Source organism: Mycobacterium sp. NGS61 (assembly GCF_059812325.1).
Window position 1 is genome coordinate 56,294 of record NZ_JCALCL010000004.1, and the last position, 56,391, is coordinate 112,684.

Genomic DNA, 56,391 nt, shown 5'->3' on the forward strand with positions numbered 1-56,391 from the left:
CAGCGCAGCAAAGAGCATTCGTAGACGCTATCAACCCCGCACAAGGCCTTGACCCCGTTGTGCACCACTGTCGGCGCACGCGGCGCAGGCCGGCCGGAAAAGCGATCGGCCGCCCGCGGTGGCAGAATGTTTACCCGGCGGAACGGTACCCGGCGGGTGTTTCGCGCGATGGCCTAGGATTGGCTTTCGTTGGCTGCCGCGGCGCTGCATTCGGCAAGCAAGTTCGTGGCGGTTTTCCGGCGGGTTGAATCCACAGCCCCGGCATGGCGTGGTTTTCTGAGCACTATTGTTGTCCCCCCGAGGACGGATTTGAGATAAAGCATGGTCGATCAACCCGGCGATCCAATCAACCGAACGGCTTTCGAAGTCGAGCAGTACCAGGCGGACGGTGCCGTGGTACTGGCCGTCTCGGGCGAAGTAGACATGCTGAGTGCTCCTCAATTGGCGGATGCGATGCACACGGCGCTGGCCGGCAAACCCCCGGCGCTCATCGTCGATCTGACGAAAGTGGAATTCCTCGCGTCTGCCGGGATGAGCGTGCTGGTCAACGGGCAAGCCGAATTGGCGCCGCCGACACGGTTGGCCGTGGTTGCCGACGGCCCGGCCACCAGCCGTCCACTCAAACTGATGGGTATCGACAGCGTGCTCTCGCTGCACCGCACCTTGGATAGCGCGCTGAACTGGATCACCGGTGCGTAGCACGGCATCGCCGGGGGTCGGCCAGACACTCTGATTCGGCACCCCGTGACATCCCAGAGCAACGATTGCCCGCGCTTCGTCCGAACGCAGATTGCCGCCGACGCATCGAATGCCACGCGGATTCGGGTCGAGTTTCGCAATTGGCTGAGTCGTCATTTCGCGCTCGACGCCGAGCAGTTCAGTGACCTGGTGCTGGCTGTCAGCGAGGCGCTGGCGAATGTCGCCGAATTCGCCTACCCCGATGAGTGCGGGACCATGGATGTGCGCGCCGCCTACGACCCCGGTTCGGACACCCTCGCGGTGAACATCATCGACCGCGGTCGGTGGCGCCAGCAGCCCAGCGCAGCGAATCTGGCCCGCGGGCGCGGCATCCCGTTGATGCGTGCCCTCGCCGACGAAGCGAGCATCGACGGAACCCCGCACGGCACCGCGGTGAAGTTGACCTGGAATCGCCTGACCGCATCCTGACCCGCCCGTCCGCGCGTCATTGACTCAAGCCACCGGGACGCCTACCGTCGATACATACGCTACTCACCGTAGCGAAATGATCGCACAGCCCTGATTCGCTGCCCTGGAGGCATCCATGTTCGACCTGAAAATCGTCGGTGGGACCGTCGTGGACGGCACCGGCGCGCCACGCTACCGCGCCGACATCGGCATCAAGGACGGCAAAATCGTCGACGTGGTCCGCCGCGGCGCGGATTCTCCGGAGCTTGCCGGCGAAGCCGCCGAGACCATCGACGCGACCGGACATGTGGTGGCGCCCGGGTTCGTCGACATCCACACCCACTACGACGGGCAGGTCAGCTGGGACAGTTCGCTGGAACCGTCCAGCGGTCATGGAGTCACCACGGTGGTCACCGGCAACTGCGGCGTCGGCTTCGCGCCGGTGCGGCCCGGGACCGAGGACTGGCTGATCAGCCTGATGGAAGGCGTCGAGGACATTCCCGGCACCGCCCTGACCGAGGGCATCACCTGGGGCTGGGAGACCTACCCCGAGTACCTCGACGCCATCGGTAAGCAGAAGTTCTCGATCGACGTGGGCAGCCAGGTCGCGCACGGCGCGATCCGCGCCTACGCAATGGGCGAACGCGGTGCCCGCAACGAACCGGCCACCGCCGACGACATCAAAGCGATGGGCCGCCTGGTCACCGAGGCCGTCGAAGCGGGCGCACTCGGATTCTCCACGTCGCGCACGATGGGTCACCGCGCGATGGACGGCGAACCGGTGCCTGGCACCTTCGCCGCCGAGGACGAGTTGTTCGGCCTCGGACGGGCCATGGCCGCCGGCGGTCAGGCAGTCTTCGAACTGGCCCCGCAGGGTTCAGCGGGTGAGGACATCATCGCGCCCAAGAAGGAACTCGAGTGGATGCGCCGACTGGGCGCTGAGATCGACCGTCCGGTGTCCTTCGCGCTCATCCAGGTGGACGCCGACCCGGGACTGTGGCGCGAGATGCTGGATCTCTCCGCGGCCGCTCACTCCGACGGCAGTCGGCTGTACCCGCAGATCGCCGCCCGCCCGTTCGGCATGATGATCGGATTCCAGGGCCATCACGGGTTCAGCCACCGGCCCACCTACCGCCGGTTGAAGGCCGAATGCGGCCGCGAAGAACTCGCGCAACGCCTGGCCGATCCCGCCGTCAAGGCCGCGATCCTGGCCGAGGACGACCTGCCGGTGGATCCGTCGTTGTTGTTCGACGGCATGTTCGCGCTGGTGCAGCATTCGCTGCACCGCCTCTACGCACTGGGCAACCCGCCGGACTACGAGCCCACCCCGGACCGCACCGTGCAGGCGATCGCGCAGGCGCGCGGCGAGGACCCGCTGTCGACCCTCTATGACCTGATGCTGGAACGGGACGCCAGCGCCATGCTGATGCTGCCGCTGTTCAATTACGCCGAGGGCAACCACGACGCAATTCGCGAGATGCTGCTGCACCCGGCCGGTGTGCTGGGCCTGTCCGACGGTGGCGCACACTGCGGAATGATCTGCGACGCTTCGTATCCCACGTTCCTGCTGACCCACTGGGCGCGGGACCGGCACCGCGGTGACAAACTCTCGCTGGAATATGTGATCCGCAAGCAGGCGCGGGACACCGCGCACCTGTTCGGTCTCACCGACCGCGGCACCATCGAACCGGGCAAGAAAGCCGACATCAACGTCATCGACCTGAACGCGCTGACGCTGCACCCAGCCGCGATGGCCTGGGACCTGCCCGCCGGCGGAAACCGGATCCTGCAGGGCGCCAGCGGATACGCGGCCACCATCGTCAGCGGCACGGTGACCCGGCGCCACGACGTCGATACCGGCGCACGGCCGGGCCGGTTGGTGCGCGGCGCGCGTTAGGCCGCGCCGGTGCAGACGGCCGCGGGTAACCCCGCCCGGACCCGTGCCGAGGACGCGATCGGGGTCCCGCCCGCGTCCCCGACCCTGGTGCCCGCCGAGCGCTACTACTCGCCGGCGTTCGCCGCCCTCGAGATCCAGCGGATGTGGCCGAAGGTGTGGCAGCTTGCCTGCCTGGTCGATCACGTCTCCCACCCGGGCGACTACTTCGAATACCGTTGTGGCCCATACGGAGTCCTGATTGTCTGCGATGACGACGGCGTGCTGCGTGCCTTTCAGAACGCCTGCCGGCATCGGGGGAATTCGCTGTGCGTAGGCAGCGGTTCGGGGTTGCGCGAACTCAAGTGCGGCTACCACGGCTGGACCTGGGACCTCGCCGGGGTGCTGAAGCGGGTCCCCAACCGCAAGGGCTTCGGATCGCTGAAGATGTCGGACTTTCCGTTGGTGCCGGCCGCTGTCGACGTTTGGGCGGGGATGGTGTTCGTCAATCTCGACCTCAGCGCGATGCCACTGATCTCCTATCTGGATGGCATCCCCGAGGACATCGCCTGGTGCGACATCGGCGACTTCCGTTGCTACGCAACGCTGACCGTCGACGTCGAAGCCAACTGGAAGACCATTGCCGACGGCTACAGCGAGACCTATCATATCCAAACGTTGCACCCCGAATTGCTGCGCTGCGTCGATGATATCCATGCGCCGCAACAGATCTGGGTGCACGCAGGTAAGTCCGACCAACCGTACGGGGTGCCCAGTCCGCGTTTCGAGGGCACCCTGAGTGACAAAGAAGTCTGGGACGCTTACGTTTACACCCAGGGTGCGCTGATGGGTGCGGCCGAGGGCACACCCTTTCCCGATGACGGCCAGTCGGTGCCGGACCTGATCGCGGCGCGCACCCGGGAGTTCGCCGCGGGACGCGGGGTGAACCTGGACTGGGCCGACACCGACCGGATCACCCGACTGCACCAGTACAACGTGTTCCCGAACATGACGTTCCTGGTCAACGCCGACCACTTGACGATCATGACGTCGCGGCCCGGCCCGGATCCGGACCACGGTGAGCTGACCATGTTCCTGATGACCCGGATGCCGCCCGGCGCCGACCGCAACAAGCCCGCCGACATGCGCATGTCGGCCGCGGATGCCGAACCGGGAATCGTGCTGACCCAGGACATCCGGATCCTGCCCGGCCTGCAACGCGGCCTGCACCAGCCCGGCTTGACGCATCTGGTGCTCTCCAATGAAGAACGTCGGGTGATCAACATGCACCGCAACCTGGAGCGCTACCTCGACCTACCGGAGTCCGAACGGATGACCGGCGGCGCTAGTGCTGCTTTTCTGGCGCGAGCAGACGCAGAATCGCACTAACACCGTCATTTTCATGCGATTCTGTGTCTGCTCGCCACCGATTTCAGGCGTGGCGGGCGGCTTCCTGGGCCAGTTGGACGCGCGAGGCCAAGCCCAGCTTCGTGTAGACGTGCGTCAGATGTGCCTCGACGGTGCGCGGCGAGATGAAAAGCCGGGCGGCGATGTCTTTATTCCCCAGCCCATCGCTGACCAGGCGGACGACGTCGAGTTCGGCGGGGGTGAGCGAAGCCCAGCCGGACGCCGGGCGTTTGCGTTCGCCCCGACCTCGCTGGGCATAAGCGATCGCTTCGGCAGTGGATAGCGCTGCCCCCTCGGCCCAGGCGGAGTCGAAGTCATTTTGGCCCATCGCATCTCGGAGCGTCGCCACCGAATTCTCATAGGCGGCCTGATGGATCAGGTATCGCACCTCCCCGGTGCGTTGCCGGATTGCCTCTGCGGCACCGAAGAGCCTAGCCGCCTCGGGATAACTCGCGGCTAGCACGGCCAGCCCAGCGAGAAAGTCGACGACGTCCGGCACTCCCAGCTGTGCCCCGGTATCGGCGGCACGCGTCAGCGCTTCGTGAGCGTCACGCTCGGCCGACTCCGCGTTCCCCTCAGCGAGCGCCACGCGGGCACGGGTGTTCAATGCGAACGTGCCGAAATAACCAGCGGTCGCCGGAACTCCGCGATCGGCCCAGCGGCGGGCCGCCACGACATCGCCTTCCGCGAGCTCGGTTTCGGCTCTCCACATCAAGTTGGTCGACGAAAAGCCGGCGTTCGGTATCTGGCCATAAGCTGTCGTGAGAGCGTCGCGCGCGCCTGCGACGTCTCCCACGGCCAGCCGTGACCAACCCAGTGCGAGATAGCCGAGCCCCTCGATCGCAGCACCTAGCTCAGCGGCGAACTCGACCGCCGTCTCGGCCGCGGCAAGCGCTGCAGTCGTGTTGCCGTGCCTCCCCAGTACAAAGCTCTGCGCCATCAGGGCGTTGAATCTCGTGAGCAGGTCGCCGGCTGCATCGGCCTCTGCGAGCAGATCCCCCAATTCATCCGCGGCGCCCTGGAGCTCACCGCGCATCGCCCGTCCCCCAGCGATACCCCATAACCGGCACTGGCCCGACGCCACCCGGTCGCCGACCGAGTCGGCGAGGTCGCGACCTTCGGCCGCCGCGTGCTCGGTGATCGAGCTGCCGGCCATCACAGCGGCGTATGCGCGGAAGCCGAGCAGCTGGCTCAGTCTCCACTTGTCGCCCAGGGCGCGCGCCAGCTCGATCGCCTCGGCGAAGTACGTTGCCGCTTGTTCGGGATCGAAGGCGGCCGTGCCAATGCAGCCGGTGAGAGCACGAACCAGCAGGACGGGGTCGTCCAGTTGGCGAGCAATGGTCAGCGCTTCGGTGGCTTGCTCCCCGCGCTCCGGCATGCCGACCCAGCCGTCGAGGAGTGCCGCGTCGGCCAGCGCCCGCGCCACCACCGCCGGTGCCACCTCGCCGTCCACGGCGTCCAGATCGGTCAGCGCCTCATCGATCCAGCTCATTCCTTCGCGCAGGCGGCCGCGCGTGAGCCACAGTGGCTGCAGCGACGACGCCAGCTGCAATGCCACTTCCGTGTCACACCTCTCGCGGCTCCAGGCGAACGCCGCGCGCAGGTTGTCGAGTTCGGTTTCGGTTTGCTCAACCCGCCGCTGGTGTCCGGTGGCGGCTGGCGCGTCGAGCGCGGCCGCCATTGCGGCGTAGTAGTCGCGGTGGCGTGCACGAACCGTGTCCACCTCACCGGATTCGTCAAGTTTTTCCGCGGCGTACTGCCGAACGGTCTCCAGCAGCCGATAACGCGTTCGCCCTACTGTGTTATCCGCCACCACCAGCGACTTGTCCACCAGTAGCGTGAGCTGGTCCAACACCTGGAAGCGCTCCACCTCTGTGCCCCCGGCCACGGCACGCGCGGCGGCGAGATCGAAGCCGCCGACGAATGCCGCCAGCCGCCGGAATAGGGCGCGTTCGGAATCGGTCAGCAGCGCATGCGACCAGTCGACCGACGCCCGTAACGTTTGCTGGCGGCGCACCGCAGTGCGCCCGCCCCCGGTCAACAACCGGAAGCGGTCATGCAGACTGCTCACGATTTCGTCGAGCGAGAGCGCCCGTACCCGGGCGGCCGCCAACTCGATCGCCAGGGGCATGCCGTCGAGCCGACGGCAGATCTCCTTGACCGTCTCGCTGTCGTCGTCGGCGATGTGCAGATCGGTGCGCGCTCGCCGGGCCCGGTCCAGGAACAGCGCAACGGCGTCGTCCTCCAACGACAGGGACGGCACCCGCCAGGTCACCTCGCCGGGTACGTCGATGGGTTCGCGACTGGTCGCCAGCACCGTCAACCCGGGGCAGGCCGTCAGTAGCGCGGCGGTGAGCGCGGCGATCGCGTCGAGGAGGTGCTCGCAGTTGTCCAGTACGACCAGCATCTGACGGTGACCCACGAACCGGATCAACGTCTCGGTGGTGGAGCGGCCGGGCTGGTCGGTGAGCCCCAGTGCGCCGGCCGTCGCGACCGGCACCAGATCGGGGTCGGTGAGCGGCGCCAGGTCGACGTACCAGGCGCCGTCACCGAACTCGGCGGCCTGCTGGCCCGCGACCTGAATGGCCAGCCGGGTCTTGCCCACCCCGCCGGCACCGGTCAGGGTGACCAGCCGGTTGGCGGCCAGGATGCGCCGTACGCCGTCGATCTCGGCGCCGCGGCCGACAAAACTGGTCAGTTGCGTCGGTAAGTGCTCGGCAGCAACGGTTTTCGATGTCCTCAGCGGCGGAAAGTCGTTGGCGACGTCCGGGTGGCAGAGCTGTACCACCCGCTCGGGACGAGCAATTCCGCGAAGTTCGTGGCGGCCGAGGTCGGTCAGCCACGCATCATCCGGGAGCGCGTCGACCACAATGTCCTCGGTGGTGCCCGACAGCACCGTCTGACCGCCGTGCGCGAGGTCGCGCAGGCGCGCCGTGCGATTGATCGTGGAACCGACGTAGTTGCACCCGTCGCGCAGTTGCACCTCGCCGGTGTGCAGACCGATGCGTAACCGGATCGGGGCCAGCGGCGCTCGTTGCAGGGCCAGGGCACACGCCACCGCGGCGCTAGCGCGCGGGAACGCGACCACGAAGCTGTCGCCTTCGCCTTGCTCGACCGGACGCACCCCGCCATGGGCGGCAAGCAGGTCGCTGAGAGTGCGGTCCAGGCGCGCGAACGCGGCAGTCATCGCGTCGGCTTCGGTCTCCCACAACCGCGTCGAACCCTCGACATCGGCGAGCAACAGCGTCACCGTTCCGGTTGGCAGCTCGCTCACGTCCAACTCAATCCGTCGATCGGTTTTGGTCATGCTAGCCAGGATCTCGGTGCGCGGAGCCGCGAACATCGGGGAAATCCCGTATTCGGACGCGCGGCGCGGCGTTGACCCTGCGGTGGGGGTGGGATTCTCCCGCTTCTTGCCGCCATAGCCGCAGAGTGAATTCCGAGTACTCCCCGATGATCTGGCCTGCGCGATTCAGCAGAGTCGATCCCATGACCACCACACTCAGCAACTGCCCCAGCGTCTTCGAGGCCGGGCTACCGGCGATTGACTACGCCGACGCCCAACACCCCGATGATGCGCACGCGATCATCAGCCGGGCCCGTGTGAGGGCACCGATCGCGATCGGACCCTACGGGCCCGAGCTGCTGAGCTATGACCTGGTGCACACCGCGTTGCGCGACCCCCGCTTCCGCGTGCCGCAGGGCATGTTCCTTGCGGCACAGGGCATTACGTCCGGCCCGCTCTGGGACCGCGTGGCCGCACTCATCATCTGCATCGACGGCGAGCAACACCACCGGCTGAGACGGCTGGTCAGCAAGGCCTTCAGCCCCAAGTCGACCGCGCGGCTGCGCACGACGATCGTCGACATCATCACCGGTTTGGTCGACGGCGTCACTGCGGACGGTCGCTGCGACGTGGTCACCGACATTGCCCGCCAATTCCCCATCCGGGTGATCTGCGCGCTGGTCGGCGCACCGCCGGAGGACTGGGAATTGATCTCGGACTGGACCGACCACATCATGGAGGCCTTCGGCTGGGACGCCGCGAGCCAGACACCCATGATCCTGCAGGCCTGGGAAGCTCTAGACGCCTATATCGACGAGATGATCGCGCGGCGCCGCCACACCCTGACCGACGACCTCCTCTCGGAGCTGATCCGCGCCGAAGACCCCGGCTCTCCAGGCGACCGCCTCAGCGGGGACGAGCTGCGCAGTATGGTCGCCTCGCTGCTCATGGCCGGCACCGACACCACTCGTCTTCAGCTGTCCGCCGCGGTGCAGGTGCTGTGCGAGCACCCCGACCAGTGGGAACTGCTCGGCCGGCAACCGGAGCTGGCCGTCAACGCCGTCCACGAGCTCATCCGCCACTCACCGATGACGTTCGTCACGCTGCGCATCGCCGGCCAGGACGTCGAACTCGCCGGAGTACGAATTCCCGCCGGCACGATAGTCATCGTCAACACCGGCGCAGCCAACCGGGATCCCGCCGCCTGCGACGACCCGGACCGTCTCGACATCCGCCGGGCAGGCGCCCCGCCGATTCAGACTTTCGGCGGCGGTATGCACTACTGTCTCGGCGCCAATCTCGCCCGGCTCGAGTTGACCGAAGCCCTGTCGGTCATGACCCGACGCATGCCCAACGCCCGCCGCACCGGTCCCGCTCCTTGGAAACCGGTGAACGCGCTGGGGGGACCCATCGCCCTGCCCATCGAATTCGACAGGGGGCGTGCGACGTAGACGACGAACCCGGTATCGTGCTGAGCCAGTATCCCGGGGGCTGTCCGAGAAGGAGCGGTGCATGACTCAAAGGCATCGCAACGGCGCCCAGTGACGGCGATCCAGCACGCGGGTCTCAGTGATATCGGCCGGCTGCGCGGCACCAATCAGGACCACTGGGGAGCCGACCCGGATCAGTCCCTGTTCATGGTTGCCGACGGTGTGGCGTGCAGCAGCGACGGCGCGCTGGCCGCGCACCTGATCGTCGAGTTGTTGCCCACCTACGTCGCCCGGCACCTGAAGCCGGCCGATGATGCCACGGCGGAGTCACTGGGCAGCGCAGTAACCGACTACTGCAACGACTTTCGCGCATTCGCAGCCACCGACCCTCGTGCCGTCGGAGCCAACACGACGGTAGTGGCCGTGGTGATCGCGGGGTCCCGCGCGCTACTCGTCCACCTCGGGGACAGCCGGGCCTACCTGTTCCGCGACCAGCAGATACAACAACTGACGCACGACCACAGCGTGATCCAGGATCTGATCGACGCGGGCAAGGTATCGGTCGAGGACGCCGAGCACCACCCCTCCCGTGCGACGCTGACCCGGCATGTGGCGATGCTGCCGCGCCCGTTGCCCGAGACCTCCGAGGTGGATCTGCGGCCCGGCGACCGGATCCTGTTGTCCAGCGACGGGTTACACAGTGTCCTCGCTGACGCGTCGCTGCGCCAGATCCTGGCATCGCACCCCGAACCCGCCGACGCGTGTGCGGCAATGATCGATGCCGCCAACCAAGCGGGCGGGCCGGACAACATCACCGCGTTAGTTGTCAATATTCCGGACGACGATCAATAGCGTTGCCCACGGAGTCCGGCCGGGGAAGGGGACACGAATGGCCAGCAAAGATCGTTTCGCGGTCATCGCCGTTGTAGCCGCACTGGCCGCGGCCTTCAGCGGCTGCTCAACACCGGACCGGCCAACTCCCACCACCACCACCACGACCACCACGTCAGCCACTACGACCACTCAGGCCACCACGTCGGCCCCCGACGGTCCCGGGCGGCACGGAACAGCGGACGGCCTGTCCATAACCCTTGCGCCGCAAGCAGGTACAACCGTCACGCCGGGCGGACCGCCGCTGTCCTTCAACCTCGCGCTGCTCAACACGACACCGACTGATATGACTCAGGTCGGGTTGGTGGTGTCACTGGGTCACTGCGGGTGTGGCTCACCCGAACAGCACATGATGCCACTCGGGTCGCTGCGCATGCTGGACCCGAACACCAAGCAATGGGTCGCGGCCCCGTACAACCGGGAAGCGGGCGGGATGGACTTCATCCTGCAGACATTCGCCCCGCCGTTCGGGATCAAGGCCGGGCAGATCATCAACTATCAGTTCGAGTTGCAGCTCGACGCGCAGCAGGACTTCACCGTCGGCAAGGGTGACGGCGCTGTCCACGTCACTAGGACCGACGCCGCCCACAACGCGATCGGCCCCAGTCCCGCAGCGGCCCTTCGGATTACAGTCGAACCCAGGTAACCCAGACATAACCGGGATGGCAGCAATGGCTGATGACGAGCGGTTCGTTGATTCCGCTGACGTCGTAGTGGTCGGTTTCGGTGCGGCAGGAACGTGCGCAGCCATCGCCGCCCGCGAACAGGGCGCCGAAGTCGTCGCCGTCGACCGTGCCAACGGCGGCGGCTCGACCGCGATGTCAGGGGGCATCATCTATGCCGGCGGCGAGACCTGGGTCCAGCAGCAGGCCGGGGTCAGCGACACCTTCGAGCAGATGCTGACCTACCTGCGCCTCGAAGTCGGCGACGCGGTCAGCCCGCAGACCCTGGAATCATTCGTCCACGGCAGCCCCGAAATGATCCAGTGGCTGACCGATTACGGCGTGCCGTTCGACTCCACGTTATGCCCGTACAAGACCTCTTACCCGAACAACCACTACTACCTGTATCACTCGGGCAGTGAGAACGCCGGTGCGTTCCGCCGGGTAACCCCACCCGTGCAGCGCGGGCACCGCGTCAAGGGCAACGGCACCTCCGGCAAGAAAATGTATGGCCCGTTAGCCAAATCGGCACTGGCACTCGGTGTTCGATTCCACCCGCAGACCAGGGTGACGAAGCTGGTGCAGAACTCCGCTGGTCGGGTCACCGGGGTGGAAGCGATGACGATGCATTACGCGCCGCCCCGCGTCCGCCGGTTGTATGCCCAACTGGCGGATCTGTCGACCAAACCCGGGGTGTACTACCCGCCGCTACGGACCGCAATGGAACGACGGCTGCGCAAGCTCGAACGACGTTATGCCAGAACAGTTCTGATCGAAGCTCGGCGCGGCGTGATCCTCTGCGCGGGCGGCTACATGGCTAACCGAGACTGGGTGCAGCGGTTCGCGCCGCAGTACCTGTGTGGACTGCAGCTAGGCACCAGCGGTGACGACGGCAGCGGGATCGCGCTGGCCCAGAGCGTCGGAGCGGTGACCGAACGGATGGACAACATCTCGGCGTGGCGATTCATCACGCCGCCAAGCGCTTTCCTCAGTGCCATCATCGTCGACGAACACGGGCGGCGAATCATCGACGAGAGCCGCTACGGCGCGGCGTTGGGTCGCGCCATGGTGCGAGACCACAATGCCAAGGGCTGGATCCTGGTCGACGCGGCGCTGATGAAAGAGGCGCGGCGCCAGATGATCAAGCAGCCGCTGTGGTTTCAGCGCGGTCAGTCCGCGGCGCTGATGCTGTTCGACTCGGTCAAGGGCGCCTCGTTGCGCGAGGTCGCGCACGCGGCCGGGATCGATGCCGACGGGCTGGTGGCCACCGTCGCCGCGCACAACGATGCCATCGACGCCGGCCGAGAAGACCCAGCCGGGAAGCATTCCGACTTTGTGCGCCGCATCGGTGAGCCGCCCTACCGGCTGCTGAATATCTCCATCCGGCCCAACCTGCTCAACCCCACTCCGATGCTCACCCTCGGCGGCATCCGCATCGACGAGGGCACCGGCGCGGTACTCGACGGGACAGGCGCGGCGATTCCCGGGCTGTACAGCGCGGGACGCACAGCGACCGGCGTCTGCTCGAATTCCTACGTCAGCGGCTTGTCGTTGGCCGACTGCGTGTTCGGTGGCCGTCGCGCCGGTTCCCACGCCGCCACTCAGCGGTTGGTGGCCGACCGCTGAATCGCCAGCTCGATACCGGCCGCAACCAAATCCGGCTGGTGGATCTGAACGAAGTGGTCACTTCCCGTCGCCACCAGGTGCGGCGTCTGTGGTCGCAGCGCGATCAATGTCGACGTGGCGTCCCGCCAGGCCTGTTCGAGCTTGGCTGCTTTGTCCCCGGCGAGGTCCGGCGGTATCAGAAACGGCTCGGTCCGGGTCAACACCACGACCGGGATGGCCGGGAAACCGGGAGCGGCGGCGACCTGCGCGACGCTGGCGTCGATGTCGATCTCCTCGAAGTTCGTGGCATCCCGCAGTTGCGCGGGTGGCGTGTCCAACTCCCGCCGGTAATCGGGCCAGTCCGACCCCATCAGGTCGGGTATCTCCACCCCGAACGCGTCGACGAACACCACCGCCCGCACCTGCTCCGGGTAGGTCTGGGCGTACAGCCGCGCGAACACACCGCCCAGCGAATGCCCGGCGAGCACGTACGGGCCCGGCACGTGCGCCGCGTCGAGCAGCACGTGCAGGTCGGTGACCACGTCGCGCGCGGTGCGCGGCATCGGGAGCGGCGAACTGCTGTCGCCGACGACGGGGGGATCGGCATAGCGCAGCGTGCCGGGCCGGTCGTAGGCGCAGACGCGATGTTCGCGGGCTACGGTGGGCAGCACGGCCGGGCCGGTCGCCGGTGCGGTGGCGTCGGATTTGCTCCACGGGTCGGACGAATTGTGGTATCCGGATTCCAGAATCACCGTCGGCGTGCCCTGACCGCGGCACTCTAGATACAGATGTCGCCCATTGCCGATGTCGACCGGGCCGGCGATGTCGCCGGGCGCCAGCGGCGGCATCGTCGGGCGACTGGTATGTGAGCAGCCGGCGAGCAGGGCGGCGACCGCCGAGATCACCGCGAGGCGCGCAATTCCCGGCCTGGTCTGCGATATGCGCATCGAAACATTGTGTCGCGCCGGTGGGTGATACGGCCGCCCGGATCAGTTGAATCGTGCCGGCCGACCCGCCTGCCAGGTCCGCAACGCGGCGTCGATCGTGTCTTGACGGCCGGACAAGGTCCCGTCGCTGATGTCGAGCCAGTGCACGCGGGGATCCCGCCGGAACCAGGACCGCTGTCGGCGCACATGTCGACGAGTGGCCAGGGATGTTCTGCGCTGGGCCTCCTGTAACGCGCTGGCATCGCCGCCCTCACGCAAGGTAGCGATGATCTGGGCGTAACCCAAGGCACGTGAGGCGGTGACACTTTTGCCCAATCCGCGCCGCAGCAGCGAAACCACCTCTTCGACCAGACCTTGGTCGAACATCTGCTTGGTGCGCAAGGCCAGCCGCTCATCCAGATTCCGGGTGTCACAGTCCAATCCGATGATGACCGTGTCCCAGCGGGGCTTACCGATGCGCGGCGCGTGGGCCGAGAACGGCTTGCCGGTCAGTTCGATCACTTCCAGCGCGCGTACCGTGCGACGCGTGTCGGCAATCGGAATCGCGGCCGCTGCGGCAGGGTCGCGGCGTTCCAACTCCAGGTGCAATTCGGCGGGTCCCACCTCGGACAACCGCTGCTCCCAGCGGGTGCGAACCGCTTGGTCGGTATCGGGAAACTTCCAATCATCAAGCAGCGCTTGGACGTACAGCATCGACCCGCCGACAAGTATCGGCAGCGCACCCCGGGCGAGGATCGCTTCGACATCGGCCTTGGCGGCCTGCTGATACCTCTCGACACTGGCGGCTTCGGTGATATCGAGGACGTCCATCTGGTGATGCGGAATGTTCCGGCGCTGGGCATACGGCAACTTCCCGGTTCCGATGTCCATGCCCCGATACAGCCGGGGTGCCTCCGCGTTCACCACCTCCACAGCACACTTGCCACCGAGTCTTTCGGCGATGTGCAGAGCGAATTCGGACTTGCCAGTCCCTGTGGGTCCGATGATCGCCATCGGCCTCATGCTCGCTCCATCCCGTCGGGACTTTCGCTCCTTCGCACCGGCATTCCAGTGGCCTTCCTGCGACGACAGCTATTCCGTGCAGCGCACACACGCCAAATGAGAAAAGGATCGGATGGGTCGTATCGCCAGGCCGTCTCGCAAAAGATCAGGTCCTCGCGCTACCGGAAATCCGGACCCCTTACCCTCTCCAAACGGGTTGCGATGTCAGATGACCCACGACTCACCGAGCAGGTGGTAGTCGTCTATTTCGTCGTCTGCGGCGACCGCGTGCACATACTTTTCGGGCTCGTCGGAATAGATCTCGACGATCGAGATCGCGGGCTCCCTGAAGCCGAAGTCGCCGTCGATGTCGGTGTGCAGTATCTGGAACGTTATTTCGATCATGCACATTTTCTCGACCCCGGCAGGGGTGTTATGCAGGAGGACCATCTGGGAGACCCGCCCGCTGGGATGTTTGGGCGGCTGACGACCGTTGGCGAACTCGTCTTCGATGTCGTAATAGCCGGGGAACCAGGTGTTGGTGTAGATGCCCATTTTGAGCAGGAGGTTCATCATGGGTATCCCGACGTATCGCGCGGCGAATTCGTAGGGCGCATGGGGCAGGCGCTTGCGGTGGGTGTAGGTATAGCGGTCGTCGGCCCAGAGAAAGTCATGGTATTCACTGCAATAGGTGAAGTATTTACTGTTCCGGAAGTCTGCCAGGCCCTTCTTGAGTGCAGCGCGCAGCTGTGCTTCCAGCTCGACGTAAAACGGGGCTTTGTTCACAAATCACCTTTCTTGACCGCACCGAACAACCCGTTGCCGGTGAGCAGTTGATCGGGATCGTATTCACGTTTGAGCTGCGCGAGCCGGGTGTAGTTGGACGCGTAGACGGCGCGCGGATCCGTGCTGCCATAGTTCTGGTAGAGCGATTTGCCCAGCATGTGACCCGACATCGCCTGCCAGCAGTCGTCGGCGTAGCTGACATGTTCCTCGGGCGGCTGCCGCTCCTCCCAGGCCGAGCAGATCAGCAGGTTGTAGGTCGCGCTGCGGTGCGGGAATGCGGTGTCGCTGGGAGCGTGGTGGTTGATCCGACCACCTACGTGTTCCACCGAGACCAGGCTGCGCGGTGAGGTGATGGTGTCCACCTGATCCAGCAGTGTTGCGGCGGCCTCAGCGGTCAGCGATCCCGCGCCCAGATATCCGGCCCGCCAGTAGTAGTGCTTGCCGTGGGGCACATGCGCATCGAGCATGCTCTGCAACTCGGAGTAGCGGATCTTGCCGATCTCGTCGCGCAGGGGTGTGCCCAGTGCGCGCACGCGTGCGACCAGCCGTGCATGGTCGGTGGCAGGCAGGTAGGACAGCAGCGACAGGACGCAGACGCGTTGATCGTCGACCTGCATGAAAGTGAGATACATGGTGACATCGTCACTGCACTGGTCAGTGAACTCGCGGTAGAAGTCGAAGACGGCCTTCGCGTCGGCGATCCCGAAAGTTATTGAGCCACCTGATACTTCGGGACCGACCTCGTGCAATCGGTAATGGAAGGAGGTGGCGATCCCGAAGTTACCGCCACCGCCGCGCAGGGCCCAGAAGAGATCGGGATGGTTCTCGCGGTCAGCGCGTAGGTATTCACCACGGGCCGTCACGACGTCGACGGCCAGGAGGTTGTCCGAGGCCAGACCGTGGCGCCGGGACAGCCAACCATAACCGCCCCCCAGCGTGAGTCCTGATATCCCGGTGTGCGACACGGTGCCCAGTGGTGTGGCCAGCCCGAATTGCTGAGTCTCGTGGTCGAATTCGCTGCCGAGCAGACCAGCCTGGGCCCAGGCGGTCTTGTCCTCGCGATGGACGACAATCCCTTTCAGAGCGGACAGGTCGATGACGATGCCGTCGTCGATCATCGCGTGTCCGGCGACGCCGTGGCCGCCCGCGCGGACGGCAACCGGCGTTGACCGAGCGTTGGCAAACCGCACCGTCTCGACGATGTCAGACACGCCGCGGCACTGGACGATCATTGCGGGATGTCTGTCGACACGGCCGTTCCACAGGCGCCGCGCCGAGGGGTAGTCGTCATCCCCCTTGACCAGAAGTCGGCCACGGAGATTGCTGCGCAACCGGTCAACACCGGTCATACTCAGGCCTGCTCTGCCGGAGGGCGCCGAACCGAATTTGTGCGTACCGCGTCAGATCGTCGATATGGTCGGGCGCGGTTTTGCCGACGGCGACGGCGCCCTCGAAGTACGCCTCCCGCAATATGTCGCAGAGGTGCAGGGTCAGCATCCGGCCGTAATCTTCGTAGGTGGCAACGCAGGTGGACAGTCGGTCCGCCCAGTTCGCCACACCGGTTGGCTCCGACAGGCAGTCCTTGACGAAGGCAATCATGTTCTTGTGGTGAGAGCTGCACAGGTTTTCCAGAACGTGTTGCTGCGGAGTGTCGATTCCAAGACATTGCGCCAGTTCTTGGCCCCACATCGTCGCTTCGGGCCAGAGCTGAAGTGCGCTCAACAGACCACACGCCTGCACATAGCTGTCGGTCTCGTTGTTCCGGAGAACCTCGGTCTGGGTGACGACAAATGCATTGGTGTACCGGACCACTTTGTAGAGAAAGGCGGTCAGCGGTTGCAGTGACTCGGGCATGGGCGCCACTGCGCCTTCGACGAACACGTCGGGCATGCCGAGCGTCTTGGCTGCCGAGCCGTGCGCAATCTCGAATTCTTTGGTGATGTCGGTCCCGGCCAGCATCGACAAGATGGTGTCACCGCCGATATGGATGGCCAGAAACCCGGTGATGTCGAGGACATTGTTTCGACAGATGACCCGCACCCGGCAACGCGGGTCCGTTGCGGTGGCGACATCCCACGGATACAGGCGGGCCGCCACGGCCGGCCGCGCGCCCGTGGCCGGCTGCACACAAAAATGGAGTCGCCGCTGTTCGCGTAGACGTCGGAACGCGTCGTCCACCAGAGCGGAATGCATGGCGATCGCCGTACGCAATGCGGTGTGAATGCGCCGCACGAACACCGCGTCGCCCAACACGTAGAGGTGCGCCGGGCCGTCGAGTAACTGAAACAACTCGCCCGCGCGCTGCTGCACGAGACCAACCAGGTTCGGATGCGATACCAAGGTCATGTCCCCGTCCACCAGAGCACGCAGCTCAGCGGGGACGTTCGCCCCTTCCAGCCATACTGCGGCGGCGCGGGCATTCTGGTGTTGTCCGAGCGCTATCCCCATGCCAAGGCAGTCGACATCGGAGAAGATGACGACGGGTGAAGGTTGTTTCGGTGGCCGGCAGAACGCACCTGGTTCGCGCTCTACGAAGCGAATCGACGCGATGTCGTCGACCACAGGAGCCCAGAAGATCGTTTCGTTGCCGCCCGGGTCCCGGCGCACAAAATTCGCCAGAAGCGTTGCGCGCGTTCCATCCCGGTGCTCGATACCGATGGCCGCGCGGTCGCCGGGCAGCCAGCCCAGATCGCGTACCGGCAACCTCCACAATCGCGAGGTGCAGCCACCGGTCTGCACCGGAAGCACATGGGCATGAGCACGCCGCGAGCCGCTGAGTCGTTCGGCCGCACTCACCCGCAAGTGGCGGTTCGCCAGTTCCCACCCCGGTGTCGAGGCATTTCCTTCGATCCCCCCGTTGCTTCTCTCCCGACCACTGAGAATCGCCTGGTAGGAATAGGCGAACACTTTCCGGTGGTGCAACTGGAAGAAATACCCGTAGCTCTCGCACAGGAAGTGGTAGGCCTCGTCGAGTTCGGGGCAGCGCCCGCGATGCGTCGCGACGTACTCGGACACGGGCATATCACCTACGGCGGCAATCAATTCCCGCCACGCGGGCGGCAGCATTGCACGTGTTCTCGTCATGATCTGTCCGAGAAACGAGGTGTACTTGGTGCGCCCGATCAGCTGGTCCATGACGTGCCAGGCGGGCGCGAACAGCCCCGAAAAGCCCTCCTCGCCTTCGGACATCGCGGCTGTCCACCGTGCGGTGGTATTTCCCCACTCGACCGCGCTGACCCGGGTGTCGGCCGAGGCCAGCACTTCCTCGACCAGCGTTTGCCAGATCCGCGCAAGTCGGACTAGTTGTCCTGCCACACCCGCATGATCTTCGGCTTGCATAGCGCGTTGAATCGCCAAGGGAGCACTGACACCGGGGAAACGGGAGCAGATTTCGATGACGGAAAACCAGAACTGGTGTTCGGTCCTCGATAAAAAGAATGGCGCGAGCAACCGGCAGCTGTCGCCTCTGACGCGTTCGGGTGTGTAGCGTTCATCCCCGCCCCACACGAAGTTGGCGACAAACAAGTCACTTTCCACGCAGGACCGATGCCGTCCCATTCGCCGCCACACTGCCTGCCAAGGCTGCATCACCTGCGCTTGCACAGGCGCCAGCACACTGTCGCCGACGGTAGGCACCAGGGTGCCCGCATGGAGACGCTGACTGCCTTCGTCCATCTCCTGCCAGCAGTATTTGAACCCGAGGGCAAGGACGCCCAGGACCATGTTCGCCCGAACCAGATACTTGTCCGGCAGCCCAGTGGGATCCAGCGCGGGCAGGCTCATCAAATTCCGGCACACCTGACCGGCGCGATACCAGGAAGGAATTTCAGCCAGGAATTCGTCCCAAACCCGCCATTGGGCAGGCAGACATCGCGGTAGCGGTTCCCGGGGCAGAAACTCGTAGTCCTGGCTGATAAATCCACGGTGGCCGTAAACATCGGTCGCGCTGTCTTTCAACAATGATTCGACAGGGGTCAAGGGCGGCACAATAACACCTCTCAGTGGAGACCAGCGGGTGTAAAAACTGCTCGATATCGGTGCTTGCCAAACGCGAGGTCAGGCACTATTTCTGCGCGTGTTGCTACCCAGTTCTGCTGCGGGACCGCATATCTCGTCTCGCTGTCGGTTGCCGGGCGAAACTCTTCATTGGGTGCCGCATTGCTCGAGTATCCAGTACTTAGTGGCGCAAAGTTCTGTCGTCCCGCGAACACTCATAGATTCTTCATATCTGACGCAGCGTTTCCTATCGCCACGCCCGCCGGACCTGCGGAGTTATTTGTTTTCTGGACAAGGGCCGAATAACCTCACTTTCCACGAATAGCAAGTTTTCGGGACACCTGTCCCCCGGAGAGAGGCAGGAAATTCGCGAAGAAATCCCGGGCCTCCTTTTCAGGGAGGGCCGAGTACGCGCAATTCGACTGTCGGCCCTCGTTGAGAGCGGTTACCGACGCCGACGCTGCAGCTGGGATCGGCCTTCCTACGGGGAATGCCGACGTGTCTCGATCTCCTTTAGAGGGAGATTCGAGCGAGGGGTGGCCCCGGCTCAGGTGCTGAATCTGAGCGGGACGGACGGAACTATAAACATGTGGTCCACATCACCGCAACCGGATCTCGTGAATTGCCTGAATGTTTCGCGATCTGGACAGCTGCGCCGACCAGGCCGGCGCACTTCACCAAAAGAGCTGGCGCCACCGTCTTTTGGGCAATGCACCAGCGTTCCAGGTGGGCCCGCCCGGCCCCAGTCCGGCCCGCGGCGCGAGCGGATGCACCTGCCATTGCTGCCGCGGGCTCGATACACCGCCGCGAAGTTCATCGGTGGCCGCTTAGAGTCCCCTGTCGGGGTCGGACCCGGAAGTCGCCCGTACGTTAGGGTCGGTTACGTGGCTGACGATGAACTGAGCCTTTCACAATCTGTCCGACACTGACGCCGGGAGAACACGCATGAGCGCCGAGCAGCCGACCATCATCTACACGCTGACCGACGAGGCGCCTCTGCTGGCGACCTACGCCTTCCTGCCGATCGTGCGTGCGTTCGCCGAGCCGGCCGGCATCACGATCAAGACCAGTGACATCTCGCTGGCGGCCCGCATCCTCGCCCAGTTCCCCGACGAACTCGACGAAGACCAGCGCGTTCCGGACAACTTGGCCGAGCTGGGCAAGCTGACCCAGCATCCCGACACCAACATCATCAAGCTGCCCAACATCAGTGCCTCGGTGCCGCAGCTGGTTAAAGCGGTCAAGGAGCTGCAGAGCAAGGGCTACAAGATTCCGGACTTCCCGCAGAACCCGAAGACCGACGAGGAAAAGGAGATCCGCGCCAAGTACGCCAACTGCCTGGGTAGCGCGGTGAACCCCGTTCTGCGGGAGGGTAATTCCGACCGTCGCGCACCCAAGGCGGTCAAGGAATACGCGCGCAAGCATCCGCACAGCATGGGCGAGTGGTCGATGGCCTCGCGCACACATGTCGCGACGATGAAGCACGGCGACTTCTACCACGGCGAGAAGTCCATGACGGTGGACCACGCATGCGACGTGAAGATGGTGCTGGAGACCAAGAGTGGCGAGACCATCGAACTCAAGCCCAAGGTGTCGCTGAAGGACGGCGACGTGATCGACAGCATGTTCATGAGCAAGAAGGCGCTGTGCGAGTTCTACGAAGAACAGATGGAGGACGCGCACAAAACAGGCGTGATGTTCTCCCTGCACGTCAAAGCGACGATGATGAAAGTCAGCCACCCGATCGTGTTCGGGCATGCGGTGCGCATCTTTTATAAGGACGCCTTCGCCAAACACCAGGAGCTGTTCGACGAACTGGGCGTCAACGTCAACAACGGACTGGTCGACCTCTACGACAAGATCGAGTCGCTGCCCGCGTCCCAGCACGACGAGATCATCCGGGATCTGCACGCCTGCCACGAACACCGGCCGGAGCTGGCGATGGTCGACTCGGCCAAGGGCATCTCCAACTTCCATTCCCCCAGCGACGTGATCGTCGACGCGTCAATGCCGGCGATGATCCGCGCCGGGGGCAAGATGTACGGCGCCGACGGGCGGCAGAAGGACACCAAAGCGGTCAACCCCGAGTCCACCTTCTCCCGCATTTACCAGGAGATCATCAACTTCTGCAAGACCAACGGACAGTTCGATCCGGTCACCATGGGCACTGTCCCCAACGTGGGGCTGATGGCTCAGCAGGCTGAGGAGTACGGCTCGCACGACAAGACGTTCGAGATTCCCGAGGACGGGGTCGCCAACATCGTCGACCTCGAAACGGGCGAGGTGCTGCTCAGCCAGAACGTCGAAGAAGGCGACATCTGGCGCATGCCGATCGTGCGGGACGAGCCGATTCGCGACTGGGTCAAGCTCGCGGTCAACCGGGCACGTAACTCCGGCATGCCGGTGCTGTTCTGGCTGGACCCCTACCGTCCGCATGAGAACGAGTTGATCAAGAAGGTCAACACCTATCTGAAGGATCACGACACCGAAGGTCTGGACATCCAGATCATGTCCCAGGTGCGATCCATGCGATACACGCTCGAGCGCCTGATCAGAGGCTTGGACACCATCGCTGCCACCGGCAACATCCTGCGCGACTACCTCACCGACCTGTTCCCGATCCTCGAGCTGGGCACCAGCGCCAAGATGCTGTCGATCGTGCCGCTGATGAAGGGCGGTGGGTTGTACGAAACCGGCGCGGGCGGCTCGGCACCCAAACACGTCCACCAGTTGACGGAGGAGAACCACCTGCGCTGGGACTCACTGGGTGAATTCCTGGCGCTGGGGGCGTGTTTCGAGGACATCGGGATCAAGACCGACAACGAGCGGGCCAAGATCCTGGGCAAGACCCTGGACGCCGCGATCGGCAAGCTGTTGGAGAACAACAAGGGCCCGTCGCGCAAGACCGGTGAACTCGACAACCGGGGCAGCCAGTTCTACCTCGCGATGTACTGGGCGCAGGAGCTCGCCGATCAGGACGACGACGAGGACCTGAAGAAGCACTTCGGCAAACTCGCGGAGGTCTTCGCCAAGAACGAGGACAAGATCGTGTCCGAGCTGAACGAAGCTCAGGGTAAAGAGGCCGACATCGGTGGCTATTACTACCCGGATGCGGAGAAGACCGCAGCGATCATGCGGCCGAGCAAGACGCTCAACGACGCGTTGTCCGACGCCCGGGAGTAACCGCCGGCCTGCCGCCCGGAGCGATGGAGTTCCGGGCGTCAGCGCGGCGGGTGCGTCTCGTCGGTCCACGTGGTGGGCAGCAGCGGCTGCGGCGGCCCGTTGCCGAATGAGTCGGCGGCCAGTTCGGTCATTCCGGCGGGCTCGATAGCCCCGGACGTATGGTGCGTGCCGGTGAAGCCGAACTCCCTACCGGCACCCCGGTCCGAAGCGGTTGCACCGAGCTCTGTCGGTTCCGGGCCAGCCGGCGTCGCTTCATCGGAATCCAGAAATTCATAGACGTATCCGCGGTCCTTGACGTCGGCCGCGCGACGGCGGCGGGCCTTGCGCCGCTGCGCTGCGGTCGAGACCGCCGTCGCGGATGCCACGGCCGCATGATCCGCAGCGGGTGCCTTTGCCGCCGTGTGGTCGGTCAGGGTCGGGCCGACGCCCTGGTCGGGGTCCATACCGCCGACCGCATAGGGCACTGCCGCCGGCGGCCCCGGCAGCGGTGCCGCGCTGGGACCACCGACACCGGTCAGACCGGTCGGGGTAGTCGCGGGTGCCGCGATACCGGTGATCGGCGCGATCGACGCCATCGGGAACGGATTGGATGCGGACTGGTGCGGCAGCGAATCGCCCGCGGCATCGGGCAGCACCGATGCGGGTTCCGGCACCGCCAGGGCGGCCAGGCCGCTGAGTCCGGCCAGCCCGACCGCGGCGGCCATCAGCAGCGGCGACGCCAGGAGCATCCCGTAGAGCGTCCACCACAGCGGCCAACCCCAGAAGTTGTAGCTGATCACAAAAATTATCGGGCCCCAGGTCGTCAGTGCCACAACCGGATTGGCGGCGAAGTCGACCAGGAACGCCTGAATCAGATTGAGTGGGTTGCGCAAGAAATCCAGGGTTTCCTGCCCAGCCGGAAAGGTCAGGATGGTGGGCGCCAACGCGTCGAGGATGTCGTTCCAGATTTGCGCCAAGGACTGCGCTTCGGCTGCGGCGATCACCGGCGGGGCCGGCGAGTCGGCCGGTATTGCCGCCACCGCGGTCTGGGTCACCGCCTGGTAGGTACTCATTGTGGTGGCGGCTTGGATCCACATTCTCGCGTAGTCCGCCTCGTTGAGTGCGATGGGAATTGTGTTGATGCCGAAGAAGTTCGTGGCCACCAACACGCCGTGCACCGCATGGTTGGCCGCCAGCTCGGCCGGTGTCGGCATGGTGGCCAGCGCCACGGTGTAGGCAGCAGCCGCGACCTCGTGCTGGGCAGCGGTGTTGGCGCTGTTGCTGCTCTGCGCGGCCAGCCAGGCCAGATACGGCGCGTGTGCGGCGAGATATCGCTCGGCGGTCGATCCCTGCCAGGACGAGCCCCCCACCACCTCCAGCAAGGTGCTCAATTCTGTTGCAGCGCCCAGATACTCGCGTGCCAGCGCGGTCCAGGCGGCAGCCGCGGCGAGTATCGCGCCGGGCCCGGGCCCGCTGAACAGCAGCACCGAGTGCACCTCGGGCGGCACAGCCGCCCATAGCGGCGCAGTCATCGCCGCGATCCGACGAGGAGTCTGCCGGCGACCGCGGAAACATAGAGCCACAGCACGAGGCTGCCGACCCATGTTGGCACGTAATCGAATTCGTCGGCCCGAGCCGAAGCGTTGACACCCAGATAGGCGCAGACCGCGAGCACCGAGATCCCCACCAGTGCCGACAGCGCGGCCCACCGGTGATCACCGGCCCCGGCAAAGTACCGGGCGAAGGCGAAACATGCCACGGTGACCGCGAGAAATCCGATCATGCCGCCGATGCCGTGGATCCTGGCGGACGTGCTCAACGCGTCGTAACCGGGGAACCCGCCGGACGTTCCCGGCGGGAAGCCGAAGGCGGGCTCCGGCGGACATAGACCGACGATGAGGCCGGCGCCCAGACCGTAACCCACCAGCCCGGCCGCGGCCACCACCCCGGAGCGCTGCGGCCACGCGGACCATCCGACACCCACTCCGAAGGCGACCAGCAGCACACCGTAGACCAATATGTCGATGGTCTGCACCCACCCCCAATCACCCAGCACCAGAAGGCTGTTGGGGTGGCGGCGGATGTCGAATCCAGGCCGCACGGCAGCCAACAGGCACGATGTCACGGTCATGCAGACGCCGGCGACCACGCCGGCCCACAACAGGGTCGCGGCCAGGCGCGGGGCGCGGACGGCCACCTCAGCCTGCAACGTCATCGCGGTACCCTCTCGGAATACTTGGTTAGCCAAACCTAACCGAACATAACATGAATGATGTTCATGTTCGACCCTGTGCAACGATATTCCGGTGGCCACCCACAATGCGTTGCGTCGGCGTCAGCCGGTGCAGGAACGGAGCAGAAAGCGCGTCGCGCGGATGCTGGCTGCCGCGCTGGAGTTGCTCGAATCCGGCGGCGAGGAAGCGGTCACCACCCGCGCGATCGCCGAGCGCGCCGGGATCCCGGTCGCCACCGTCTACCAGTTCTTCCCGAACCGGGACGCGATGTTGCAGGAGATCCTCACCGACCTGCTGGACCGCCGCGACGCCGAAGGCAGCATGGTGTTGTCCGCGTTGGCGCCGGCCAGTCTGGGGGAAGTGATCCATGCGCTGTTCGAATTTCACCGCGAGTACCTGGACACCCACCCGCAGCTGGCTAATCTGTTCTACCTCAGTCGTTCCCGGGGATTGATCGCCGACCCGCAGCAACGCCGGGCACGCTTCGCCGAAGCGCTGCACGCCGCCCTCATCGAATGGCGGCTACTGCGCGCCGACACCGACCTCCTGGTGACCACCATGGCCGTCGAACTCGGTGATCACGTCTTGGAGTTGTCGCACCGCGCCGGCCCCGGCCGGGCTCGCGCGGTGTTCGCCGAGGGCGAGCGCGCGCTGACGAAATACCTGGAGCTCTACGCAATCCCCGACGAGACACCGGCTAACTAGCTGGGCAGCGCTTGACATCGGCTACCGACTGCCGACCAGGTACCAGGTGTGCATCACGCCTTTGCCTTTGACGTCGACGTCGCCGCGCTCCTCGAACAGAAACGTGCCGTTGAGCCGCTCGTGGACATCCTGGGGCACCTGAATTCGTCCCTCGACGCCGGTGGTTTCCATCCGCGAAGCCACGTTGACCGCGTCCCCCCACACGTCATAGAAGAACTTTCGCGCCCCCACCACACCGGCCACCACCGGCCCCGCCGCCAAGCCGATGCGCAATGGCACCGCCCTGCCGCGCATGTCGGTCAGATCCGCGACCGCGGCCGCCATGTCCAGCGCCAGGCGGGCCAGCGCCTGCAGATGATCGGGTCGCGGTTCCGGTACACCGCTGACGATCATGTAGGAGTCACCACTGGTCTTGATCTTTTCCAGGCCGTGGCGATCCACGAGTCCATCCAATTGGGTGTACAGGCGGTCCAGGAAGCCGACCAGTTCGGTGGGCGCAGTGTCGCTGGCCTGCCGGGTGAAACCGGCGATGTCAGCGAACAGCACCGAGGCGTCGTCGTATTTGTCGGCGATCACCGGCCGGGACGGATCTTTGAGCCGCTGGGCGATCTGCGCCGGCAGGATGTTGGCCAGCAGCGCCTCCGACCGTTCGTATTCGGCCTCGATGGCCTGCTCGGCACGGGTGACCTCACGTACCGCATACCAGATGGTCGCGACCACCATGACCCACGAGGAGATCACGGTGATGACGAATCCGAAGGTGTAGGCCCAATCCGGTTGTACGCCGGTTCTTTCCGGCACCAAGAGTTCGGTTGCGACGGTCAGGACCGCGCCCAGCGCCGCCATCAGCACGGCCAGTCTCAGATGGTCGACGGCGAGCACCAACACGATCAACGTCGCCGCCACCAGGAAGTAGAACTGCATCCCTGATCCGGTGCCGACACGCAAGGTCACGATGAGGATCAGCAGGTAACCCACCATGAGAAAGGTCAGCGGGGCGACCAGCGTACCGAACCGGTACAGCAACGGGATCGACAGATAGAGCGCGGTGCCGATCGCGCTGACGACGCCGATCCACAACCCACCGTGACCGATGAAGATCGACAGCACACTGAAGAAGCCGCTGACCATCGCACCGATCCGGGTCGCCACGGTCAGCACCCGCTCTTGTCGGGCAATACGTTTCGACGAGGGCGCAACATCCGGCGGCGTACCGTGCTGCCGGCCCAGACCAGGCACGACCAGCGATCGCGGTCCGACCGTCATGGTGGCAGCGTAACGCCGTCGACACGGTGGAGACCTTCGATTCAGCGGGTCCACGGTGTTGCCGGTCAGCCCTGCACCACCTCGGCCGCAGCAGGATCCGAAGACTGGCGCACAATGCAATCACCGGCACTTCGTGAGGAGTTCTCATGTCCCTGTTCGATATCTCCGAACGCGCCCAGCAGTACCAGGCCGATCTGCGCGAGTTCATGGATTCCCACGTCTACCCGGCGGAGACGATCTATGACGAGCAGATGCGGGAGGCCGGTGACCCGCACTTCCACCCGCCCGTCCTGGAGGATCTCAAGTCCGAAGCGCGAAAACGGGGATTGTGGAACCTGTTTCACCCGCACCCCGAGTGGGGACCGGGGCTGACGAACCTCGAGTACGCGCCGTTGGCCGAGATCATGGGCCGCAGTCATCTGGCGTCCGAGGCGTGCAACTGCAGCGCCCCGGACACCGGGAATATGGAGGTGCTCACGCTGTTCGGCACCGACGAGCACCGGGAGCGTTACCTCAAACCGCTGCTGGACGGCAAGATCCGGTCGGCGTTCGCGATGACCGAGCCGGCGGTGGCGAGTTCGGACGCCACCAATGTCGAAATGTCGATGGTCCGCGACGGTGACGGCTATGTGCTCAACGGCCGGAAGTGGTTTGCTTCCAACGGAATGCACCGTAACTGCAAGGTGCTGATCGTGATGGGTAAGACGGATCCGGACGCCGCCCCGCACCGGCAGCAGTCGATGATGGTGATGCCGATTGACGCGCCGGGCATCACGGTGCGACGCAACTTGTCCGTCTTCGGTTACCAGGATCGTGAGGGACATGCCGAGATCGACTTCGACGATGTGCGGGTGCCGGCCACCGATGTGCTCAAGGGGGAGGGCGAGGGTTTCGCGATCAGCCAGGCCCGGCTGGGCCCCGGCCGCATCCACCACTGCATGCGGGCCATCGGCATGGCCGAGCGCGCGCTGGAGCTGATGTGCCGGCGCGCCCAGTCTCGCGTCACCTTCGGAAAACCGATCAGCGACAACGCCAATATCCGGGACTGGATCGCCGAGGCGCGTATCGACATCGAAATGATCCGTCTGCTCACGCTCAAAGCCGCGCATCTGATGGACACCGTCGGCAATAAGGAGGCGCGCACCGAGATCGCGGCCATCAAGGTTGCCGCCCCCAACATCGCGTTGAAGATCGTCGACCGCGCCATCCAGGTGCACGGCGGTGGCGGTGTCACCGACGACTTCCCACTGGCGATGGCGTGGGCGCATCTGCGCACACTGCGACTGGCCGACGGCCCGGACGAAGTGCACAAGCGGGCCATCGCAAGTCAGGAATTGCGCAAGTACCGCAACGATGTCTGAGGACATCCCGGGCGTCGACGCCGCGGCGGTGTCGCGCTGGCTGGTGACCCTGGGCATCGACGCCACCGGTCCGCTGCGCTTTCAGCGGATCGGACTCGGGCAGTCGAACCTGACCTATCGCGTCAGCGATGCCGACGGGCAGGCCTGGGTGCTGCGCCGCCCGCCGCTGGGTCACCTGCTGGCCTCGGCCCACGATGTGGTGCGCGAGGCGCGGATCATGGCGGCGCTGGCCGACACCGACGTGCCGGTCCCCCGAATACTGGGCGTGACAACCGATCCGGAGTTCACCACCGCACCGTGGGTGTTGATGGAGTTCGTCGACGGTTTGGTGGTGGACACGATGGCGGTCGCGGCGGCGCTGACACCGCAGCAGCGCCGCCAGATCGCGCTGTCCCTGCCGCGCACCCTGGCCAAGGTCCACGCCGTCGACCTCGCGGCGGTGGGCCTACAGGATCTGGCCAGCCACAAGCCGTATGCGCAGCGCCAGCTCAAGCGCTGGGCCGGACAGTGGGAGCTGTCGAAGACGCGCGACATCCCCGAACTCGACGATCTCACCGCCCGTCTCTCGGCCTGCATTCCCGAGCAACGCGAAGTCAGCCTGGTGCATGGTGATTACCATCTGCGCAACCTGATCACCTCGCCGCAGACCGGGGCCGTGATCGCGACTCTGGACTGGGAGTTGTCCACGCTGGGTGATCCGCTCGCGGACATGGGCAGCCTGCTCACCTACTGGCTGGAGCCCGGGGAAACGACCAAAAACGACTTCGAGCCGACCACACTGCCGGGTTTTCCCGATCGCGCGGAGATGACCCGGCTCTACATCGACGAGACCGGCCGCGACCCCGCCGCGGTGCAGTACTGGCACGCGCTGGGACTGTGGAAGCTGGCGATCATCGCCGAAGGCGTCATGCGCCGGGGCATCGACGAGCCGCAGAACAGGGCCGCCTCCGGAGCACCGACCACCGACCGGATCGACGCGACCGTGCGCATGGCATGTGAAATCGCCGCTGCGGCAGGGATCTTCGGGCGCTGACTACCGGCCTGAAGTCTGCGCAGCCGGACGACCGGCGTGCTGCCCGTCGCACCACTGGTCGGGAGGCACCGACTGGCGTACCTCCGCCACATGCTCCCCACACCCCTCCCACGTGGTCTTTCCACAGACCGGGCATTGCACCGCACGACACATAGAATCTCCTTGAAACGCGTTGGCGCCACCGCTACTCGATAGACTAATGCGCCCTACTGGCGCTGCTGCGTGCCGTTCAGTTAATCGACGAGGTCACGCAGCGTCTCGATCAGCTTGACCCGCTCGGCGGGCGTGCCGGCCAACGGCATCACGTTCAGCGTGGTCACCCCCGCGGCGCGATACGCGGCCACCCGTTCCTTCACGAATTCCTTTGTGCCGATCAGGTTTACGTTGCGCACCAACTCGTCGGGAACGGCTTTGGCGGCCGCGTCCTTCTCCCCGGCCAGGTAAAGCTGTTGAATCCGATCGGCTTGCGGGCCGTAGCCGTACCTGGTGGCCAGGGTGTGGTAGAAGTTCTTGCCCTTGGCCCCCATGCCGCCGATGTAGAGCGCCAGGTGCGGTTTGACGAATTCGAGCATCGGCTCGACGTTCTCACCGATCGCCAGCGCCGGTCCGGCGTACACCTCGAGTGCGCCGAGTGCCGGATCGCGCTTCGCCTGCCCGGCGGCCAGGGCCTGGCCCCACACGTCAGCCGCCTTCTCCGGCAGATAGAAGATGGGTTGCCAGCCCTCGGTCAGCTCGGCGGCCAATTCGACGTTCTTCGGGCCCAGCGCCGCGATCAGGATCGGAATGCGTTCCCGGACCGGATGATTGATCAACTTCAGCGGCTTGCCGAGTCCGGTCCCCTGTCCGGCGGGCAACGGGACGGTGTAGTGATTGCCCCGGTACTGCACGGTCTCGCGGCGCCACACCTGGCGGCATATCTCGATGATCTCGCGGGTGCGGGCAATCGGGGCGTTATAGGGCACCCCGTGAAAACCCTCGACCACCTGCGGACCGGACGCACCCAGCCCCAGGACGAACCGACCGCCGGAGACGTAGTCGAGGCCCGCCGCGGTCATTGCGGTCAGGGTGGGCGTGCGGGTGTAGAGCTGCAAAATGCCCGATGCCAGTTCCACCCGTTCGGTGCTGGCCGCCAGATAACCCAGCGCACTCACCGCATCGAACGAATACGCCTCGGGCACGAATACGATGTCCAGCCCCGCGTGTTCGAGGTCGGCCACCTCGGCAGCCACTTCCTTGAAGCCGCCGGCGTAGTTGATGCCCAGTCCGATGCGCACGATCAGCCGTTCTGGGCGCCGGCGAACTCGACGGCCTCCTGCTGGATGCGGTCGAACTGGGCGCCCATCGCCTCCGACAGCGCCTGCGCGCCGGACAGCGGCCGCACCATCACGGTGAAGTCGTCGATCAGGCCGTCCTCGTTGAAGTGCAGGAAGTCGCAGCCGGTGATCTTCTTTCCGGACACCACGGTTTCGAACACGAACGCGTGGTCCCGCCCGTTTTCGTCGTGAATTTCCCGGATGTAGCGAAAGTCCTGGAAAACCCGCAGCACACCGCGCAGGATGGCGGCGGTGATCGGTTTTCCGACATACGGCTTGAAGGCCACCGGGCTGGTGAACACCACGTCGTCGGCCAGTAACGCCTGGATGGCCGCTTCGTCGTGGTCTTCGACCGCTTTCCGGAACGGATGCATGAGAACCTCGCAATAGTCAATTTGTTGAGTAGACCCGATCGACGCTAGAGCGTCCCTGCCCCGCCTGTCTATAGGTAACTAATAACCTTGTTGAATAGGTGCTTCGTTGTACGATGCGTCGATGTCGCTGCGTGACGCCGTGCTGACGGCACTTCTCGACGGTGAGTCCTCCGGCTACGACCTGGCCAAGGAGTTCGACGCGTCGGTGGCCAACTTCTGGATGGCCACCCCGCAACAGTTGTATCGCGAACTCGAGCGACTGGCCGAGCAGGGTCTGATCCAGGCGCGCGTCGTGCACCAGGAACGGCGACCGAACAAGCGGATGTACTCACTGACCGACGCGGGCCACGAGTCGATTCGGCACTTCACCGCACGGGCGCCCAAGCCGGCGGCGATCCGCGACGAATTGATGATCAAGGTGGCGGCCGCCGATGCCGGCGACACATCAGCCGTCCGTGCCGCGATCGCCGAACGGCGGGATTGGGCGACGGCCAAACTCGAACGCTACGAACGGCTGCGCGCCCGCCTGCTGGCGGGACGCACCGAGGAGGAGTACGTCGCCCACGCCGAACGGGTGGGCCCCTATCTGACTCTGCTACGCGGAATTTCGTTCGAGGAAGAGAATATTCGCTGGGCCGATCATGCGCTGACCGTCATCGGCCGTCGTCTTCCGGCGCGCGCATGAACCGCGGTCCCCGGGTGGTGATCATCGGAGCTGGGCTCGCCGGAATCACTGCGCTGCACACCTTTACCCAACGCGGGTTCTCCGATGTCACGGTGTTCGAGAAGGGCGGTGCCGTCGGCGGTGTGTGGCACTGGAACCGGTATCCCGGTCTCACCTGTGACGTGCCCTCCCAGCTCTACCAATTCGGGTTCGCGCCGAAATCCGACTGGTCGCACATCTGGGCCGACGGGGCTGAGATACAGCGTTATCACGATGACGTGGTGGCCTCACTCGGCCTCGGCGAGCATATCCGGTTGAACACCGAAGTCGTTGCGGCACAGTGGGATGAAGAAACCTCCAGCTGGACGTTACGCACCGCCGCCGACGAGCAGATCGTCGCCGACGTCGTGGTGTGCGCCACCGGCGTGCTGCATCATCCGGCCGTACCCGACATCACCGGACTCGACGAGTTCCGCGGGCCTGTGGTGCACACTGCCCGCTGGGACGACGCCGTCGACACGCACGCCAAGAACATCGCGGTCATCGGCACCGGCTCGACGGGCGTGCAGATCATCTCCGCGCTGCAACCCGCTGCGACCGCGATCACGCATTATGTGCGCTCCCCGCAGTGGATACTGTGGGCGCCGATGTCGTTGCGGCAGAGCGCGGTTGTCACCGCGACGTTGCAGCGCTCTCCGCGCGTCCAGCACGGGTTGTACCGAATGATGTTGTGGGCGTCCGGGATTCTCGCCGACATCACCACCCGCCCGTCCTGGCGCCGGCGCGCGGTGCAGAACTATGCGCGCCTGTGCCTGCGCCTGCAGGTCCGCGACACCGCGCTACGGGTCAAGCTCACCCCGGACTACCAGCCGTTGTGCAAACGCCAGGTGGTGTCCGGAACCTATTACCGCGCAATCCAAGCCGACAATGCCGAGTTGGTGACCGACGGCATCGACGAGGTGACGCCCACCGGGATACGGACCGCCGACGGCCGGCACCGGCCGGCCGACGTGATCGTGCTGGCCACCGGCTTCCATTCGCACAACTACATGCGGCCGATGGAGATCACCGGCCGCGACGGCCTGACCATCGACAAAGCGTGGGCCGGCGGACCGCGGGCCTACCGGATGACCGCTATCCCGGGTTTTCCCAACCTGTTCACAGTGCTGGGGCCCAACTCTCCGACGGGGTCCATCTCCCTGCAGTATTCCGCCGAGCGGACCGCCCGCTACATCGCGCACTTCCTGGAGATGCTGCGTACCGGCGCGGCGACCTCGATCGAGGTCACCCAGGACGCGACCGACGAGTTCAACGCCGATGTGGCAGCGGCCATGGCGCCGACCGTCTGGAACACCGGCTGCAACTCGTGGTACCGCACCGACGACAACACGATCGATCTGTGGCCGTACGACCGGGCGACCCTGACGTCGATGCTGGCCGCCCCGGAACCGGCGCACTTCGACATCCGTTAAGGCACGGCCCCGGTCAGGTAGTGCGCAAGTACCGGCCGGAGCCATTCGGTGAGGGTCGCGTCGTCCATCTCCACCAGCGCTGGGATACGCAGCACGTAGCGGGCCGTTGCCAGACCGAGCACCTGCGATCCCACCAGTGCGGCACGCTCGGCGGCACGGTCGGGAACGGCTGCGGCCAGGGCCGGGGCGACCCGGTCGACGAACACCTCGAGCAACGCTTCGGCGGCCGCCTGGTTCGTCGCGGCCGCGCGCAGCAACGGCAGGAACGGCCCCTGTGATCCCCAGATCGCGACGAACATCGGCAACAGCACGTCGGCGAGTTGGTCAGCGGCCACTCCGGACAGGTCGGGGAAATCGATATCCAGGCGGGACGCCGCGGCGAACAGTTCGGCTTTGCTGCCGAAGTAGTGCATGACCAGCGCCGGATCGACGCCGACGGCCGATGCCACCGAGCGGATGGTGGTGCGTTCAAAGCCATGGTTGCCGAACTGTGATCGCGCGGTCGCCAGGATCGCGGCTCGGGTGGCTTCCCCATCGCGTGTCTTCCGCGGCATGGTCGACAGTGTATTTCAACAACTGTTGACAGTGCTACCGGCTCGGACTACCGTCCATTTCAACGGTTGTTGAAATCTGCGAGGAAGGTTGTCGCCATGACCATCACCGCCATCCAGATCGGTCTCGACCCCGACGTGATCGACTACTCGTCGCCGGAGTTCGCCCGGTTTCCGGGGCTCAGCAGAAGAACGCTGCGGGCGGCCAACGACGACAATGTCGCGGCACTGCGGGCGGCCGGCTACCGCGTCGACAACTGCCTGATCGACTTCGGCGACGCCGGCCTGCAACAGGCCCGAAAATGGCTGGAAGCCAACCGATATGACGCCGTGCTGATCGGGGCGGGCGTGCGGCTGGTCGCGAGCAACACCCTGCTGTTCGAGGCGATCGTCAACGTCGCACACACCACCCAGCCCGGCTGCCGATTCGTCTTCAATCACGCAGCGACGTCGTCCCCGGACGACATTCGTCGCTGGTTCCCGCATCCGGGGGCGGTGCGGGCATGAACACCCACGACTGCGACGTTCTGATCGTCGGCGCCGGTCCCACCGGACTCACCGCCGCGGGTGACCTGGCCCGGGCGGGTCACTCGGTGTGCGTGCTGGAACGCCGGCCATCGGTGAACCCGTCCAGCCGGGCGTTCGCCACCATGGCGCGCACCCTCGAGGTCCTCGACGCGCGCGGACTCGCCGAGGACCTGCTCAGCCGGGCACACCGGGCGCCGGGCGTCACGATCTTGCGCGGCGCACGCATCGACCTCACTCACCTCGATTCGCCCTATCGCTTCGTGATGGTGACGCCGCAGACCAACGTCGATGCGGCGCTGCATGATTACGCTGTCGCACAGGGGGCCGACGTCCGGCGCGGCGTCGAAGTCGTCGGCCTGCAGCAGGATGATGCCGGCGTCACTGTGCAGACCGCAGACGGCGACCGGTGGCATGCCCGTTACCTGATCGGCGCCGACGGAGCGCACAGCGCGGTCCGCACGCTGATCGGCGCGGATTTCCCGGGCGAGACGATCTTGTCCTCGGTCGTGCTCGCCGATGTCAAACTGGCGCAGGCGCCCACCGGCGACGGCCTGCGGGTCGGCAGTACCCGAAACAGGTTCGCATTCCTGGCCCCCTACCAGCGGCGCGACGGTGACGGCTCGTGGTACCGCGCCATGACCTGGGACCGCGGTTACCAGGTGTCCGATCACGTGCCGGTGACCGACGACGAGATCGTCAACGTGCTCGACACCGCCATGGGCGCCGAATTGACCGTGCAGGAAGTGCGCTGGAAGTCCCGGTTCCACTGCGAGGAAAGGCAAGTCACCAGGTATCGGCACGGGCGCGTGTTCCTGGCCGGCGACGCCGCCCACGTGCACTCGCCGATGGGCGGCCAAGGCATGAACACCGGGATCCAGGACGCAGCGAACCTGGCTTGGAAGATCGGCGCGGTGCTCGCCGGTGCCGACGACGCGGTGCTCGACACCTACCACGACGAGCGCCACCCGATAGCCAAGCGGGTGCTGTTCCAGTCCGGGCTGTTGGCCCGCGGCGTGACACTGCACCCCCGGGTGGCCCGGGGTTTGCGAAACATATTGGTACCCAACCTGCTTCGCGTCCCGCGGGTACGCGATGCGATCGCCGGCAGCTTCGCCGGGACGACGTTGCGGTATGCGCGGCACCGCGGTGAGCATCCGTTGGTGGGTACCCGTGCGACACAGGTGCCGTTGACGGCGGGCCGGCTGACCGAACTGCACCGCAGGTCACCCGGCTTCGTGCTGATTCGGGAGCCCGATGCCGCCCCGGCCACTGCGGTCGCTCTGCAGCAGGCGCAACGCACCGACGCCGGCCCGGCGGTCCTGGTGCGGCCGGACGGCTACGTCGCCTGGGCCGGGGACTCCGCGGACCGGGCGGGGTGGGTTGCCACCCTTACCCGATGGGTTGGACCTCGAGCGACATCGCTGCCGGCTACCGCGTGAGTCAGGTCTGGAGGGGATACCGGGGATCCGGGGCGTTTGCCGGCATTGCTGACCGGCCGCTGCGGCGCACGGGTTCGCCGGCGCCCGGCATGATGGCCGGGTGACCACCGAGATCCGCGTGCTCGACGACGAGGGTGACCTGCTGGCGGCGTCGAACGTGTTCCGCGCCGCCATGGTCGGGTTCCCACCGCTGAACCTGGCGCCCGGCCGGATCACCAGAATGCTCGAGCCGGGCCGGACCATCGGGGCATTCGTCGACAACCGGCTGGTCGGCACCGCCGACGCCGTCACCAGCCGGCTGACCCTGCCCGGTGGCGCGCTCGTCGGACACGCAGCGGTTACCCACATCGGGGTGCTGCCGTCCTTCACCCGGCGTGGGGTGGCGACTGAGCTGGTGCGCCATCAGCTGCAGGACATCGCCGCTCGCGGCGAGGTGGTGGCGACGCTGCGTGCTTCGGAGGCGACGATTTATGGCCGGTACGGGTACGGGGTGGCGAGTTCGGTGCAGAGCGTGGAGGTGCACACGGCGCGGGCGGCACTGCGGCCGGGCGTCCCGTCCGGCGGGCCGGTGCGGTTGCTCGACCCGGCCGACGCGTGGGAGCTGCTGCCGTTCGTCTACTCCGAGCATCGGCCGGCGCGTCCGGGCAGCATCGACCGCCCCCCGGTGTGGTGGGAAAGTTTGCGGTCGCGCAGTGAATCGGCGCCGGGCGCTTCGTATGTGGCGGTGCACGGCGACCCCGGATCCGAGTCCGGGTTCGCCCGCTACCGCCCGATCGACACCGACCGGTGGTTCGTCAGCGATCAGCGCACCATCGTGGTGGAGGACTTCTTCGCGCCCACCCCCGATGCCTACCTGGGACTGCTGCGCTTCCTGTTCGGACTGGACCTGGTCGATCGGGTGATCTTCTGGATGTTGCCCGTCGACGATCCGCTGCCCTTGCTGCTGCAGGATCGGCGCGCGGCGAAGATCACCGCTCGCTACGACGAAACCTGGTTGCGGATCATCGACGTTCGGCAGGCGCTCACCGCCCGAAGCTACGCCGGTGCCGAATCGGTCAGCATCTCGGTGAAAGACCCTCTGTTGACGGACAATTCGGGTGTTTTTCGGATCAGCGGCGATGGTGCTGCGCCGGTCGAGGAGAGTGCGCAGTTACACGTTGACGCGGAGGGCCTGGCCACCGTCCTGCTGGGCGGTGCGACATGGCACAGCCTGGCCCTCGCCGGACTGGCCCGCGCCGACGATCCCGCGGCGCTCGCCGCCGCCGATCAGCTCTTCAGCGTGCCCGAAGCCCCTTACGCCGGCTTCTACTTCTAGCGATGATCGTCGTCGTCGGCGCCGGCATCTGCGGGCTGGCAGCTGCGCACGAACTATCGCGCCGTGGCGAACGGGTGATCGTGGTGGAGCGGGGCGAGCCGTTCGCCGAGCAATCGGTGGGACTGGCCCGGATATTCCGCATCGCGCACCGACGACCGCAGTTGTGCCGGCTGGCGCTGCACGCCCGGAAGGGTTGGCAGCGCTGGGAATCCGAGTTCGGTGCCGGGCGACTACTGGGCACCGAGGGGTTCATCGCCGCAGGCGCGGACGCTGAGGTTGCCGCGGCAATGTCGCACGCGGGTGCTGCATTCTCCCGGTTGGATCCCGACGAGATCGCGGCCCTCCTGCCATTCGCTGACGTGCCTTGGGAGACAGCGGTTCTCGATCCGCTCGGTGGCAGCCTGCGGATTCGCCGCGCATTGTCCGCCCTGGCGAAGCGCGTGAATATTCAGCGCGCGCGGGTTATTTCGGTCAACGACGACGGTTCGGTCCACTTGGCCGACGGCGCCGTGCTACCCGCCGACCGGGTGCTGATCTGCGCAGGGGTGCAGACCCAGGCGCTGTTCGGCCCGCTCGGAATCGAGTTCGGCCCGCACACCCGGTTCACCTACCAGGGTGCTGACGCCCACGGCGCCGCCTGTCTGTCTTCCCCCGAAGGTTACGGATTGCCGATCGGCAGCACCGGCCGCTGGGCCTTCGGGCAGGACGTGCCGGACCCGGCGACGGTACGCGCGTTGTTCCCGTCGTTGGCAGCGGTCAGTCGGGTCGATTGTGTGACTGCGCGCGCAGCCTGGCTCGACGAGGGCGGGGACGGCTGGCAGGTGGCCCGGCGCGGCAACGTGATCGGGTTCGTCGGCAGCAACCTGATGAAATTCGGCCCGCTGCTCGGCGAACTGCTCGCCGACGCCGTGCTCAGCGAACATCTTCCCGCTGCGCTGGTCCTCGAGTAGGCGCGACGGGGCCGACCAGGCAGTTTGGCGGCGATCGGGGTGAGTGAGTACTCTCTCACCTATGGTCGCCTCGGGACGCGATCGGCTGTTGGCCGAAGCGTTGAAGCTGTTCGCCGCCAAGGGTTACGCGGCGACCTCGGTGGCCGATATTCAGCGGGCGTCCGGTCTGGCGCCGGGATCGGGCGCGCTCTACAAGCACTTCGGTTCCAAACGCGAGCTGTTGGAGGCCGCTGTCGCGCACCGCATCGACAGCATTGTCGCCGCCCGCGAACAGTACGACGCCAAAGAGCCGCACAGCGTCGAACATGCGGTACGCACCGCGGGGCAGTTGATCTGGAGCAGCTTCAAGCAGAGCGAGGACCTGCTGCAGGTCATGCTGCGCGAGCCCGACGAGCTCGGCGACCTGGACGAGAAGACCTGGCAGGTCATCACCGACAACGCCTATCAGCGCTTCGCCGACGAGCTCGCCGCGTCCAACCGTAGCGGTCGCACGCAGATCCCCGACCCGGATGCCGCGGCGGCGGTGGCGATCGGCTCGTTGTCCTACGCCGCGACGCTGCAGGCTCTCACCGGTCGGCTGCCCGGCAACATCGACGAAGAGCGTTACTTCGAGGCGTGGGTGAACCAGACACGCGCCGTGCTAGCCCAGTACCGAACCCCAAAAAATTAGTAATAACAACATATTTCAGGAGTGGATCCGTGACATTTTCCATGCAGCTCAGCGACGACGTGATCGAGGTGCGCGACTGGGTGCACAAGTTCGCCGCCGACGTCATCCGGCCGGCCGCGGCCGAATGGGACGAACGCGAGGAAACCCCGTGGCCGGTGATCCAGGAAGCCGCCAAGGTCGGCCTGTACTCCCCTGACTTCTTCGCCCAGCAGGCGGCCGAAGAGACCGGCCTGGGCATGTTGACGGCCTTCGAGGAGATGTTCTGGGGCGACGCCGGCATCGCGCTGTCCATCATGGGCACCGGTCTGGCCGCAGCGGCGTTGGCGGGCAACGGAACTCCCGAACAGCTGGGTCAATGGCTACCGGCGATGTTCGGTACCGCCGAGGAACCCAAACTGGGCGCGTTCTGCTCGTCCGAACCCGACGCGGGATCCGACGTCGGTGGCATCCGGACCCGGGCACGCTACGACGAGGCGGCCGGTGAGTGGGTGCTCAACGGCACCAAGACCTGGGCCACCAACGGCGGAATCGCCAACGTGCACATTGTGGTGGCGTCGGTCTATCCCGAGCTGGGCACCCGCGGCCAGGCCAGCTTCATCATCGGACCGGACACCAAAGGTCTCTCGCAGGGTCAGAAGTTCAAGAAGCAGGGCATCCGCGCGTCCCACACCGCCGAGGTGGTGCTGGACAACGTCCGGTTGCCCGAGGACGCGATCCTCGGCGGTCGGGAGAAGTTCGAGGCGCGCGTCGCCCGGGTCAAGTCCGGGGCTTCCGCGCGTGGCCAGGCGGCGATGAAGACGTTCGAACGTACCCGGCCGACCGTCGGGGCGATGGCGGTCGGCGTGGCCCGGGCCGCTTACGAGTACGCGCTCGACTACGCCTGCCAGCGTGAACAATTCGGCCGCAAGATCGGCGAGTTCCAGGCCGTGGCGTTCAAGCTGGCCGACATGAAGAGCCGGATCGACGCGGCGCGGCTGCTGGTGTGGCGGGCCGGCTGGATGGCGCGCAACAACCAGAACTTCGAAGCGGCGGAGGGTTCGATGGCCAAGCTGGTGGCGAGCGAAACCGCCGTCTACGTCACCGACGAAGCCATCCAGATCCTCGGTGGTAACGGTTACACCCGCGATTACCCCGTGGAGCGGATGCACCGAGACGCCAAGATCTTCACCATCTTCGAGGGCACCAGCGAGATCCAACGGCTGGTGATCTCGCGCGCCCTGACCGGACTGGCCATCCGCTGACGCCGGGCCGACACGGCGTGCGTGAGCGGCTCGCAGCTTCAGCTTCGGTGGCGCGGCTGACATGATGTCACCCATGGCGACTGCGTTGGATTCGGTGCTTGCCGCCGACAGTGAATCGACCGCTGGTTCGATCGCGGTCCGTGGCAGCATCGCAGTTGCCGGATCGACCGCGATCGCAGGCAGCGTCGCCGTTGCCGGATCGACGACGGCGGCGGCCAGCGTCGCAGTCGCCGGGTCGGTCGCGACGGCGGGCGGCATCGCGGTCGCCGGATCGGCCGGAACGGCCGGCGGAGTCGGGGTGATCACCAGCCTGCTCACGGTGATCTGTATCGGCGTTCGGGAATGCGTGGCATGCCTGGCATGTATCGCCTGCGCCCGGTGCGTCGGTTGCATCGCGTGTGTCCGATGCACCGATTGCGTCGGTTGCATCGGCTGTGTGAACTGTTCTGGGCTGCGAAATGTGGTCGGCGCCAGGAATATTCACCTGCCGGTTGCGGCGTGACACGTCCCGCGAATCGGTAGCCCGGGTTTGATCGCGAGGTGTGGAGCCGTCCTCTGGATCGTGGGCCCGGTTGGGTACCTGCTCCTCGAAGCGGTCGCGGCGGCAGCCTTCCGCGATTACAGCTATGCGAACAACTACATCAGCGACCTCGGACTGACCGGCCCGCGAACGCGGCTGATGCAGCTGGCCTTCTGCATGCAGGGCACTTCCTTCCTGTTCGGCGCCCTACTCATCACCGGATCTGCGCGCAGCGGTAGGCACCGGCTGTTCCTCGGCCTGGCCGTCGCGAACGCACTCGGCAACTGCCTGGTCGGCACCGTGCACCGGGGTGGGCTGCACGTCGTCGGCGCCGTGCTGGCCATCCTGGGCGGCAATGCCGCCGTGCTGGTCGGTCGGGCGGTGGTCAGCTCGTCCGCGTGGTACCGCCAGACCGCCAAAGCAATTGCGGCAGTGGGATTTGTAAGCTTCGGCGGGTTTGCTGCCGGGACGTTCGGCGTCGACCTGGGCCCGAAGGGGATATGGGAGCGCGGCAGCGTGTACACGATCCTGCTGTGGCAGCTGCTCACCGCGTTCCTGGTGCTACGCGGGCACCGCGCGGCCACCCCGGATCATTGACCCGGTTGTTGATTGGTCGGGCGGAAGCCGGACTGCGCCACCGCAACCGAGACACCGTTGCCGATCGGCCCCCGGTGATCGACGAGGACGGCCGATCCGGTCGCCACGCCGTCGTCGCTGTAATGCGTCATGGCGGCCAGGCCGAGCTGGGGACCGTCGGGCAGCCGGCTCAGCGTGAGCGTGTAGTCGACGTTGATGAACTGCAAACCCTTGCTGCCCCAGTTCGCGATCGACGCGGTGATGTCACCGGCCATCGCGGCGCGGGTGAAGGGCGTCAGCTCCTCCCCGCCGATCAGCGGACGGGTCTCCTGCAACCAGGTGTACTTCGGCCCCTGCCGGTCTGCCCAGTCGGGATCGGGATTCTGCAGTTCACCGCCCCACCCGTAGGTCCTGATGAAAAGCGACTCGACACCTTCCTGATCGACCGGCAGGGGCGGCAACTGCACCGGGGGTGACCACACCTGTCCGTCGGGCTGGTCCCCCCGCCGCACGAACAGGGCGCTCGCGTGTGCGACCACATGGCCGTCCTGGACGAGTGCGGTCTCGACAAGTCGCAGCCGCCGCCGGTCCTGCTGGATGCGGGTGCGCACCTCGAGCGGCTTCGGCGCCGTCGGCCGGGGCAGGTCGACTGTCAGGCGGGCGGGCTGGAACTGCGGATCGCCGCTCGCGCGCTCGGCCGCCCAGCCCAGCAGGCCGCCGACGACGTGGCCACTGAGCGATGGCCCCCAGCCACCCCGAGCCATAGTCGTTGGCACATAATGGTTTTCGTCGCGGACGAAATACGGCAGCGGATCCGCCGGGTCGCCGGCCGGGGAATTGCGGTGCACATCGTGTTTCTACAGCAATGGGCCGGCGGCGTTGCGCCGGGTTACGACAACCGCGCCAGCGCGGTCCTGATCTCGGCGACGCGGGCCGCATCGATACCCCAGGGTCGCTCGACGCCGACCTGCTCGTCGAGATCCCAGAGCACGCACTGTTCGTCCGGTTCAGCGACCAACTGCCAGGCGATCACCGTTCTGCGAAGCTGCTCGTCGGCCGATTCGCTGGCGGCCCGGTTACCCGGCAGCGCACCGCCGTCCGGGTGGTGGTGCAGGAACCGACCGTATGCCGCGTCGCAGAAGACGGCATACCGCGCGGTGCACAAGATCAGACCGTGCCACGCCTCGTCCACCGCATGCGACGGCATTCCGATCACCTGCTTGTCCCGTAGCGCGGGCGCACAACACCGAAGCCACTGCCGCAGACCGGTCTCGACGAGCGTTCGCGGTTGCCATGGACACGTCTTGAACACGGCCGGGGGCAGTTCCAGTGCCGCCACCGCACGGTGGGCGCGGTCGTGTCGATCCAGCCGTCGGCGTAGCACGAAATCACTGTAAACGGCGTCCGCGAACGTCCGCAGTCCTTGGGATTAACGTGGGTGCATGACCGTGACTGAACTGAGCATCATGACGGGCGTGATGGGGTTGTTCATCGCGGGCTGGCTTCAGAGCCGGCGTGGCCGGGGCCGCGGCGACTTCGGCGACGGCGACATCTGGTCGTCTGGACTGGGATCCCACGGCGGCACGGACGGCGGGGGTGGCTGCGGCGGCGGGTCGAGCGGGTGCGGCGGCGGGTGCGGCGGCGGCGATTAGCTATTTCCAGGCGAACAACGGTTGCTCGAGTTCATCCACCGGATCGTGCCGGCCTTCCAGACACCACCACCGAAGCTGCAAAAGCACGGCGCCGGTGGGAGCGTGGATCAGATCGTTGCCCAGCGGAATCTGGACGACCGGACGCGGGCTTTCCGGGATGGTGATGAAGCGGGGCGAATCGTCGCGTTGCAATTGGTGCAAGCCCACCCGGTAGACGGCCACCACCTCGTCGGGGGCCGGACGCAGATCGCCTCGGCCGCCGCCCCAGATCACCACCGGGGTGATCACGTACCCCGACCGGGTCGGGTAGTCGTCCAACATCCCCAGCACCGCCGACGGCGGCAACCGGACGCCGACCTCCTCGTCGAGTTCCCGCAACGCCGCGTCGATCACGGTCTCACCCGGATCCAGCCGGCCACCCGGCAATGCCCACTGCGCAGCATGGGAGGACAGCCGAGAGGTCCTGCGGCACAACAGAAAAGCCGCGCCGCCGGCCACGTCGACCATATGTCCGTCCAGGTCGCCCGGCATCGGCCGGTCGGCGATCCAGTCGTCCACCGGCGCCGGATCCACCCTGTCCTCGCCGACTTCGGAGTCGACGAGAACGACCGCCACCGCCGCGTGCCTCTTGGTGGGGTCGGTCACCGCACGCCGGTCGCACTCGGCCAGGCGAGCCCTAATCTGATCCCGCAGCGCGTCGTCGTAGGTGATAGTCACCGCTTGACCATAGGCGGCGGGACGGACTCCGACGCGGCACACGGGTACGTCGACCGACTCCCCAAGGACCACCGGTACCTGCGTGACGTCTACTGAGGGTGTGACCGAGCGAACATAGTTAGTGCCCTAACTAATCAGTACGATGGACACAGACGGCATCGGTCGCGGTGCCCGATCAATGCATCCCGATCAGGAGCGAACATGGCCTCCGCTCGCCCGAACCTGTGGCAGTACATCACCTATTCGTACGGGCGACGCCTGCCCGCCGCGATGCAGGAGTGGGTCGCCAATGACCTCGCGGGCCCGGGCGCGATCCGCCGCCACATGGTCCGGCTCTCGATCCCGCCGCTGCTGGTCCTGGCACCATTCTGGCTGTTGCCGGCGTCGGTGTACGTGCACACCGAGATGACCTTGCCGATCTACCTCTGGACCCTGGTGATGGCGTTTGCCCTGAACAAGGTGTGGCGCCGGCACCGGTTGGCCCAGCACGGTCTGGACCCCAATCTCGTCGACGTGCTCAACCGGGAAAAGAACGCGCGCCTGCACGAGGACTACGCACGCCGCTACGGGCCGCGCCCGCAATCGGCCGAGTGGCAGGCGAACAGCAGCCCGTTCTGAGCCGAGGAGGCAGCGCGATGGCCCGCGAACCGGCCACTGTCGCGGAGGTCGATCCGCTGTCCCTGGAGAGCCAGGTGTGTTTCGCGCTGGCCGTCACCAACCGCGCCGTGCTGGCCGTATATCGGCCCTTGCTGGAACCGCTCGGCCTGACCCATCCGCAGTATCTGGTCATGCTGGCGCTGTGGGACACCAGCAAAAAAGAGCGAAAACCGCTGTCGGTCAAAGATATTGCCACGCTGCTGCAGATGGATTCCGCCACCCTGTCGCCGATGCTCAAACGTCTGGCTGCACAGGGCCTGATCACGCGCACCCGCAGCACCACCGACGAGCGAACCACCCATGTCGAGTTGACCCCGAAGGGTCGCGACCTGCGCCGGGCGGCGTTGCAGGTACCCCCGGCCGTAGTGGAACGCCTCGGCGTGCAGCTTTCCGAACTCGATCAGCTACGTGAGCTGCTGACCGGGATCAATACCGCCGCGCGGGCTACCGCCCCGCTCGACCCGTAGCGGTCGGCCAAAATACTGTAAGGCATACAGTACGATTCCTGGGATGGCTGGCCGTGTCGTCCACACACCCACCTTCTGCCGCATCTGTGAGCCGTTGTGCGGCATGGTGGCCACCGTCGAGGACGGCAAGCTGGTCGCGCTGCGTCCCGACAAGGATCATCCGCTGTCCGCCGGTTTCGCCTGCCAGAAAGGCATCGCGTTCACCGAAGTAGTCAACGACCCCGACCGCATTCAGACACCCTTGCGCCGCACCGCTGACGGCTTCGAGCCCGTCTCGTGGGACGAGGCGCTCGACGACATCGCGGTCCGGGTTGCCGCGATCCACCGCAAGCACGGCTCGGGAGCGTTCGGCTGGTACCTGGGCAACCCGGCGGCGTTCAGTTACTCCCACCTGTTCGGGGCGATGTCGTTCATCAAGGGCATCGGCCGGCACAGCCACTTCTTCACGTCGTCTTCACAGGACACAAGCAGTCGGCTCATCGCCAGTCAATTGCTGTACGGATCGCCGATGTCGGTGCCGATCCCGGACCTGATGCGCACCGACCTGCTCGTCATGATGGGCGCCAATCCGGTTGTCTCCCATGGCAGCTTCCTGACGGCGCCGCGGATCAAGGACCGCATGCACGACATCGTCAAGCGCGGTGGTCGTGTGATCGTGGTCGACCCGCGCCGCTCTGAAACCGCCGCGCAGTTCGAATGGCTGGGCATCACGCCGGATGCCGACGCCTACCTGTTGCTGTCGCTGCTGCAGGTGCTGTTCGCCGAGGGCCTGGCCCACGATGTCGGCGCGCATGCCGACGGAGTGCGCTGGCTGGAAAAGCAGTGTGCGCCTTTCACTCCCGAACGCACCGAACGCCACACCGGGGTCGAGCCGGCAGTGGTGCGCTCGCTGGCCAGAACCTTATCTGACACCCCGCGCGCCGCGGTGTACGGGCGGCTGGGCACGTGTGTGGGCAGACACGGCACCCTGACCACCTATCTGATCGATGCGGTCAATCTGATCGCGGGCAACCTGGACCGCCCAGGCGGCAGCGTCTTCAGCACCTTGGGTATGCCCGGACAGAAGTGGGGACTGAAGTTGATGGGGTGGTCGTTGCGGCGCACCTACCGGCGCAACCGAACCCGCATCGGTGGCTTCGGCGCCGCCATCGGTGCCGAACCCGCGGCGCTGATGGCCAAGGAGATCACCACCGTCGGCGATCGGCAGATCAAGGCGCTGTTCGTCGGGGCCGGCAACCCGGTGCTTTCGGTCCCCAACGGCGACGAACTGGAACAGGCCGTCTCCCAATTGGACCTGATGGTCGGGCTGGACCTGTACGTCAACGAGACGACCGCCCACTGCGACTACGTGCTGCCCGTCACCACGATGTACGAACGCGATGACTTCGCAGTCACCTTCCAGACGTTCCAGGCCACCCCGTTTCGTCAGGTCACCGAAGCAGTGGTGGAGCCGGTGGGTCAGGCGCGCACGGAATGGGACATCATCACCGAGTTGATTGCGCGGACCACGGCTCGGACGCCCGCCTTCGTCGCCCTGACGGGTCTGCGTCGCGTGTCGGTCTCGAGGGGCAGACGGCTGCAACCGCGACCTCTGGTCGACCTGATGATCCGATTGTCCGAGGGTGGCGACCTGTTCGGAATGCGGCGCCACGGGCTGACTTTCGCCCGGTTGGCCGGGAAGCACCCGCACGGTGTAGTGCTGAGTCCACATCTGCGCACCGGCGTGCTGAACGAGGTGGTGGCCTACCTCAACGGTCGAATCCGGCTGCAGCACAATGACATCTACGCCGAGATCAGTGCGCTGACCCGGCGCCGCAGTCCGGATGACTACCCGCTGCGGTTGATCGGTATGCGTGAGCCGCGGTCGGAGAATTCGTGGTTGCACAACTCGCCATTGCTGATGCGCGGCAACCGCTCTCACCACGCGGTGATGCACGCCGACGACGCCGCGCAACGCCACATCGCCGCCGGCGACACCGTGATGGTCCGTTCGCCGTTCGGGCAGATCAGGATTGCGGTGACCCTGACCACCGACCTGGTCCGCGGCACCATCGCCGTGCCCCACGGGTGGGGCCACAAAGGCACCGGGAGATGGCAATTGGCCAACCGGGCCGGCGGTGCGAACGTGAACCAACTGACATCGAGCCACCCCGATGACCTCGAGGCGCTGGCCGGCATGTCCTGGTTGACCGGTGTGCCGGTCGAGGTCGACGCCGTCGCGAGGTGAGCTGGTCGTCACCCCCGCGGGTCCGGGGTGCCCAACTGCTCGGCGAGCCAGGGCAGGGTCAACGCGAAGGCAGTGGCGGCCGACGGCCAGTCATGTCTGCCGGGCAGCGCGACCACCTGGCACGAAATGCCCTGCTCCGTACCGACTTTGCACAGGTGCTCGGCGGCGTCCTGGCCCACCCCTCTGCGGTGATCGGTTGAGCCGGGAACCGCGAAGAGACCGGACAGGTCGGCATAACCACCGTGGCGGTTCATTGCCGTGGCCGGGTCGAACCGCCGGTATGCGTCGATGTCGCCGTCGAAAAGCCGGTCGATAGTCTGCGCAGGGGTCCCGGCGTTCGGACCGCTGTCGCCGCCGATGTCGACGAAAGCGCTGAAGATCTCCGGGTGTGTCACCGCGAGTCCGACCGCGCAGGTGCCGCCCGAGGAGAATCCGACGATGCCCCATCTGGTCTCGGCACCGAGGGCGAACAAGTCGCCGATCTCCGGGACCACCTCTGCGGTCAGGTGATCCGCGGAGTTGCCGCGTGACCCGTTGACGCATTCGGTGTCGACGGTGAATCCGCCGGTGGCGTCGGCGAATACGGCCACGGGCGCCTGACCGCCATGTGCTGCCGCGAGACTGTCCAGCGCGGCGGTGGCCCTGCCGACGCGAACCCAGTCCGCCGGCGTGTTGAACTCACCGCCGATCATCATGATGGCGGGCAGGGGCCTGCCCGAGAACCATGCCGGCGGCAGGTACACCCACTCGCGCCGGTGAGCGAAACCCGACTTGCCCGTGCTCGTGGTCACCGCCACCACCGCACCGTGTCGTGGGGTGACATGATCGCGCCGCATCGCTCGCGCGGTGTCCAAATCGAGCTCATTCGGCAATGGCCGGTTGGCCAATTGGCTCCATGCGGCATGCACGGTGGGGTAGTAACCCAGCCACCCGTTGATCGTCAGACCGATGCTGAGCAGACAGAACGACGCCGCGAACACCGACGCGTTGCGCCGCCACCCCCCGGCGCTCGCCCAGCCGGCCACAGCGACGGCGATGGCCAGGCCGGCCAGTGACACCCACAACCACAGCTGCCACGGCGCCGGCTCGCTGGCCAGCCCGAGCGTGCCGTAGTACCAGTGCACCGCCACCCCGGTGCTGACGCCCACCAGCACCGTCAGGGCGAACCAGCGCGTGCGCCACCGGCGCCCGACGGCATAGAGCAGCGCAGCGACGGTCACCACCTGCACCGCCGCTGGGATCGGTCCATGCATCAGCGAGCCGTGCCACACGGTTGTTCCTTCGATCAACAGCCTGGGAGTTTTACCCGAAGCTGCGCCCGGGAAACCCGCGGCGCCAGCACTTACTTCTGCTGCCTCAGCTGGGCCCTGGCTTCCTGCAGCGCGTTCGCGGCGTCACGGCCGTCCCGGCGCGCCTTTTCGTACCTGCTTCCGGCGCTGGCCAGGGCACGCTCGGCCTTGCTGAGGTCTGCGGCGGCCTGGTCCCGACGGGTCCGGGCGGCGTCTCGTTCGGCACGCCGGGCGGAAAGCACGCTGTCGGCCTGCGCGGCCGTCCGTTCCGCGGCGGCTACCGCTGCCGTCAACTTTTCGCGCCGGGCGGCCTCGACTTTTTGGTCGCGCTGCGACGTCTTGGCCGGCCGGGACGGTTTGTCCGCCGGCGCGGTCCGTTGGGTGGCCGCTGACACCGCCGCGCTGTCGCCGAAGTCGCCGAAGCCCGACCAACGTTCCGCCTTGACCAGGCGCCCGAGCCGCGCCCGCACGTCGGGGTCGGCGATCGCAGCTTGCAGGGTGCCCGCAACGTCGTCGCGCACCGCCGCCGACGGGTTTCTCACCTCGGCGGCATCGAATGCGGCGTCGGTGAGTTCGGTGACCAGGTGGTGTTGGCGGGCCGAAAGCTCCCGGATCTGCACGCCGTCCAGCGCGGCGTGCGCAGTGCGCAGACTCTCACCCAGCTCGGCCAGGCTGGCCCGTGCCTGACGACGCCCGAGCACCAATCGATTGACGATCCACGCCGCTGTGGTGGGTTTGCGGGCCGCTGAAATCCGTTTGGCCGCATCGGTATCGCCGCGTTGTTTGGCCGCCGCGGATAGCTTCCTCCGCTCGGCAGTGAACTGATCCGGCGGAATCCAGTACAGGGCATCGAGCTCGTCGTCGGCCATGACGTCATAGTCTCTCGCGGTGGGGTGAGCTATCCAACGGTTTGAAGCCACCGTCGGCGGCTACGTAGTTCGGTGATGAAAGCCAACAATCTCGCCCACCGACGGCGCCACATCGTGCTGGCCGTGCTCGTCGTCCTCGGGCTGCTCGGCGCCGCGGCGTGCCACTCGCCCGGCGGCGCATCCACTGCGACCGGTCCGGCGCGGGTGACAGTCACGCCGAGTCCGGACGCACGTGATGTCCAGCCGACGGCCCCGGTGCAGGTCAAAGCTGACACCGGGACCCTGGTCGAGGTGCGTATGGTCAACGACGCCGGCAAACCGATCGACGGCGTCCTGACACCGGACAGCACGGTGTGGAAACCGACCGGTCCGCTGGGCTACGCCCACACCTACACCCTCGACGTCACCAGCCGCGGAACCAATGGGGTTGAGAGTAAGCAGGTTTCGTCGTTCGCCACGGTGCGCCCGTCCAACCAGACCAAGGTGTCGTTCACCATGACGTCGGAGGCGGCGTTGCGCGAAGGCGGCACCTATGGAGTCGGAACGGTGGTCGTCGCGCACTTCGACGAGCAGATCACCGATCGGGCCGCCGCCGAACGCCAACTGGTTGTCACCACCGATCCCGCCGTGCCGGGATCCTGGTATTGGGTCGACGCCCACAACGCGCACTGGCGCCCGGAGCATTACTACGCGCCGGGCACCACCGTGACCGCCGAAGCCAGGATTTACGGTATTGCGCTGGGCGGCGGCATGTTCGGGCAAGAGGACAGCCGAGTGTCCTTTCGCATCGGCGATGCGCACGTCTCCATCGCCGACGACGCGACCAAGCTCATCAGCGTCTTCGACAACGGGAAACTGGTCCGGACCATGCCCACCTCCATGGGTATGGGCGGCACCGAGACCGTCGGCGGACGGACCTTGACCTTCTGGACACCGCCGGGTGTCTACACCGTGCTCGACCGGGGAAACCCGGTGGTGATGGATTCGTCGACCTTCGGGTTGCCGAAGAATTCCCGGCTCGGTTACCGCGAGATCATCAACTACGCCACCCGAATCAGCATCGACGGCATTTATCTGCATCAGCTCGATTCGACGGTATGGGCCCAGGGCCATACCGATACCTCGCACGGCTGCTTGAATCTCAACGGCGAGAACGCCAAATGGTTTTACGACTTCTCCGTGCCGGGTGACGTCGTCGAGGTGCACAACACCGGCGGTGCGGCGCTGAAGATCGAGCAGAACGGCGATTGGACGCTCAGCTGGGAGGAGTGGCGCAAAGGTAGCGCGCTGCCGCGCTCCTAGCCCGTTCGGGGCCGTTCACCGGATGTGCACGTGCACGTCCAGCGGCTCCGGCAACTCGTAGGCGCCCAGCATCTGTTCACGGACGTATCCGGCCAGCGTGTCGCGTTCGCCGTCGGCCACCTCGAAGAGCAGATCGTCGCCGATCTGCAACACCATTCGCGACGTCAGCCGGGCAGCAGTGAGCACCTGGTCAATGCCGATCATCGCCAGCTTGAGGATCTCGGCCGCGCTGCCCTCCACAGCCATGGCGACCGCGTCCCGCTCCGCCGCGCGGCGCAGCCGGTTGTTTCCGCTGTCCAGGTCGGGCAGGTAGCGCCGGCGTCCCAGCAGGGTGGACGCATATCCCACGCGCCGGGCGTCTGCGACGAGTTCGCGTTCGCCACCTCCGCCGCTGAGGTACGCCGACAGCCGCGTCTCGAGCTGACTGTAGCTCGCGGTCATCACCTGGTAGCCGTCAGCCGCCACCACCGCAGCGCGCAACTGCGCACCGATCGCATCGTCGTGCAGATTCGGTTTCGACGACGACAGCCGGCCGGTGACGGTGCCGGTCTGCTGCAGGGTGGCGTGGGTGCGTCCGTCCGGCGCATGCGATTTCAGCAGGTCGGTACCGGCGAGCAGGGCGTGGTCCAGCGCGATGCCCGTCGACTCCAGCCGTGCCAGCACCCGGGCCACCGGTAGCTCCACCCGGCCCAGTAGTGACGACGCGTCGATACGGGCCAGTTCCTCGTCCAGCACGTCGGCGAGGTCGAGGACCGCGCAGGTCCGCAGCATCAGCGCCTGGATCGCGGACTGGTCCTCGGCAGCTGAAAGTAATTGCCAGTCAATAGCTTCCGCCGGCAGTGCGCACCGCATATGGCACACCAGCAAGTCGTTGAGATCCAACCGCCGCTGCTCGGGACGCGCTAGATGAGCCGCCAACAATGTATCCGAGGTCACCCCGCGCAGTGTCCAGCCGCAACCGGCCAGCGCATGCAACGTCGACTTCATGTCGTGCACCGCCTTGGGTGGGCCCGGGTCGGCCAGCCACGACGCCAGCGCCGCCTCGTCGTCCGGGTTCAGCGCGGCAATGTCGATATGCCGGCCGTCGCCGTCGGCCGCCACCACCGCCAGGGCGGTCGCGGGGCCGGCAGCACCGTTTGCGCCGACGACGGCCAGGCCGAACCGATTGCCCAGGCTGTGCTCAGCCAGCCACGGGGCGAGTTCACCGGCACGCAGTGCCCGCCCGCGAACGTCGAAACCACTCGGCACGTTCACTCCCCGGTCCAGGTCTGTTCGGCGACCCGGTAGAAGTTGCCGCCCAGCACGGCAGCGATGTCGGCGTCGGGCCAGCCGCGATCGCTCAGATGCTGACCGAGGGTGAGCAGGGTTTCCGGCGGCATCCACTGGATCGGTCCCCAGCGGGTGTAGCTGTCGTCGAAAAGGGCTGGATTGCGCCGTATTTCGTCGACGAAGTCGTCGTGGTCGAACGAGAAGTCGCTGCTGACACCGACGTGATCGACGCCGATCAGATCGACGGCGTATTCGAGATGGCGGGTCATGGCTTCCAGCGTTGGAGTGTTGGGCCCCAGGAAAATTCCCACGCCGGTGATGCCGACGACACCTCCGGTGACGGCGCAGGCACGGGCCTGTTCATCGGTGATGTTGCGGGGATGGTCCCACACCGCGCGCAGGCACGAATGGCTGTACACCACCGGCCGGGTGGAAACCTCGCACATGTCCAGACCGGTACGGCTGCTGCAGTGTGATCCGTCGGCCACGATGCCGACGCGGTTCATTTCGGCGACGATGTCGGCGCCCCACCGGGTCAGGCCGGTGTCGTCGGCGTCCAGACATCCGCTGCCTGCCCGGTTGGCGTGGTTGTAGGTCGGCAACAGCGTGCGGAGCCCCAGTTCGGCGAGGGTGGCCAGGTTGCTCAAGTCGTCGTCCAACGGCGCGGAGTCTTCCAGGTCGAACACCACGGCAATCTGGCCGGACCCGGTGATCGCGGCGACATCGTCAGTGCCCGTGGCCAATTGCAGCTCCGGGTGGTCCCGGACCGCGGCTCGAAAGTGCTTCAGCAGCGCCATGGTGTCGGCGAAGGACTGCGGTGAATAGCCCACATTGACCGACAAAAGGGCCCCGCTCTCCCGCCGATAGCGGGTCAGCGGCTCAATGTCGGCGGTGAGTAGCAGGGGCAGACATGTGTGTTGATCCCACAGCACGGTCGCCATGACACCCATGGTGCACGATCAGGCCCAGCGCATCGGTGTCACCGACCGGGTCGCCCGACCCGCCAGCTGCTCGAAATCATGGATCAGCAGGCTCTTGCTCTCGATGGAGACCCACCCGTAATCGGCGAATTCCAATAGGACCTTGTTGGCCGTCTCGCGGGACGTCCCGGCGAGCTGGGCGATCTCCTCCTGGGACAGGCCGTGATCGACCCGCCACGCCGTACCCGCGCGGACACCGAATCGCTTTGTCAGCAAGACCAACTGCTGGGCGACCCGGCCGGGGACGTCGTTGAAGACCAGTTCCGAGACGATGTCGTTGGTACGACGAATCCGGCGCGCCAACAACCGCAGCAGTTGGTCGGCGACCTCCGGGCGCTCGTCGACCCAGGCCCGCAGGATGTCGCCGTCCATGACCGCTGCCCGGACCCGGGTGAGGGCCACCGCGGTGGATGAGCGCGGCGCCGGATCGAAAACCGAGAGTTCGCCAAGCATGTCGGACGGGCCCAGCAGGGTGATCAGCGTCTCGCGGCCGTCGCGGCCCCTACAGCCGATCTTCACCTTGCCTTCGGCGATGATGTACAGGCAGTCACCTGCCTGTCCCTCGACGAAGATCGTCTGCCTGCGCGCGAACGTCACCCACCGCAGCGATTTGGTGACTTCGGCAAGCAATCCGCGGGCGACACCGTGGAAGACTCCGGCGCGCGCCACCACGTCGTCCAGGCCCAGCTCGTTCACCAGACTCAGCCCCTCGCGCCTCGATACGCGTCGATATCTACCACGCGATGCGCACCAAATCCTACATCACGACTAGACGATCTGTCTGATTTGTCCAATCTGGTGTGCCCGACACGCATTTCGATTGCACCCCAACGGGTATGGATTTTCCTACCACCGCCGTCGGGACCGGTTGTCGTTCCCGGCACCGGAGATCCGTAGGCTGCATGCAGGCTTTGCCAGGGACACGACGGAGGTTGCATGGCCGATTCGAAGGCTGGACAGATCCCCATCGTCGACTATCTGGTGCTCGACGACGGCGAACCCCACCTCGTCGCGCGGGAATGCGCCAACTGCGGCGCCCGCTTCTTCGACCGGCGCAACGCGTGCGCGGGTTGTTTCCGGACGGACTTCACCACCGTCCCGGTGGCGACCGAAGGCACCGTGCGCACCTTCACCATCGTCACGTTCGCCGCACCCGGGATACCCACCCCGTTCGTCGCCGCGGTCGTCGACTGCGACGGCACTCAGGTCCGGGCCAATCTCATCAATGTCGAACCTGATCCCGAGCACGTGCGCGACGGGATGAAGGTGCGGCTGACCACCTACCCGCTGGGTACCGACTCGGAAGGCACCGAGGCGATCGGCTTCGGGTTCGAGCCGGCCGCCTGACCTGATCACCGAAGAAGGAGCAGCGACGATGGCCGCCAGCGACGACATCTGGATCCTCGGGATCACGATGACCAAGTTCGGCAAGCACCCGGATCTGGACACCGTCGACCTGGCCGCCGAAGCGGCCACCGGAGCGCTCGCCGACGCCGGGCTGACCATGGCCGACATCGGTGTCATCGCCGCGGGCAACCTGATGGCGGCCAACGCCGGGATCGGTCAGCAGTTGCAGAAACAGATCGGCCAGACCGGCATCCCGGTGTACAACGTGGCCAATGCGTGCGCGACCGGCGCCACCGCGCTGCGCACCGCGATCATGGCTGTCAAAGCCGGCGAGGTCACCTACGGCATGGCCGTCGGCGTGGAGAAACTGTCCGGCGCGGGGCTGCTCGGCGGGGGCGGCACGAAGAAGTCCGACGCCGACGTGTGGGCGCCCAAGGGGCGTTACGGTGCGGTCGCGCCGGTCGACGGACGGATCGGCACCGAGGCTATGCCCGGTGTCTTCGCCCAGATCGGCACCGAATACGGCCACAAGTACGGCGGCACCAGCTTTGAATTGTTCGCCAAGATCAGCGAGAAGAACCACGCGCACTCGACGCTGAACCCACTGGCCGCCTACCAGAAACGGTTCACCCTCGAGCAGATCATGAACGACGTGATGATCGCCTATCCGAATACGCGGGCGATGTGCTCGGCAAACTGCGACGGCGCCGCGGCCGCCATCGTGTGCAACGGCACGACACTGAAAACACTGTCCCTGGAACAGCGCCGCCGGGCGGTGAAGGTGTCGGCATCGGTGCTGACCACCGACCCGTTCGAAGAGGGGTGCCAGGTGCTCCCGAACGTCAACACGCTGACCCGCAACGCCGCGGCCACCGCCTACGACGAGGCGGGCATCGGCCCGGCCGATCTGGACCTGGTCGAGTTGCACGACTGCTTCGCCACCGCCGAGCTGGTGCACTACGACAATCTGATGTTGTGCGAAGAGGGCGGCGCCGCCGACTTCTTCAACAGCGGCGCCACCTGGCGTGACGGCGCGACGCCGGTCAATGTGTCGGGCGGACTGCAGTCCAAGGGCCACCCCATCGCCGCGACCGGCATCGCCAACATCTGGGAGGTCTGCCACCACCTGCGCGGCGAGGCCGGCGACCGTCAGATCGACAACGCCAAGGTGGGGCTCGCCCACGTGATCGGCCTGGGCTCCGCGTGCGGCGTCCATGTGTTGGAGAAGTCGGCGGTCTGAAACATCATCCCGACGCCAGTTGGGTAACCAGATATCGCGACACGCGTGTGTCCCGACGCTCAATTCCGTACCGACGACGAAAGACGCGAAAACATGCAGGCAGCGGTGACCCCCGAAGCGGAGCACGCGATCACCGAGATCGCCCAGCGTCACGGCCTTTCCCGCGAAGCGGTGCTGGCCATGCTGTTCGCCATCCACACCGGGGGTGGCACGATGGCCCAGTTCTCCATCCCCGAACTCGGCGGCTCCGGCCAATGGATGCGGGGTGGGATGACGATGGTGGGCAACATGTTCGACGACGCGCTCAAAGCCCGGGTCGACGCGCTGTGCAACGAATTGTCCCAGCTGATCACCACGACCACCGTGTTCCGCGGGTCGGGTTCGCAATCCCAGTCGCAATCCCAGGGCGCCGGGTTCCAGACCGGCTTCACCTCGTCCAATTGGTGGCCCGCGGACCTGGGGGTACCGAGTTCGACCGGCGGGCAGAACGACGCGCGCTACGCCGTCTTTCCCAACACCCGCCGGCTGGCGATGCAGATCAACGGTGTGACAAAGGTTTTCGACACCGGTGAGCACCAGATCAACGGGGTGCAACAACAGCAGGGCGGTGGATACGGTTCGGTGAACTTCACCAGCCAGTTCGGCACCTTCGACGTGTCGAGTCTGCGTGAGCTCGGTGCGCAGCAGGTGGCAGAAACCCCCGCCGCTGCCCCCGCCCCGCAGTCCCAACCCCCGGCGGCGCCACCATCACCGGCGCACGCCGCGCCCGGGGGTTCCGACGATTCCGCGAGCATTGTCGCCGCCATCGAGTCGCTGGCCGGGCTGCATCAGCGCGGGATCCTGTCCGACGAGGAGTTCGCGGCGAAGAAAGCCGAGCTGCTCGGACGCCTTTGAGCAGCGCGGCCAGCACGCCGAGCGCCGGAATAGGCCGGGCGGGAGGCCGCGTTTGAACCCGCATGAAGAAGTTCTCCGAGACCGAGCGTCAGCAATTCCTCGCCGACAAGCATGTCGCTGTGCTGTCCGTCGACGCCGCCGACGGCCGCCCGCCCGCCAGCGCCCCGATCTGGTATGACTACACCCCCGGAGGAGACATCCGGATCACCACCGGCCCCACGACTCGCAAAGCCAGATTGATCGAGCGAACCGGTGCGGTGACGCTGGTGGTGCAGCGCGAGGAGCCGCCGTACCAGTACGTGGTGGTGGAAGGCACCGTCGTGGACACCACCTCGCCCGCCCCGGCAGCGGCGCAGCTGGAGATCGCTGTCCGCTACCTGGGCGAGGAAGGTGGGCGTGCCTTCGCTCGTTCCCTGGAAGGTGAAGAGACCGTGCTGTTCACCATCCGGCCTGACCGCTGGCTCACCGCCGATTTCTCCGACGAGCAGTAACCGCCGGATCTGCCTCGCGCGCAATACAGTTCGGCCCCCGTCGGTGTGAGAAGACGGCGCCCGGGTATACCAGCGCCGTGAACGCATCCGCGCGGGCGAGCGCCGGCCACGACGCATGAGTGGACGTCCCGAGCCTGTTCCCGACGACCTGCGCCGCGTGGCGGACGCGCACGGCGTGGCCACCAGTTACCGCAACGAGCGCCGCGAACCCGTCGACGTCGACGCCGACGTCGTCATCCGGGTGTTGGGGCTGCTGGACATCGAGGCCGGAACCGCAGCCGACCGGCGGCGCGAATTGGCCAGGCTCGCCGCACTCGACGAGCGGGGCGCGCCGGCGCCCACCATCGCGGTGCGTCTCACCGGCCGGTCGCATCCGCTGCCCGGCGCGGTATTGCTGGAAGCCGAAGACGGTGCGCAGACCGCGGTGCGCGACGAACTGCCCGCCGAGCTGCAGCCGGGCTGGTATCGGCTGCGCACCCGGGACGGCCAGCAGGTGACCCTGGTGGCAGCACCTCCCGAGGTGCCCGCGGCCCCGGCCACCTGGGGATGGATGCTGCAGCTCTACGGGCTGCGCTCGGCTCGCTCGTGGGGCATCGGAGATCTCGC

The 56,391-nt window shown here is 66.2% G+C and carries 53 protein-coding genes and 1 pseudogene (2 of these 54 only partly in view); 32 read left to right on the forward strand and 22 right to left on the reverse strand.

Features of this window, described 5'->3' with window-relative positions:
- Window positions 1-18, reverse strand: partial view of an ABC transporter permease gene (locus tag AC5Y3Z_RS10320; protein ID WP_463827818.1) — the 5' portion only. The gene continues 1,032 nt to the left of window position 1, outside the view; the window shows 18 of its 1,050 coding nt (coding positions 1-18); it begins with the start codon at window positions 16-18; its stop codon lies off the left edge, out of view.
- Window positions 19-321: 303 nt separating this feature from the next.
- On the opposite strand from AC5Y3Z_RS10320, the gene AC5Y3Z_RS10325 reads away from it, so the two are divergent.
- From AC5Y3Z_RS10325 to AC5Y3Z_RS10340, 4 genes are all read left to right on the forward strand, one after another.
- Window positions 322-699: an STAS domain-containing protein gene (locus AC5Y3Z_RS10325; protein WP_463827817.1), complete on the forward strand. Its 378-nt coding sequence runs from the start codon at window positions 322-324 to the stop codon at window positions 697-699.
- Between the two features lie 45 nt (window positions 700-744).
- Window positions 745-1,167, forward strand: a complete 423-nt coding sequence (locus tag AC5Y3Z_RS10330; protein ID WP_463827816.1) for an ATP-binding protein — start codon at window positions 745-747, stop codon at window positions 1,165-1,167.
- 115 nt (window positions 1,168-1,282) lie between these two features.
- Entirely contained in the window at window positions 1,283-3,043 is a 1,761-nt protein-coding gene (locus tag AC5Y3Z_RS10335; RefSeq protein WP_473138795.1) for an N-acyl-D-amino-acid deacylase family protein, read from the forward strand.
- 9 nt (window positions 3,044-3,052) lie between these two features.
- Window positions 3,053-4,408 (forward strand): aromatic ring-hydroxylating oxygenase subunit alpha, encoded by a 1,356-nt coding sequence (locus AC5Y3Z_RS10340; RefSeq protein ID WP_463827814.1) that lies wholly within the window; start codon window positions 3,053-3,055, stop codon window positions 4,406-4,408.
- Window positions 4,409-4,451: 43 nt separating this feature from the next.
- On the opposite strand, the gene AC5Y3Z_RS10345 is transcribed toward AC5Y3Z_RS10340, so the two are convergent.
- A complete protein-coding gene (locus AC5Y3Z_RS10345; protein WP_473138794.1) occupies window positions 4,452-7,733 on the reverse strand; it encodes a helix-turn-helix transcriptional regulator in 3,282 nt (1,093 codons plus the stop codon).
- Window positions 7,734-7,915: 182 nt separating this feature from the next.
- Between AC5Y3Z_RS10345 and AC5Y3Z_RS10350 the strand changes: the two genes are divergently transcribed.
- From AC5Y3Z_RS10350 to AC5Y3Z_RS10365, 4 genes are read left to right on the forward strand one after another with little or no spacing between them, the layout of a single operon-like run.
- The gene (locus AC5Y3Z_RS10350) at window positions 7,916-9,163 is read left to right on the forward strand and encodes a cytochrome P450 (RefSeq protein ID WP_473138793.1); all 1,248 of its coding nucleotides are present in this window, start codon (window positions 7,916-7,918) and stop codon (window positions 9,161-9,163) included.
- A 57-nt stretch (window positions 9,164-9,220) separates the two neighbouring features.
- A complete protein-coding gene (locus tag AC5Y3Z_RS10355) occupies window positions 9,221-9,994 on the forward strand; it encodes a PP2C family protein-serine/threonine phosphatase (RefSeq protein WP_473138792.1) in 774 nt (257 codons plus the stop codon).
- Between the two features lie 37 nt (window positions 9,995-10,031).
- On the forward strand, window positions 10,032-10,679 hold the full coding sequence (locus AC5Y3Z_RS10360) for a hypothetical protein (RefSeq protein WP_473138791.1): 648 nt from the start codon (window positions 10,032-10,034) through the stop codon (window positions 10,677-10,679).
- Between the two features lie 25 nt (window positions 10,680-10,704).
- A complete protein-coding gene (locus AC5Y3Z_RS10365; protein WP_473138790.1) occupies window positions 10,705-12,321 on the forward strand; it encodes an FAD-binding protein in 1,617 nt (538 codons plus the stop codon).
- Here the strand turns inward: AC5Y3Z_RS10365 and AC5Y3Z_RS10370 are convergent.
- The 5 genes from AC5Y3Z_RS10370 to AC5Y3Z_RS10390 all read right to left on the reverse strand — a co-directional run bounded on the left by AC5Y3Z_RS10370 (window position 12,297) and on the right by AC5Y3Z_RS10390 (window position 18,992).
- Window positions 12,297-13,247: an alpha/beta fold hydrolase gene (locus tag AC5Y3Z_RS10370; protein ID WP_473138789.1), complete on the reverse strand. Its 951-nt coding sequence runs from the start codon at window positions 13,245-13,247 to the stop codon at window positions 12,297-12,299. The genes AC5Y3Z_RS10365 and AC5Y3Z_RS10370 overlap by 25 nt on opposite strands.
- A gap of 42 nt (window positions 13,248-13,289) precedes the next feature.
- Window positions 13,290-14,249, reverse strand: a complete 960-nt coding sequence (gene miaA, locus AC5Y3Z_RS10375; RefSeq protein ID WP_473138788.1) for a tRNA (adenosine(37)-N6)-dimethylallyltransferase MiaA — start codon at window positions 14,247-14,249, stop codon at window positions 13,290-13,292.
- A 204-nt stretch (window positions 14,250-14,453) separates the two neighbouring features.
- Window positions 14,454-15,014, reverse strand: coding sequence for a hypothetical protein (locus tag AC5Y3Z_RS10380; RefSeq protein WP_463826411.1), 561 nt, complete (start codon window positions 15,012-15,014; stop codon window positions 14,454-14,456).
- Window positions 15,011-16,363 carry an FAD-binding oxidoreductase gene (locus AC5Y3Z_RS10385; protein WP_473138787.1) on the reverse strand — a complete coding sequence of 451 codons (1,353 nt, stop codon included), beginning with the start codon at window positions 16,361-16,363 and terminating at the stop codon, window positions 15,011-15,013. The genes AC5Y3Z_RS10380 and AC5Y3Z_RS10385 overlap by 4 nt, the downstream gene beginning before the upstream one ends.
- Window positions 16,350-18,992 carry a cytochrome b5 domain-containing protein gene (locus AC5Y3Z_RS10390; protein ID WP_473138786.1) on the reverse strand — a complete coding sequence of 881 codons (2,643 nt, stop codon included), beginning with the start codon at window positions 18,990-18,992 and terminating at the stop codon, window positions 16,350-16,352. Before AC5Y3Z_RS10390 ends, AC5Y3Z_RS10385 begins: the two co-directional genes overlap by 14 nt.
- Before the next feature lie 963 nt (window positions 18,993-19,955).
- Here AC5Y3Z_RS10390 and AC5Y3Z_RS10395 point away from each other — a divergent pair.
- Window positions 19,956-22,193: an NADP-dependent isocitrate dehydrogenase gene (locus AC5Y3Z_RS10395; protein ID WP_473138785.1), complete on the forward strand. Its 2,238-nt coding sequence runs from the start codon at window positions 19,956-19,958 to the stop codon at window positions 22,191-22,193.
- 38 nt (window positions 22,194-22,231) lie between these two features.
- Here AC5Y3Z_RS10395 and AC5Y3Z_RS10400 read toward each other — a convergent pair whose 3' ends face one another.
- A complete protein-coding gene (locus tag AC5Y3Z_RS10400; RefSeq protein ID WP_473138784.1) occupies window positions 22,232-23,704 on the reverse strand; it encodes a PPE family protein in 1,473 nt (490 codons plus the stop codon).
- Window positions 23,701-24,387, reverse strand: a complete 687-nt coding sequence (locus AC5Y3Z_RS10405; RefSeq protein WP_473138783.1) for a DUF998 domain-containing protein — start codon at window positions 24,385-24,387, stop codon at window positions 23,701-23,703. Before AC5Y3Z_RS10405 ends, AC5Y3Z_RS10400 begins: the two co-directional genes overlap by 4 nt.
- A gap of 91 nt (window positions 24,388-24,478) precedes the next feature.
- Here AC5Y3Z_RS10405 and AC5Y3Z_RS10410 point away from each other — a divergent pair, with 91 nt between their 5' ends.
- On the forward strand, window positions 24,479-25,111 hold the full coding sequence (locus AC5Y3Z_RS10410; protein WP_473138782.1) for a TetR/AcrR family transcriptional regulator: 633 nt from the start codon (window positions 24,479-24,481) through the stop codon (window positions 25,109-25,111).
- Window positions 25,112-25,132: 21 nt separating this feature from the next.
- Here AC5Y3Z_RS10410 and AC5Y3Z_RS10415 read toward each other — a convergent pair whose 3' ends face one another.
- Window positions 25,133-26,377 carry an adenylate/guanylate cyclase domain-containing protein gene (locus tag AC5Y3Z_RS10415; RefSeq protein WP_473138781.1) on the reverse strand — a complete coding sequence of 415 codons (1,245 nt, stop codon included), beginning with the start codon at window positions 26,375-26,377 and terminating at the stop codon, window positions 25,133-25,135.
- Window positions 26,378-26,523: 146 nt separating this feature from the next.
- Between AC5Y3Z_RS10415 and AC5Y3Z_RS10420 the strand changes: the two genes are divergently transcribed.
- Complete coding sequence (locus tag AC5Y3Z_RS10420) at window positions 26,524-27,738, forward strand: acyl-CoA dehydrogenase family protein (RefSeq protein ID WP_473138780.1); 1,215 nt, start codon at window positions 26,524-26,526, stop codon at window positions 27,736-27,738.
- Complete coding sequence (locus AC5Y3Z_RS10425) at window positions 27,731-28,771, forward strand: phosphotransferase family protein (RefSeq protein WP_473138779.1); 1,041 nt, start codon at window positions 27,731-27,733, stop codon at window positions 28,769-28,771. The genes AC5Y3Z_RS10420 and AC5Y3Z_RS10425 overlap by 8 nt, the downstream gene beginning before the upstream one ends.
- On the opposite strand, the gene AC5Y3Z_RS10430 is transcribed toward AC5Y3Z_RS10425, so the two are convergent.
- The 3 genes from AC5Y3Z_RS10430 to AC5Y3Z_RS10440 form a co-directional block, all read right to left on the reverse strand.
- A complete protein-coding gene (locus AC5Y3Z_RS10430) occupies window positions 28,772-28,924 on the reverse strand; it encodes a DUF8730 family Cys-rich protein (RefSeq protein WP_499918733.1) in 153 nt (50 codons plus the stop codon).
- 80 nt (window positions 28,925-29,004) lie between these two features.
- Window positions 29,005-30,045 carry an LLM class F420-dependent oxidoreductase gene (locus AC5Y3Z_RS10435; protein ID WP_473138778.1) on the reverse strand — a complete coding sequence of 347 codons (1,041 nt, stop codon included), beginning with the start codon at window positions 30,043-30,045 and terminating at the stop codon, window positions 29,005-29,007.
- Between the two features lie 2 nt (window positions 30,046-30,047).
- Window positions 30,048-30,458: a nuclear transport factor 2 family protein gene (locus tag AC5Y3Z_RS10440; protein ID WP_463826400.1), complete on the reverse strand. Its 411-nt coding sequence runs from the start codon at window positions 30,456-30,458 to the stop codon at window positions 30,048-30,050.
- 121 nt (window positions 30,459-30,579) lie between these two features.
- Between AC5Y3Z_RS10440 and AC5Y3Z_RS10445 the strand changes: the two genes are divergently transcribed.
- Together AC5Y3Z_RS10445 and AC5Y3Z_RS10450 are read left to right on the forward strand one after the other, a co-directional pair.
- Window positions 30,580-31,143: a PadR family transcriptional regulator gene (locus AC5Y3Z_RS10445; RefSeq protein WP_463826399.1), complete on the forward strand. Its 564-nt coding sequence runs from the start codon at window positions 30,580-30,582 to the stop codon at window positions 31,141-31,143.
- A complete protein-coding gene (locus tag AC5Y3Z_RS10450; RefSeq protein ID WP_473138777.1) occupies window positions 31,140-32,594 on the forward strand; it encodes a flavin-containing monooxygenase in 1,455 nt (484 codons plus the stop codon). The genes AC5Y3Z_RS10445 and AC5Y3Z_RS10450 overlap by 4 nt, the downstream gene beginning before the upstream one ends.
- On the opposite strand, the gene AC5Y3Z_RS10455 is transcribed toward AC5Y3Z_RS10450, so the two are convergent.
- On the reverse strand, window positions 32,591-33,148 hold the full coding sequence (locus tag AC5Y3Z_RS10455; protein ID WP_463826397.1) for a TetR/AcrR family transcriptional regulator: 558 nt from the start codon (window positions 33,146-33,148) through the stop codon (window positions 32,591-32,593). The two genes, AC5Y3Z_RS10450 and AC5Y3Z_RS10455, sit on opposite strands and share 4 nt — an antisense overlap.
- 96 nt (window positions 33,149-33,244) lie before the next feature.
- Here AC5Y3Z_RS10455 and AC5Y3Z_RS10460 point away from each other — a divergent pair, with 96 nt between their 5' ends.
- From AC5Y3Z_RS10460 to AC5Y3Z_RS10495, 8 genes are all read left to right on the forward strand, one after another.
- Entirely contained in the window at window positions 33,245-33,652 is a 408-nt protein-coding gene (locus AC5Y3Z_RS10460; RefSeq protein WP_473138776.1) for a hypothetical protein, read from the forward strand.
- On the forward strand, window positions 33,649-35,112 hold the full coding sequence (locus AC5Y3Z_RS10465) for an FAD-dependent oxidoreductase (protein WP_473138775.1): 1,464 nt from the start codon (window positions 33,649-33,651) through the stop codon (window positions 35,110-35,112). The genes AC5Y3Z_RS10460 and AC5Y3Z_RS10465 overlap by 4 nt, the downstream gene beginning before the upstream one ends.
- Before the next feature lie 100 nt (window positions 35,113-35,212).
- Window positions 35,213-36,427, forward strand: a complete 1,215-nt coding sequence (locus AC5Y3Z_RS10470) for a GNAT family N-acetyltransferase (protein WP_473138774.1) — start codon at window positions 35,213-35,215, stop codon at window positions 36,425-36,427.
- A gap of 2 nt (window positions 36,428-36,429) precedes the next feature.
- Complete coding sequence (locus AC5Y3Z_RS10475; RefSeq protein WP_463826393.1) at window positions 36,430-37,377, forward strand: NAD(P)/FAD-dependent oxidoreductase; 948 nt, start codon at window positions 36,430-36,432, stop codon at window positions 37,375-37,377.
- A gap of 61 nt (window positions 37,378-37,438) precedes the next feature.
- On the forward strand, window positions 37,439-38,047 hold the full coding sequence (locus AC5Y3Z_RS10480; RefSeq protein ID WP_473138773.1) for a TetR/AcrR family transcriptional regulator: 609 nt from the start codon (window positions 37,439-37,441) through the stop codon (window positions 38,045-38,047).
- A 29-nt stretch (window positions 38,048-38,076) separates the two neighbouring features.
- On the forward strand, window positions 38,077-39,288 hold the full coding sequence (locus AC5Y3Z_RS10485; RefSeq protein ID WP_473138772.1) for an acyl-CoA dehydrogenase family protein: 1,212 nt from the start codon (window positions 38,077-38,079) through the stop codon (window positions 39,286-39,288).
- 73 nt (window positions 39,289-39,361) lie between these two features.
- Window positions 39,362-39,790 (forward strand): hypothetical protein, encoded by a 429-nt coding sequence (locus AC5Y3Z_RS10490; RefSeq protein ID WP_463826390.1) that lies wholly within the window; start codon window positions 39,362-39,364, stop codon window positions 39,788-39,790.
- 60 nt (window positions 39,791-39,850) lie between these two features.
- Window positions 39,851-40,405: a DUF998 domain-containing protein gene (locus AC5Y3Z_RS10495; protein WP_473138771.1), complete on the forward strand. Its 555-nt coding sequence runs from the start codon at window positions 39,851-39,853 to the stop codon at window positions 40,403-40,405.
- Here AC5Y3Z_RS10495 and AC5Y3Z_RS10500 read toward each other — a convergent pair.
- Entirely contained in the window at window positions 40,399-41,148 is a 750-nt protein-coding gene (locus AC5Y3Z_RS10500) for an acyl-CoA thioesterase domain-containing protein (RefSeq protein ID WP_473138937.1), read from the reverse strand. The genes AC5Y3Z_RS10495 and AC5Y3Z_RS10500 overlap by 7 nt on opposite strands.
- 125 nt (window positions 41,149-41,273) lie before the next feature.
- Window positions 41,274-41,768 carry a UCP032817 domain-containing protein gene (locus AC5Y3Z_RS10505; protein ID WP_463826388.1) on the reverse strand — a complete coding sequence of 165 codons (495 nt, stop codon included), beginning with the start codon at window positions 41,766-41,768 and terminating at the stop codon, window positions 41,274-41,276.
- A gap of 58 nt (window positions 41,769-41,826) precedes the next feature.
- Between AC5Y3Z_RS10505 and AC5Y3Z_RS10510 the strand changes: the two genes are divergently transcribed.
- Window positions 41,827-42,036 carry a hypothetical protein gene (locus AC5Y3Z_RS10510; RefSeq protein ID WP_473138770.1) on the forward strand — a complete coding sequence of 70 codons (210 nt, stop codon included), beginning with the start codon at window positions 41,827-41,829 and terminating at the stop codon, window positions 42,034-42,036.
- On the opposite strand, the gene AC5Y3Z_RS10515 is transcribed toward AC5Y3Z_RS10510, so the two are convergent.
- Window positions 42,037-42,753: an NUDIX hydrolase gene (locus AC5Y3Z_RS10515; protein WP_473138769.1), complete on the reverse strand. Its 717-nt coding sequence runs from the start codon at window positions 42,751-42,753 to the stop codon at window positions 42,037-42,039. It lies immediately after the preceding gene.
- Between the two features lie 201 nt (window positions 42,754-42,954).
- Here AC5Y3Z_RS10515 and AC5Y3Z_RS10520 point away from each other — a divergent pair, with 201 nt between their 5' ends.
- The 3 genes from AC5Y3Z_RS10520 to AC5Y3Z_RS10530 are packed head-to-tail and all read left to right on the forward strand — an operon-like array spanning window position 42,955 to window position 46,104.
- Window positions 42,955-43,371, forward strand: coding sequence for a DUF5313 domain-containing protein (locus AC5Y3Z_RS10520; RefSeq protein WP_473138768.1), 417 nt, complete (start codon window positions 42,955-42,957; stop codon window positions 43,369-43,371).
- 17 nt (window positions 43,372-43,388) lie between these two features.
- Window positions 43,389-43,877 (forward strand): MarR family winged helix-turn-helix transcriptional regulator, encoded by a 489-nt coding sequence (locus AC5Y3Z_RS10525; protein WP_463826384.1) that lies wholly within the window; start codon window positions 43,389-43,391, stop codon window positions 43,875-43,877.
- 43 nt (window positions 43,878-43,920) lie between these two features.
- Window positions 43,921-46,104, forward strand: a complete 2,184-nt coding sequence (locus AC5Y3Z_RS10530; RefSeq protein ID WP_473138767.1) for a molybdopterin-containing oxidoreductase family protein — start codon at window positions 43,921-43,923, stop codon at window positions 46,102-46,104.
- Between the two features lie 8 nt (window positions 46,105-46,112).
- On the opposite strand, the gene AC5Y3Z_RS10535 is transcribed toward AC5Y3Z_RS10530, so the two are convergent.
- Together AC5Y3Z_RS10535 and AC5Y3Z_RS10540 are read right to left on the reverse strand one after the other, a co-directional pair.
- Window positions 46,113-47,375, reverse strand: coding sequence for an alpha/beta hydrolase-fold protein (locus tag AC5Y3Z_RS10535; RefSeq protein WP_473138766.1), 1,263 nt, complete (start codon window positions 47,373-47,375; stop codon window positions 46,113-46,115).
- A 71-nt stretch (window positions 47,376-47,446) separates the two neighbouring features.
- Window positions 47,447-48,262, reverse strand: a complete 816-nt coding sequence (locus AC5Y3Z_RS10540; RefSeq protein WP_473138765.1) for a hypothetical protein — start codon at window positions 48,260-48,262, stop codon at window positions 47,447-47,449.
- Between the two features lie 75 nt (window positions 48,263-48,337).
- Between AC5Y3Z_RS10540 and AC5Y3Z_RS10545 the strand changes: the two genes are divergently transcribed.
- Entirely contained in the window at window positions 48,338-49,564 is a 1,227-nt protein-coding gene (locus tag AC5Y3Z_RS10545) for a L,D-transpeptidase (RefSeq protein WP_463826380.1), read from the forward strand.
- Window positions 49,565-49,579: 15 nt separating this feature from the next.
- Here the strand turns inward: AC5Y3Z_RS10545 and AC5Y3Z_RS10550 are convergent.
- From AC5Y3Z_RS10550 to AC5Y3Z_RS10560, 3 genes and pseudogenes are all read right to left on the reverse strand, one after another.
- Window positions 49,580-50,812: pseudogene (locus AC5Y3Z_RS10550) on the reverse strand (DNA polymerase); the annotation flags it as partial.
- Window positions 50,813-50,814: 2 nt separating this feature from the next.
- Window positions 50,815-51,774 (reverse strand): dipeptidase, encoded by a 960-nt coding sequence (locus AC5Y3Z_RS10555; RefSeq protein ID WP_473138764.1) that lies wholly within the window; start codon window positions 51,772-51,774, stop codon window positions 50,815-50,817.
- 18 nt (window positions 51,775-51,792) lie between these two features.
- Entirely contained in the window at window positions 51,793-52,494 is a 702-nt protein-coding gene (locus tag AC5Y3Z_RS10560; RefSeq protein WP_473138936.1) for a Crp/Fnr family transcriptional regulator, read from the reverse strand.
- 255 nt (window positions 52,495-52,749) lie between these two features.
- Here AC5Y3Z_RS10560 and AC5Y3Z_RS10565 point away from each other — a divergent pair, with 255 nt between their 5' ends.
- The 5 genes from AC5Y3Z_RS10565 to malQ all read left to right on the forward strand — a co-directional run.
- Entirely contained in the window at window positions 52,750-53,160 is a 411-nt protein-coding gene (locus tag AC5Y3Z_RS10565; protein ID WP_463826378.1) for a Zn-ribbon domain-containing OB-fold protein, read from the forward strand.
- A gap of 28 nt (window positions 53,161-53,188) precedes the next feature.
- Window positions 53,189-54,400 (forward strand): thiolase family protein, encoded by a 1,212-nt coding sequence (locus AC5Y3Z_RS10570; RefSeq protein ID WP_473138763.1) that lies wholly within the window; start codon window positions 53,189-53,191, stop codon window positions 54,398-54,400.
- A gap of 93 nt (window positions 54,401-54,493) precedes the next feature.
- Window positions 54,494-55,294, forward strand: coding sequence for an SHOCT domain-containing protein (locus AC5Y3Z_RS10575; protein ID WP_473138762.1), 801 nt, complete (start codon window positions 54,494-54,496; stop codon window positions 55,292-55,294).
- A 62-nt stretch (window positions 55,295-55,356) separates the two neighbouring features.
- Entirely contained in the window at window positions 55,357-55,785 is a 429-nt protein-coding gene (locus tag AC5Y3Z_RS10580; RefSeq protein WP_463826375.1) for a pyridoxamine 5'-phosphate oxidase family protein, read from the forward strand.
- A gap of 115 nt (window positions 55,786-55,900) precedes the next feature.
- On the forward strand, window positions 55,901-56,391 hold the beginning of the coding sequence (malQ, locus tag AC5Y3Z_RS10585; protein ID WP_473138761.1) for a 4-alpha-glucanotransferase. The gene runs 1,504 nt beyond the window's last position; the window shows 491 of its 1,995 coding nt (coding positions 1-491); it begins with the start codon at window positions 55,901-55,903; its stop codon lies beyond the right edge, outside the window.

What these genes read in the sequence shown, in the direction of transcription:
- AC5Y3Z_RS10325 (WP_463827817.1), top strand. Translation starts at nt 322, where the DNA reads ATGGTCGATCAACCCGGCGATCCAATCAACCGAACGGCTTTCGAAGTC.
- AC5Y3Z_RS10335 (WP_473138795.1), top strand. Translation starts at nt 1,283, where the DNA reads ATGTTCGACCTGAAAATCGTCGGTGGGACCGTCGTGGACGGCACCGGC.
- AC5Y3Z_RS10345 (WP_473138794.1), bottom strand. Translation starts at nt 7,733, where the DNA reads ATGACCAAAACCGATCGACGGATTGAGTTGGACGTGAGCGAGCTGCCA.
- AC5Y3Z_RS10350 (WP_473138793.1), top strand. Translation starts at nt 7,916, where the DNA reads ATGACCACCACACTCAGCAACTGCCCCAGCGTCTTCGAGGCCGGGCTA.
- AC5Y3Z_RS10360 (WP_473138791.1), top strand. Translation starts at nt 10,032, where the DNA reads ATGGCCAGCAAAGATCGTTTCGCGGTCATCGCCGTTGTAGCCGCACTG.
- AC5Y3Z_RS10365 (WP_473138790.1), top strand. Translation starts at nt 10,705, where the DNA reads ATGGCTGATGACGAGCGGTTCGTTGATTCCGCTGACGTCGTAGTGGTC.
- AC5Y3Z_RS10370 (WP_473138789.1), bottom strand. Translation starts at nt 13,247, where the DNA reads ATGCGCATATCGCAGACCAGGCCGGGAATTGCGCGCCTCGCGGTGATC.
- miaA (WP_473138788.1), bottom strand. Translation starts at nt 14,249, where the DNA reads ATGAGGCCGATGGCGATCATCGGACCCACAGGGACTGGCAAGTCCGAA.
- AC5Y3Z_RS10385 (WP_473138787.1), bottom strand. Translation starts at nt 16,363, where the DNA reads ATGACCGGTGTTGACCGGTTGCGCAGCAATCTCCGTGGCCGACTTCTG.
- AC5Y3Z_RS10395 (WP_473138785.1), top strand. Translation starts at nt 19,956, where the DNA reads ATGAGCGCCGAGCAGCCGACCATCATCTACACGCTGACCGACGAGGCG.
- AC5Y3Z_RS10400 (WP_473138784.1), bottom strand. Translation starts at nt 23,704, where the DNA reads ATGACTGCGCCGCTATGGGCGGCTGTGCCGCCCGAGGTGCACTCGGTG.
- AC5Y3Z_RS10405 (WP_473138783.1), bottom strand. Translation starts at nt 24,387, where the DNA reads ATGACGTTGCAGGCTGAGGTGGCCGTCCGCGCCCCGCGCCTGGCCGCG.
- AC5Y3Z_RS10415 (WP_473138781.1), bottom strand. Translation starts at nt 26,377, where the DNA reads ATGACGGTCGGACCGCGATCGCTGGTCGTGCCTGGTCTGGGCCGGCAG.
- AC5Y3Z_RS10420 (WP_473138780.1), top strand. Translation starts at nt 26,524, where the DNA reads ATGTCCCTGTTCGATATCTCCGAACGCGCCCAGCAGTACCAGGCCGAT.
- AC5Y3Z_RS10425 (WP_473138779.1), top strand. Translation starts at nt 27,731, where the DNA reads ATGTCTGAGGACATCCCGGGCGTCGACGCCGCGGCGGTGTCGCGCTGG.
- AC5Y3Z_RS10430 (WP_499918733.1), bottom strand. Translation starts at nt 28,924, where the DNA reads ATGTGTCGTGCGGTGCAATGCCCGGTCTGTGGAAAGACCACGTGGGAG.
- AC5Y3Z_RS10440 (WP_463826400.1), bottom strand. Translation starts at nt 30,458, where the DNA reads ATGCATCCGTTCCGGAAAGCGGTCGAAGACCACGACGAAGCGGCCATC.
- AC5Y3Z_RS10445 (WP_463826399.1), top strand. Translation starts at nt 30,580, where the DNA reads ATGTCGCTGCGTGACGCCGTGCTGACGGCACTTCTCGACGGTGAGTCC.
- AC5Y3Z_RS10450 (WP_473138777.1), top strand. Translation starts at nt 31,140, where the DNA reads ATGAACCGCGGTCCCCGGGTGGTGATCATCGGAGCTGGGCTCGCCGGA.
- AC5Y3Z_RS10455 (WP_463826397.1), bottom strand. Translation starts at nt 33,148, where the DNA reads ATGCCGCGGAAGACACGCGATGGGGAAGCCACCCGAGCCGCGATCCTG.
- AC5Y3Z_RS10460 (WP_473138776.1), top strand. Translation starts at nt 33,245, where the DNA reads ATGACCATCACCGCCATCCAGATCGGTCTCGACCCCGACGTGATCGAC.
- AC5Y3Z_RS10465 (WP_473138775.1), top strand. Translation starts at nt 33,649, where the DNA reads ATGAACACCCACGACTGCGACGTTCTGATCGTCGGCGCCGGTCCCACC.
- AC5Y3Z_RS10475 (WP_463826393.1), top strand. Translation starts at nt 36,430, where the DNA reads ATGATCGTCGTCGTCGGCGCCGGCATCTGCGGGCTGGCAGCTGCGCAC.
- AC5Y3Z_RS10480 (WP_473138773.1), top strand. Translation starts at nt 37,439, where the DNA reads ATGGTCGCCTCGGGACGCGATCGGCTGTTGGCCGAAGCGTTGAAGCTG.
- AC5Y3Z_RS10490 (WP_463826390.1), top strand. Translation starts at nt 39,362, where the DNA reads ATGGCGACTGCGTTGGATTCGGTGCTTGCCGCCGACAGTGAATCGACC.
- AC5Y3Z_RS10500 (WP_473138937.1), bottom strand. Translation starts at nt 41,148, where the DNA reads ATGGCTCGGGGTGGCTGGGGGCCATCGCTCAGTGGCCACGTCGTCGGC.
- AC5Y3Z_RS10510 (WP_473138770.1), top strand. Translation starts at nt 41,827, where the DNA reads ATGACCGTGACTGAACTGAGCATCATGACGGGCGTGATGGGGTTGTTC.
- AC5Y3Z_RS10520 (WP_473138768.1), top strand. Translation starts at nt 42,955, where the DNA reads ATGGCCTCCGCTCGCCCGAACCTGTGGCAGTACATCACCTATTCGTAC.
- AC5Y3Z_RS10525 (WP_463826384.1), top strand. Translation starts at nt 43,389, where the DNA reads ATGGCCCGCGAACCGGCCACTGTCGCGGAGGTCGATCCGCTGTCCCTG.
- AC5Y3Z_RS10530 (WP_473138767.1), top strand. Translation starts at nt 43,921, where the DNA reads ATGGCTGGCCGTGTCGTCCACACACCCACCTTCTGCCGCATCTGTGAG.
- AC5Y3Z_RS10540 (WP_473138765.1), bottom strand. Translation starts at nt 48,262, where the DNA reads ATGGCCGACGACGAGCTCGATGCCCTGTACTGGATTCCGCCGGATCAG.
- AC5Y3Z_RS10545 (WP_463826380.1), top strand. Translation starts at nt 48,338, where the DNA reads ATGAAAGCCAACAATCTCGCCCACCGACGGCGCCACATCGTGCTGGCC.
- AC5Y3Z_RS10555 (WP_473138764.1), bottom strand. Translation starts at nt 51,774, where the DNA reads ATGGCGACCGTGCTGTGGGATCAACACACATGTCTGCCCCTGCTACTC.
- AC5Y3Z_RS10565 (WP_463826378.1), top strand. Translation starts at nt 52,750, where the DNA reads ATGGCCGATTCGAAGGCTGGACAGATCCCCATCGTCGACTATCTGGTG.
- AC5Y3Z_RS10570 (WP_473138763.1), top strand. Translation starts at nt 53,189, where the DNA reads ATGGCCGCCAGCGACGACATCTGGATCCTCGGGATCACGATGACCAAG.
- AC5Y3Z_RS10575 (WP_473138762.1), top strand. Translation starts at nt 54,494, where the DNA reads ATGCAGGCAGCGGTGACCCCCGAAGCGGAGCACGCGATCACCGAGATC.
- AC5Y3Z_RS10580 (WP_463826375.1), top strand. Translation starts at nt 55,357, where the DNA reads ATGAAGAAGTTCTCCGAGACCGAGCGTCAGCAATTCCTCGCCGACAAG.